Origin of the sequence: Treponema sp. J25 (assembly GCF_004343725.1) — a bacterium.
Classification (GTDB): Bacteria; Spirochaetota; Spirochaetia; order Treponematales; family Breznakiellaceae; genus J25.
Map to the genome: position 1 here is coordinate 1 of NZ_PTQW01000042.1, position 57,440 is coordinate 57,440.

Below are 57,440 nucleotides of genomic sequence, written 5' to 3' on the forward strand. Positions count from 1 at the left end.
GTTTAAAGAAGGCCTTATGGAGGGCCGTATAGAAGGCCGCAACGAAGGTCGCTTAGAGGGCCGTATAGAAGAACGCCGGGAGACCGCCCGGCGGATGAAGCAGGAACAGGTGTCTATAGATATTATCATGAGAGTTACCGGCCTTTCCCGGGAAGAGATTGAGGAACTGTAGGCTAGCGGGGGGCGGGGCCCAGGGGCCTCTAGGGATTCCGCGGCTTCCAAGGGGCGCTGGCACGCTCCTGAGGAGTGCCGGGGCGGCGGGTATTGACGCACAACAGGGCCCCCTACCTTTCGCGGGTACAGGACCGTTTCGAACCTGCCTACCGCCGAGTAATGCAAGTCTAGAAAGTGAGGAATACCTTCTTACCCCCCCATAGCCACGAATAAAAATCCCATTTAGAAAAAAAAGTATTTTTTTCTTGTTGATAGGCCTGGTAGTGCTTACCCACGGTGGCCATGCCCAGAACCTAAAGGACGATCTGGTGAACAATGACTTAGAGGGACTAAAGTCCAAAGTGGCTTTACTTTCTCCCAATTTCAAAGATTTTCCTTACGTGGCCTATTACCTTAAGAACGCCAAAGAATACCAGCAAAGGATGCTCGACTATCTTCTTTCCATGGGGGCAACTCCGGATCAAACGGACGAAGACGGTGTGGGTCCCCTGTACTATGCAATTGCAGATGGGAATCTGGAAGCGGTAAACACCCTTATTGCAGCTAAGGCAAACGTCAATGCAGGCTGGACCAAACCCCAAAATGTGTCCTGGGACTATGACTTTGAAATTGAAAAGGATAGGATAAAAGAATTACCTCTTTTTGATTTGAAAAAAGTAGCCGTTAGCTATGATGGAAGAGGAAAAATCACTTTACGCCCCCTGGCGGTGGCCCTGTATTGCAAGAATACCGATATTGTGCCGGTCCTGCTGAAAGCGGGGGCGGATCCGCTTGCCACCCTATACCAAATTAAAGACGAAAAGCGTTCCACCGCAGCTAAACCGGTCTATACCTACGTGAATACTATTTTTGACCATGTGGCGGGGTATTTCGCTACCTACCAAAAAGACTTTCAAAAGGTAACCCCTACATTCTTTGCCAACGCCGTGGCGGTGTGGAAAACCGTAGAGGCCCTCCCTGCGGACAGGCGTCCTACATTGGAGCCACAACTCAAGAAAAACCTCTTTGCCTATTTTGCCAGTGGCGCCATGAAAGAATTTAAAGAAGAACTCACTAAAACCGGATCTAACACCCTTGAATTTTTACCCTATGCCGTTCTGGCAGGCAACTGGGACATTGTAGAGCTGATCCTGAAATACAACGGCCTTGAGATCGACGATCTTATAGATGATCCTACAAGTAATCGAAAACAGCCCCTTCTCGAATGGACAATTCAGAACCTCCATGCCGATGCGGCACGACTGGTTCTTGAACATGGAGCGCGCCTTCCTAAAGAAATGGAGGTATATTTCAAAGGCGATTGGGGAATGACCTCATGGGATAAGCTTCCCCCCCTCGTGTGGGCTACCTGGCAGGGTAAACAGGAACTCGTTAAAGTCCTATTGCAGTATGGTGCTGATCCAAACGATGGGGTGCCCTTATCCTATGCCCATCCATTCCCCGTTATCCGACAGCTCTTGCTCGATGCAGGAGCAGATCCCAAGGTCCGCATACGTCGGGGCTCGGTTACGGGAAACCTGGTGTGGGATGCGGCATGGGATAACAAGCCCGAATCGGTAGCCTTTTGGCTTAGCTATGGGCTTGATCCAAATGGCGACGGCTTAACCGAACCACTCGTTGCCGCCGTTTGGAGGAGCAACCCCGAGTCGGTAAAGCTACTCTTAGAAAAGGGGGCAAAATCTAAAATTATTATTACGGACAAACACCTCTATTTGTATGACATCCCTTGGGAATGGGCGCTAGGGAACAAGCCGCTTCTTGAATATGCCAGGGCTCTCGTCAATTCGGCAGATACTCCTTTTGAAAGAACTCGCGCTTCCCAGGTCCTGAGACTTCTCGAAAAGGCATCACAATAATAAAAAAGCCCCCCTCCCGTGGAAAATTCTTGGGAAGGGGGCTCCCCGTTGCCTTTATGAGGCAACGCTTTTATAGCTTAAACAACAGTTCCTCATAACTCGGATAGGGCCAGGCGCTCTTCGCCACGAGCTTTTCAAGGGCATCGGCCTTACTTCGAACATTGGCCATCTGCACAAAAACCTTTTCCCGATAGGCCTTTGCCTGGGCAAAGGGGTCACTGATATCCTGGGCTTCCGCAAGAATTTTCTCAAGTTTCTCCGTTTCGTCGTATAATTCAGAAGCCAGTTCAGCAATTCGTTTTGCTCGCTTTTCCTGGGGTGCACTTACCGCACCGAGCGCCGCAAGGGATGCGGCATCCCGGGCAAGTTCCGCCGCATAGGAGGTTGCAGCAGGGAATATGGCCCGCTTGGACATCTCCACCATAAGGCCCGCTTCGATATTAATCTGCTTGGAATAGCGCTCCAGATAAATATGATAGCGGCTCTCTAATTCTTCCTTTGAAAGGACCTTATGCCGCTCAAAGAGATCCACCGTTTCCTTCTGGACAAGCACTGGCAGGGCATCTACCGTGGCCCGCACGTTGGGAAGTCCCCGGCGTTCCGCTTCCCGGACCCATTCTTCCGAGTACCCATTGCCGTTAAACACCACCCTTCGATGCTTACTGTAGGACTCCTTCACCAGTTCCTGAATGGCCGCATGTTTATCGGAGGCCTTTTCTAACTTATCCGCAAATTCAGAAAGCACCTGGGCAACCGCCACATTCAGGTACGTGTTGGGGGTAGCGATGGACTGGCTTGAACCAACCATGCGGAATTCGAACTTATTTCCCGTAAAGGCGAAGGGACTCGTTCGGTTCCGGTCCGACACATCCCGGGGAAGGGCCGGAAGGGAAGTTACCCCGAGGGTTATCTTACCTTTTACCGAAGAACCCGTAAGAGGTTTTCCTTCCGCTATATTTTCAAATATCTCGGTAAGGGCATTCCCCAAATAAATAGAGATAATCGCAGGAGGAGCCTCATTCGCGCCAAGCCGATGGTCATTCCCTGCCGTGGCCGCACTGGAGCGGAGGAGCAGCGCATAACGATCCACCGCTTCGATGACCGCCGCAGCAAACAACAGGAAACGGGCATTTGATTCGGGGTTTTCCCCGGGATCCAATAGGTTAATCCCGTCATCGGTTCCAAGGGACCAGTTGTTGTGTTTTCCCGACCCATTCACCCCCGCAAAGGGCTTTTCGTGAAGCAGGGCCTCCATCCCATGACGGCGGGCAACCTTCTTAATGGTTTCCATCACGAGTTGGTTCGCATCCACCGCCACGTTGGTGGTGCTGAAAATAGGGGCAATCTCAAACTGGTTGGGGGCAACCTCGTTATGCTGGGTTTTGGCAAGAACCCCTACTTTCCAGAGTTCGATGTTGAGTTCCCGCATAAAGGCCGCAACCCGTTCTTTAATGGCCCCAAAGTAGTGATCCTCCATTTCCTGGCCCTTGGCAGGCATGGAACCAAAAAGGGTCCTGCCGGTTAACAAGAGGTCCGGCCGTTCATCAAAATATTTTTTATCCACAAGAAAATATTCTTGCTCAGGCCCTACGGTTGTCAGAACCCGCTTGGAAGTGGTATTCCCCAGAGCCCGGAGAATCCGCATTGCCTGCTTACTGAGGGCATCCATAGAACGAAGAAGGGGAACCTTCTTGTCCAGGGCATGGCCGTAGTACCCGATAAAAGCGGTGGGGATACAGAGGGTTGTCCCCGTGGGATCTTGCTTTAAGAAAGCAGGGCTTGTCACATCCCAGGCGGTATAGCCCCGGGCCTCAAAGGTGGCCCGTAACCCCCCGGAGGGGAAACTCGACGCATCCGGTTCTCCCTTGATAAGTTCCTTGCCCGAAAATTCCATCAGAACCTTTCCATCCGAAGTGGGGGCAATAAACGAATCATGTTTTTCCGCCGTAAGGCCCGTTAAAGGGTGGAACCAGTGGGTATAGTGGGTTGCTCCCTTTTCCAGGGCCCAGTCCCGCATCACCGCGGCCACCACATCGGCCACTTCCAGGGTAAGTTCCTTTTCTCCTGCTTGGACCGCAAGAATTTCCTTGTAGATGTTCTTGGGAAGCCGTTCCCGCATCACCGCATTGGAAAAGCAATTACTTCCAAACAATTCCGGTACCGAATTCCCGTTAAAGGTTGTCTCTGGCATAATTCACTCCTTGATACTATAGGATGTTGTTTTATATATAGCAATTTCTATGCCATTGTGTTCTTAATTTCTTCTTCGTCAAAATAAATATTATTCATTGTTTTATATGAATTTAAGAACACATTGTACAAAAAGATAAATGATGTAGTAGTATTACGTCGTTGGCATGATTCTACATAAAAGTAGTTTTCTTTAGATTCTTACATTTATGTAGGCTCTACTAATTTACCAGGGATTTTTACTTTTTCCGGGCATATAAAAAGGGGCCATTCCTAGAGAGGAACAGCCCCTTTTACCTTCAATCGTCGGTCCTAGACCACCCTGAGTTCAGGCTACCCAATTGCAGAAGAACCGGTCTCTCCCGTTCGAATCCGGATACATTCTTCCAGGGGAAGGATGAAAATCTTTCCATCCCCGATTTCTCCTGTCCGGGCACCCTTAATAATGGCCTCAACCGTGGGTTTCACAAAATTATCGTTGACCGCAATCTCAATACGAACCTTTTTAAGAAGGTTCACCTCAATATCTACGCCTCGATAACTTTCGTGATACCCCTTTTGCTGACCACAACCCATGGCATTGGTAACCGACATCTTGTATACCTCTGCCTTGTACAACTCTTGCTTTACCTCGTTAAGCTTGTGGGGCTGAATGTAGGCAATGATTAATTTCATAGGTGCCTCCCTTACATGTTACTGAAGATCTGGAAGCCCGAATAGGCCTCTGCTTTGTGCTCTACCAGGTCAAGCCCCATAAGCTCTTCGGTCACCGAAACCCGCAATCCCACGGTTTTCTTAATACCCCAGAAGAGGAGGAGACTCATAAGACCGGCCCATATACCAACCGCCGCAACACCCAGGGCCTGAACACCGAGCTGATGCCAGCCACCACCGTGCAGTACGCCAACAGCCACACCTTCCACGTTCCCCCAGATCCCAACGGCGAGGGTTCCAAAGACACCGTTCACCATGTGGACCGATACAGCACCCACCGGATCGTCAATATGGAGCACCTTATCAAAAAACTCTACCGATAGAACAACCAATACTCCTGCAATAAGACCTATTACCACAGCGGCCCCAGGGCTTACCACCGCACAGGGGGCTGTAATCGCCACCAATCCTGCGAGGGCACCGTTCATGGTCATGGATGCATCGGGCTTCTTGAACCACAACCAGGAAAAACTCATAGCCGCGATCGCACCCGCACTGGCTGCGAGGGTGGTGGTAACCGCCACTCGAGCAATATCGGCACTGACCCCCGAAAGGGTGGAACCGGGGTTAAAACCATACCACCCAAACCAGAGAATGAATACGCCGAGGGCTGCGAGGGGAAGATTATGGCCTGGTAAGGCCTTTACGCTCACCTTCCCGTTTACCCGGACATATTTACCCGTACGAGGCCCAAGCATAATCGCTCCCATTAGAGCTGCCCAGCCACCTACTGAATGGACCACGGAGGATCCCGCAAAATCATGGAACCCCATTTGAGAGAGCCATCCCCCACCCCAGGTCCAGTGACCAGACACGGGATAAATAAAGGCAGAAATAAACACCGTATAAATCAAGTAAGACTTAAACTGGGTTCGCTCTGCCATAGCCCCCGAAACAATTGTTGCTGAAGTAGCAGCGAAAACCACCTGGAAAAACCAATCCCGGTAAAATTTAGGATCCCCCATGGGGCCTTTAAAAAAGTCAGAAAAACCGATAAGCCCCGACAGATGATCTTTCCCATACATGAGACCCCACCCGATCATCCAGAAAACCACCGAACCAAAACAGAAGTCCATGAGGTTTTTCATCAAGATGTTGGTGGCGTTTTTCGCCCGGGTAAGACCGGTTTCCACCATAGCAAAGCCGGCCTGCATGAAGAATACCAGGGAACCCGTAAGAACCAGCCAGATCATGTCCATCGCTTGGGTTAAAGAGTCCACCGTCTCTTCTGCAAACACCCCAAGCGCCACACCCACGAAAAACAGAATAAACAGGATAGCACGCTTTTTCACGTCTTTCCTCCTTCCAAAGTAGGATATACAGACTAATTGCAAAAAACGTGCCATCCACATAAAAATTGCCTACATTTTTGTATTTTCATAGATTTAATAACAAAAAATCTTAAAATTTTCTTTTATTAAACCATGAATTCAGTTTTTTGTAAAAAAATCGGACAAGATTTTACTACATTTTTGTAGAAAATAGGCAAGGTCTACATTTTTGTAGGTATCCCTCGTGGCATACCGGAGAACAACATTACAAATTTTTGGGATTCCGATAGAGGCGCCAGTTTATCCCATAATGATGAACCCTGAGACCCATCTGGCGCTCGGTGATTCCCAGGCGACGGGCCGCTTCCGACATGTTTCCCTGGGTTATCTTGAGGGCCTCCACAATCATCTCTTTTTCAAGACGAGAAAGGGCCGCTTCCAGGGTAGAGGTGGGCTCGGTATTGGTCGATTGGGCCGATTGCAAACTCGGTGGCAAGTGGTAGGCATGAATCACCCCGTCAGTAGAAAGGATGACCGCCCGTTCGATACAATTCTCTAACTCCCGCACGTTCCCTGGCCAATGATACGAAGAAAGAAGGTCCAGAGCGGGGCTACTGATTCGTTTAATAAGCTTCCCATGCTTTACGGCATACTTTTCGGCAAAATGATCTGCCAGCAGAATAATATCACTTTTCCGTTCCCGCAGAGGAGGCACATGGATAGGGAAAACATTTAGCCGATAAAAGAGATCTTCCCGAAAACGACCGGTACGCACCTCTTCTTCTAGACGGCGGTTTGTGGCAGCAATCAGTCGTACATCAATAGGGATCGGTCGTTCTCCCCCTACTCGCTCAATCTCCCGTTCCTGGAGCACCCGTAGCAACTTTACCTGAACCTGGGGACTGAGTTCTCCAATTTCATCAAGGAAAATGGTCCCTCCCTGGGCAAGCTCAAAACGACCTTTACGTTGAGAAATAGCCCCGGTAAAAGCCCCTTTTTCATGGCCAAAAAGTTCGCTTTCGATAATCGATTCAGGCAGGGCCGCACAATTCACTTTAACAAACGGTTTATCCCGTCGACGGGAAAGCCGGAATAACTCCTGAGCCACCAGTTCTTTACCCGTTCCACTTTCCCCCGTAATAAGAACCGTCGCATCGGTAGGGGCCACCTGCTGAATAAGGCTGTACAGTTCTTGCATGAAACGACTGGTCCCAATGAGAAGAGACCCTGGAGCAACCGTAAGTTCGGCCTTCTGTATCCCTGCTTCTTGAGGAAGGGTCATCAAAAATTGATGAAGATGAAACTGCTCTTCCTGGATACGTTCCCGTAACTTAGCCGAATCAGCCACCAGGGAAGCCACCTGCTCCAAAAAGGAAACATCAAAGGCCATCCATTCCTCTTTATTAGAAAAACCGATGCGCCGCTCGGCACTCAAGGTTCCCATCACTTCATCCTTCGATTTAATAGGAACACAATAGTAGGTAACGCCCTTAAGATCTTCCTTGGAACGATGTCCCGCCCGATTCAAAAAACGACTTTCCTGGGCCAGGTCGGGAACCACGATCTTACAGGCCGTTTCAAACACCGTTCCCACAAGGCCCTCACCGAGCCGATACCTTCCCCGTTCTTTTTCCTCCGGGGTGAACCCGAGGGCCTCTTCTATCACCAGGAGACCCGATTTTCGATCCAAAAGGGTTACCATGCCTCGATTAAGACCAAGTCGCACATCTATCATTGAAAGAACCTGGGTAAGGGCACCCCGCAGTTCTACCTGTTTATCCATCACCCGGGCAAGGTCAAAAAGGATGCGCAGAGTTTCTAATTCGGTGGGAAGAGCCTTAAAAGATTGGTTTTCCATGAAGAAAATAATACATTTTTGTAGTTTTTTACACAAGATACAATTTTTTCCTGTTTTATTGACAAATACATAGGCGGGTGTACAATAAAAAAGTAACGATAACAGAAAGGAGGTAGTATGAGTACTCTTATTGCACTAATCGCCCTGGCGATTTATTTTCTTTTCTACTTTGTATATGGGAAGACCATCCAGGGTCGGATTCTCAAGTCTCAGGAAGCACCGGATGCCCCTTCTCGGCGGCTCCAGGATGGGGTAGACTATGTTCCCACCAGCAAGTACGTGTTGTTTGGACACCATTTTGCTTCTATCGCAGGGGCAGGTCCTATTACGGGTCCTGCTATGGCGGTAGCCTGGGGATGGTTACCAGGATTACTGTGGATCTGGTTTGGTAACATATTCATTGGGGCCATTCATGATTATCTTTCCCTGGTGGCTTCCGTTCGGTACGATGGCCGATCGGTCCAGTTTGTTGCCCAGGATATGGTAGGTAAGCGGGCTGGAAAAGCCTTTGGCTGGTTTATCCTCTTTCTGTGTATCCTGGTCGTAGCCGCCTTTGGTGATATTGTGGCAGGCCAATTTGCAAATGATGGCCGGGTATTCAGTGCCTTTTTCTTCTTCTGTGTGGCGGCCATTATCACCGGCTTTATTATGTATAAATCACCCCTAGGGATAGCGGGGGGATCTATTATTGGAGCCCTTCTTATCATTCTTGCCTTTATAGGGGGCAACTACTTACCAATAAGCGCTTCAAAAGATGTATGGTTCCTCGTCATATTCATATACATCGTCATAGCATCGGCCTTACCGGTAAATCTGTTATTACAGCCCCGGGACTATTTAAACAGCTTTCTGCTCTACTTTGGCCTTCTTATCGGCGGGATAGCGGCACTCTTGAGTTTTGGGGCCTTCGATTCCCTGCCGATAGTCACGACTTTCTCTGCAAAAGTAATTGAGGGCGCCAAAGGAACGGGGGCAGTGCCCTCGCCGTTCTGGCCCACCGTCCCCCTGGTGATTGCCTGCGGAGCCCTTTCAGGCTTCCATTCCCTCGTTGCATCGGGAACCAGTTCTAAACAGCTTGCCGCAGAAAAGGACGCTCTTTTTGTAGGATATGGGGCCATGCTTACCGAGGGCTTCCTTTCCACCATCGTCATTATCGCTATTGCCACCTTTGGAATTGAAGCCATGGGTGCGGCCGATAAGGTATTAGCCACAGCGCCGCTAAACCGTTTTGTCCTTTCCTATAGTAAAATGGTAAGTAGTACCTTACCCTTCTTTACCGATTCCTTTATGAAACTTTTTGCCGCCGTTTGGGTAAGCTCCTTTGCGCTTACTACCCTGGATACCACGAATCGCTTAGGCCGCTACCTTGTTCAGGAGATGGTGATCCCCTTAAAAGACAAAAACCAGGGGATATACCAGATTTTCTCTAACAAATGGGTGGCTTCGGTAATCATTGCCTTTATTGGTATCTTCCTCGCCCGCTCGGGAGGGTATACCACCCTGTGGCCTGCTTTCTCCGGGGCTAACCAACTGATAGCCTCAATCGTCATGCTTACCATGGCGGTCTGGGTAAAGTATAAGATTAACAAGCACTATACCAATGTGGTTCTTTTCCCGGCCCTCTTCTTATGGCTTACCGTAACCGCCGGTCTCATCTGGTATGAGATAGTTATAGTTCCCACCTTCTTTAAAGATATGGCAAAAACTCAGATGGTCATTACCGGAAGTGTGGTAGGCCTTATCAATCTTATCATGCTCATTCTGAATGTGGTGATGATCGTAAGTTTCTACAAACAATTCAAACAAGAAACAGCCAATAGATAGAACAGGTGGCGCCGTTGGGAGCCCTAAGGGCTCCCAGGCAATGCAAAGGACAGGGAATGTTTCTCACAAACATAAAAACTACCCTTGGCAGGGTGATAGAAATTCTTACGCAGATACAACGGGAAAAAGCAACGGCAGTCCTTGAATTCGAAGTAAAGGAACTGCAGAATCTCTTTGCCCTGTTGCTCCTCGGAAGTTTTGTGGGGCTTCCGGCTCCGCCGCCGGCGATAACCCTGGAACTGCTTCCTCTGATGGAAGCAGAACTGGCCACCATGACAAGCCGGGCCGATTTTGCCCAGGATCCGCTGGGAGCCCTCATGGGCATGCTGAATGTGGATTAGGCTATGCTTCCCGTCGTTTTTTTCCTCGGTAAAGGCGGGGTAGGTAAAACAACCCTTGCCTGTGCAAGCGCCTACCGCTTTGCAAGTCATGGCAAACGGGTGCTTCTGTGTTCCCTCGATCCAGCCCACAATGTGGGGGACCTTTTTCATACCCCTCTCACCAACAAGCCCCGCCGTATACGAGAAAATCTTGAAGGCATAGAAGTGGATCTTAAAGAATGGATACGGACCTACCTCGAACAAAGCAAGGCGGAAATTCAAGAGACCTATCGGTATGTCTCCGTATTGAATCTCGAAAAATACCTGGATATCATGAACTATGCACCGGGAACCGAGGAGTATGCCGTTTTGTGGGCCATTGAACACCTTTATACCACCTACAAGGAGAGCCATGACTGTCTTATTTTTGACACCCCTCCAACGGCGCTGACCCTCCGTTTTTTAGCCATGCCGGCCTTAACTAACCTGTGGATACAGGAACTTTCCCGCTTGCGGGCCACTCTCCTGGAAAAACGGCGAACCCTTTTGAAACTTAATCCTGAGGCTGCCGTCTTAGGAGGTACCATAAAAAAAGAAGAGGATCCTCTTTACGGGAAATTGCAAAACATGCAGCGCCGGCTTAAGACCCTGCAGGAACTTTTTTCTCAGCACAGTTATATCTCAGTCGTTCTGAACCCTGATGAGCTGAGTCTTGCCGAAACCCTCCGGATTAACGAGGAACTGAAGAAACTCAAGATACCCATCGCGAGCCTTTGTTATAATAAGGTGTTAACAGAAAACAACACAAATCTGAAGATTCAGAAAACCCTGGGAAATATCCCCTTATTTACCTTTAACTATGTTGAAGGGGGTATCCTGGCGTTAGATGATCTCGCTAAAATCGAGATATCTCCTCTTATACAACACATTCGGAGCTATGCATGAACTGGTACCTTATTCCTCTTACCCTGTTAGCTATTTTTCTCGTCCTTCGTTATTTCCTTGGCATGAAGAAAAACCGCTGGTTTGCTTCGGTAATCGCCCAGGAAACAGAAAGGGTTCTTCATCCGGTGGATACGACGTATGTAAATATCGGCGGAGCCATTGGGTATCACGCTACCTATAGTCTTAAGCCCCCTTTTAAGAAAGCAGAAGGTACCTTTACCTTTCTTCCCCGCCAATCCGCCCTGTATCTGCCCTTTGCGCTGCTCTTAGGAGCCCAGGATCGCTACTATCTCACCATCCATAGCGAGCTTCCCCTCATCGGCGAGGGACACATTATCGAAAAAGCATACTACCGGAAAGTAGCTGCTACTATCCGGGGCATTGAACAATTTAACCAGGAAGAACAGGAAAGAATCATCGATACAAAAGGCAGAAAGCGGTCCTACATCCTTCTCTGGGATCGGCCTGCCGTATACGAAAAGCTCAGCCTCTTATGGAACGACCTAGACGAAATGAGCCTTTTAAAGCATCTGTGCGTGTATCCAGAAAATCGACATTTTTACCTTTTTATAAAACCTGAACACGGAAAAATAGAAAAGCTTCTCCGCTCCTTCTGGACCTATCTCCCCCAATTCCAAAGCAAAAGCTAGGGATTCCCCTGCAACACCTTTTGAACGATGGGTAGGCGAGATAAAGGCCCCAGAGTTTCCTGAATAGTACTGAGGGGGATTCCTTCTTGCAGGGCCTTTTGTATTGCGAGGGCCCCTTCCTGGGAAGCAGAATCGGCAAGTAAGAGATTCTTCCCCTGCAAAAGGTAAATATTCCCCAGAGACTCACCAATTTTCTCATAGATTTTTTCTTTGATAATCCGGTTATATAGCTCCGCCGCCCGGCCGTAGAATTGCTGTTCCGTGAGACAGGAGGCAAATTCAAAAAGAACCCGCGGCTCCTCAGAAGCGGCCAGATAATTTTGATAGAACTCAAGGGCCTCAGGATGCTGCAAGGCCCGTTCGATACGGGCCCGGAGCAGAATCTCATTGCGGTTAGGGGAAGAAGGCTCTCCCATTTCAGAAATAGTAAGCATCACCTGCCGGGCCGCTTCGTAGGAACCGGTGGTATACAACAGGAGGGCATAATTATAGAAACTTTCTCGGTGAGCCGGCAATAAGGTTATAATCCTCTGGTAGGTCTGTATCGCTTCTTGATACCGCCCCCCTTTGAGGTAGGAAAAAGCCAGGGCCTGAAGGACCATGGTATTGTCGCTATCCCGGTTAAGCAGTTCTTTAAAAAACTGGGCGGCCTCATCATATCGACCTTGTTCAAAGGCGATACGCCCCAAATAGTAGACCGCAGCGGCCATAGTTTTTTCATCCCGTCGGGCATAGGAAAACCAGCGGGCCGCTTCAGGGTAGTTTTTCTTTTCAAAATAAAAAACCCCGAGGGAATAACTATCCTCTGCGCTCACCGAGGGAGGAACAGAGGTGCAGCCATTCACCAGGATGAACAGGGAAACGCTGGCTATCATGCTATAAAACAGGAGGCAGCCCTTTTCTTTGTGGGGGAGAGCATACTTTTGTGTTGCCCTGGTACCGGCCTGCCTCATTTTCTTTCCCCTACCATCGCCTATGCTGTTAACGATCCCCACCGAGGACGGTGTCCTCTATTTCTCGGAGCTGGGAACGATATAAATTGGCAATATTTGAACCGTAGTCGGCAATCAGCTGAATGATGTTGCGGGGTTGATCTTCCCGATCTTTCCCGTTGATACGGTCCCCCGCATCTCCCAGTCCAGGAAGGATATAGGCCATTTCATTCAACACCGGATCCATCCAGAGGGTATACACCTTACAGTTTTCCAGGGCCCGGACTACCCGGAGCGCTCCTTTCAGGGCAGAAATAACATTAAAGAACTGAACCGACCGGGGCCGTACTCCCTGATCAAGGAGATATTTTACCACCGTGACCAGACTTCCACCGGTGGCATTCATGGGATCTGCAAAAATAAGGTCCTTGTCATTAAGGGACTCTAATTTAAAATAGGACTTTTCGAGATCCAGAATATATTCCATATCATTTTCGTGGCGGGACTCATCCCGTTTTATCTTAAACAGCGCAAAGGGAGTAACATACCCATGGGAAGAATATTCCTGAATTTCCTTTGACATGATCATCGAAGGTAAGAGGGCTCCCCGCAGCATAACACACATCACGGTATTTTCAATCTTATCATCAATATTGGGAATTTTATGGACCGCATAATTCTGTACCGGGATAGTAACTGGGGTTTTCACGATAAGATAGTTTTTGCTTGCTGCCTGGGGAAGCGCATAGGCCAGCTTAAACAGCATCTCATAGGCCCGTTGAATATAGTAGACGAACTCCTGGCCACCGGTTCGCACATCCCGGAGCTTTGCAATAAGGCGAGAGGCCTCGGGATGACTTTCCTGGGGAGTTAAAAACGAATACACATGGATACGGGGTTCATCCTTGCAGATATCCTGCATTCGCTTCCCCATCTCGTTGTACAGGGCTATCAGATTCTGTTCTTCCTTCGCCTTCTCTGTGGCAGACTGAGTGGTAGAAAGGATACTAAAAGAAAGCAACACCTGCCGATAGAGGGCGTCCATATCGGCGATGTTTTGTTTATCCGTTTCGGTTAAAAAACCATCCAGATCTTGAGCCTTGAGAATGATCTTATTCATTTTTTACCGCCCCCTTTTGTTGAAGCCGTCCGGGGAAACCAGTAGCGAAGCCCCAACTCGGCGCCGATAAACCAGTCGGGGAATTTAAGCTCCGGTGCCAGAGAAATCCCCACCGTAGGAGTGAGGGCAAGGAACAGTTCCCACTCTTTATTGATGTGCCAGGAAGCCCCCAGGGGGAACCGAGCTCCCGTAGCCATGATAAAAACATCCCTTTGAGAACCAACGGTAAGATAGCCACCAAGGCCAAAGTACCAATCCAGCTTAAATCCCTTTTCGGCGATCAGGTTTTCATCATAGATATACTTATCGCCGGTTAAACTAAAACCAAAAGAATCGGAGGTGAATCCCACATAGGTGGCCCAGAAAAGGGGAATATCCGGGAACTTTAATGCGAGCCCAAGGCTGCTCCCCGCCCCTTTAGCTCCATACTGGGCTCCAATCACCGGTCCCAGGGCCAGCTGATTTTCTGGATGATCTGCCGCAAGAGGGAAAATACCCCCTACCAGCATGAAAGCCAGCACCATACCATAGTATTTTTTGGTACCCATGTTTTTACTCCGCATGTTGCTTCTCCTTTACCAGGGTTTATCATTAACTGGTTCTATAAAGGGTTTTTGTAGCTGCCTACTCGAACGACTTTTCCATTCCTGTTCGGCACTGTAGGTAGCCACATATCCCCATATTTTCTGTGCAAGAAAGCGTTCTCCCACCGCATAAAAGGATGCGGCCCCATAATATAACATTTTGAAATACTCCTCAGTTTTAACATACTCGAGTATGGTCGGGACTTTCATAAGACGACCCAGCATGTCTGGATAGGTAGTGTAGGTATATTCAAAAACCTGTCGTTTTAACTCTTCTATCAAAAGGGTGTTTTGAATAAGGAAACTAAAAATAAAATGCTCTGCCGCCCGTTCGTAACGACCGGTCTGATAATAATAAAAACCGAGGTACCGATGGGCCTTTTCAAAAAGGGCCTTATCGTAACGATAAATCGTAAGAAATTTTTCTATCCCTTCCTGGAAAAGGGTCCTTTGCATGGCCTTCTTGATAAAGGTATCCTTTATCCACCATGGGTCATTTTCAAGAACTGCCAGAAGGGTCTTCTCATACTCGATGTACTCACCCCTTGCTTTATATACATCTACCATGGCATACAAAATATGAAGTGCGAAGTCAGGTTCTTGGAGGGCAGAGCGTTGTTCATAGGCTTTTTTATACTGCATCAGGGCGATCGCCGTTTCACCGGTAACCCGATAGACTTCACCAATCCAGTACTCGGCCTCGGGATACTGTTGCAATTCCTTAAGAATTTCTAATGCCTGTTGCACTGAATTTTTAAGTCTTTCAGAAGAAGCACGGTACTGCAACTCCTGGATGATTTCCTTGCCCCGCTGCAAATTTTTCTCTGAGATATACCGTTCTACATCAGGTAAAGAATCACCAAGTCGCCGCACCTCAGCCACACTAAGGATCGTAATGAAATCCTCTCGAAATCGTTCATATCGCTTTTTCTGGAGATCCCGGGCCTGTTCAAAATACCCCAGGGCCGTTCCATATTCCCCTTTTCGAAAGAGCTGTTTCCCTTTTTCCAGAACGAGCCATGGGGGATCTTCCAGTGTAAAAGCTCTGGCAGGTACAAGCCATCCCAGGAGAACCATGCCAATAAGGAAAAAAGCCCCCCCGTGTCTCATAGAGAATTGAGCTCCTCTTCGAAGGCCTTGTCCGCCTCTTCGGCGGTCACGGTCCGAACCACAACGCCATGCTTAAAGATCAGGACCCGGTCCCCGGCACCGGTAATACCCAGATCTGCATGGCGAGCTTCGCCAGGGCCATTTACGGCGCAGCCCATAATAGCCACGGTAATATCCTTTTTAAGGCCATAGAGCCGGTATTGCCATCGCTCCGTAAAAGCATGGGTATCAAACCCATTTCTTCCGCAGCGGGGACAGGAAACAATGACCACCCCCCGGGAAGAATCGCCAGATATCGATCCCCTCGGGGTCCCTTCCTGGAGAGCCGTAAGAATTTCCCTGCCCGCAATAACTTCCTTTTCCATTGTGTCCGAAAGAGAAACCCGTAGGGTTGCCCCAATGCCTTCCTTTAGGAGGCTATACAGGGCGATAGCATTTCGCACCACCCCGGCAATGAGGGGACCTGCCTCGGTTACGCCCAGATGAAGGGGAATATCGTACTTCTGAGCAAAAAGCCTGTTTGCCTCAAGGGTATCCTGTATTGAAGATGATTTAAGCGAAACCAGCACCGTATCAAAACCAAATTGATCAAAAAGCTCTAATTCCCGTTCTGCGGCGGTAAGAAGTGCCACCGGCATCGAGAGGGCTCCCCTATCAACCTCTCTTCGAAGGTCCTGGGGAAGGCTTCCCCCATTTACCCCAATACGGATGGGCACCCCCCGATCTTTAGCCTTTTCCACAACCTGTCGCACCTTCTCGGCACCCCCAATATTACCGGGATTGATGCGAATTTTGGCAATAGGGAAATCCATACAACGAAGGGCGATTTTGTAATCAAAATGAATATCCGCCACCAGGGGCATAGAAGTGGAGCGAGCAAGGGTACCAAGAAGTTCTGCCCCTTCCATGGTGGGAACCGCAAAGCGAAGGATGCGGCAACCCAGATTTTGCAAGGCCTCTATTTGACTAAGGGTTTTGGCAAGGCCCTCCCCTATCAGGTTGTCGGCGGACAAGGCTTCTTTCCACATGGTTTGCACCACCACCGGGTAAGATCCACCGAGAAGCAGGGGCTCTATGTGATCAAAACCACCAATTTTCACGATCCGGCTTTTTTTAATTACCGGGTTTGTCTGTTCCATGGGTTCATCATAAAAGAGAATACAAGAAAAGTCGAGAGGAAGCTCCCCGACAGGGATTTATTGCCACAGAGGCCCCCAGGTACGCTGGCAGTTCCTTTAAAAACAAAAACAGGGGAACCCCCTCAGGGCCCCCTGTTCTCTGGACAATACCTTTTTAAAGCTAAAGACATCCTCAGGCCTTAAGGATTTTTTACCCCACGAGGCCCATGGAGAACACCATCACAAAGAGGGCCACCGTTTCGATAAGACCTACCACGAGGATGTAGTTACCAAACCCCTGTCCCGTCTCCGCCAGGGCATCCGCCGCATAGGCCGCCGCCTTCCCCTGATACAGGGCAGAGGCCCCCATGGCAAGACCAGCAAAAAGCCCCACCGCCATTTTAGCAATCTCATCAAGGGAACTCCCCTTGATTTGATTCATCAAAATAAAACCGTAGATGGTCTGCGTAAGGGGCGCCCCCGCAAAGGCCACCAGGAGAAAGGGCACCGGTTTATTCTGGAGAAAACACTTTTTCCAGGATCCAATAGCGGTCATTCCTGCAATCCCTGCACCTAAGGCAGAACCCAACGCAGAAAGCCCGAGGCATGCTGCAATACCAATCATCCCAATATTCATCATACCCACTCCTTAAGAAATGACTCATCCCTCTTGCTCATGCTGTTGCCGTACAGCAAAGGGAACATATTTTACACCGGACCATTCCATCCCTAAATGGCCGGAATATTCCAACATGTTAAGCCGAACCCCATGAACCACCACTGAAAGGGCGCTCATGGCAAGATTAAGGCCGTGCCCCGCAACTAAGATAAGAGAGCCCGCCACAATTCGCACCACCGGCGAGGCAAAACCCAGGGCCATGGCATTAAAACTTTCTCCAATTGCATAGCCCGCAAGTCCAACCGCAAACAAACGGATATAACTGATAATATCCGAAAAGCTAGATACCGCGGACAAAAAGGTAGGCAGGAAATTGGCCACACTGGTAAGAATGTTTTTAAAGAAGTTTCCCCCCTTCTGTTCTGCAAAGATAAAATAGGTAGCAAGCCCTCCCCCAATCATCCATAAGGCAAAGGGAGGCACGGGGAAGGTATTTTTATCCAATACGAGGTTAAGAACGAGGAAATAGAGCCCCGCCACCATGGTAAGCCAGCCAAGCTGAGCCACCGCCGTAAGGGAAGGAAGACTCTTCTTAATGTTTTTTATATGGGCTAACACAAGCTGCACCGTTCCGATAATGAAACACAGGTGCTTAATGTTTTGTTGAATAAGACGGTTAGCCTCTTTTGCCGAAAGGCTTGGGTCAGGACGGAAGGGTGGAATCACTAGGCTCTGCAAAAAGCCCGGAAGTTGTTCATAGGAAATAGCAAACCAGGTTCCCGTAATCGCCCCCCAGCCTATGGTGGCAGAAGAAAGAAGGAGTAATAACCGTATGCCGTCAGGAACCACCCCGTGTTGCCGTTTATTCTTAAAAGCAAACCAGAGGGAAGTCCCCAAAAGAAGGGCCCCATAGCCTGCATCCCCCATGATCATGGCAAAGAAAAGGGAAAAGAAGAGGAGGAAAGAAAGGCTGATATCATATTCTCGATACCCTGGGACCGTTCCCAAAAGATCGAAGACGGGCTGGATGATACGAACAAAGGGGTTATTCTTGATGAGGGTTGGCGGCGAATCCGTATCGCCCGGATCATCCATGATGAGGGCCCAACCGTATTCCGCGGCGGCCCGCTTCAGTTTTCCTGCCACATCCACCGGTACGTACCCAGTCAGCCAGGAAACAGAAAGGGCTTCGGGGGTATCTTCAGTAATAGTAAGGGAAAGCCGGGCCATCTCAAATTCGATTTTCTGCCGAAGTCGTTCTATTTCCTTCTCTAAAGAAGAAAAAGAGGGAGCTAACTCAGTAAGTTCGGCTTCTATAGAACGAAGTTGTTCCTGGCGCTCCTGAATCCGAGCTTTTAACTCAGAAAGAGGAAGGGCAGGCAGAGGGAAAGGACTTTCTCCGTGGATGGGCTCCCCCAGGGCTACACAGCGAACTACTGTCGCATCCTGCGAAAGCACGATAAGCTGGACCGTTTTTCCCACTTTTTCGTAGACCCTTCGGGGAAGCTCATAGGGAATAAGCACTATTCCCTTTTCTTTAAGGTAGTCCAGGTCCGCCGGATTCCAGGATCCCCAGGGTTCAAGGCGGGAAACCTCTTTTTGATCCGTCAGGAGGGCTTCCTGGAGGTTTTTCCGTTCTTCCACAAGGGAGAGGACCCGATGCCGGACTTCCTGGGCCGAAAGGGAACCTTTCGGGGCAGCTTCCTTTTTCTCGGAGGAACGCCTTTTTTCAGACTCCCCTTTATCGCTTTGCTTCTGGTAGTTTCGCAGGATGCTCAGGGCTTGTTCGGTTTTCTGTTTCGTTTCCAGGAGCTTTTGGAGTTCCTCCGATTGAACCGAATGCTTTTCTATATGCAACACCCCTAGTTCACCAAGCCGAGATAGGGCCTCATCCCGTTCCTTTGCAAGAATAACCAGGGACACCTTTTTCATGGGAACTATCATTGGGATACCCTCTCCATCGCTCGTTTGGCAATTTTTCCTCGAACCACCGCTGCGGTCTGCTGATCCCCCAGATACACCCGAATTTTCTTTATATTTGCCTTTGTCTCAGGGATTTTCACCTTTTCAAACAAATTCACCCGCTGACTGGTGGTCCGCAGTTCCTGTTCCAATCGTTTTTGCTGTTCCCGAAGCACCCGAATCTCCATATCCAGTTCCAGCATCTGGCATAATAGGGATATGGCCGCATCAAGCCAGAGGGGGGTTCGAAGCACATCGTAGGGTGCAACCCAGAAATCTAAGCCCTTGTACAGGGGAATATCAACCCCCGCAATGTTCCCCCGCTCGGTATGGACCTGTTGCACCCGGATCAAATCGGCAGTGCATATCCCCGTCTCGCCAAACACCGCAATCCAGGGCGTTGCCTTATCTTGCACCTGCTTTTTTGTCTCCTCAAGCCGGGCTATTTTACCTTCTACCACCCGAATTTCCATCTGAAGCTGCTGTTTTTTAAGCATCAGGGTGGGAAGGTACCGCTCATACATCTTGAGGGCATCCTTCTGTTTTTTAAGCTCGTTTTTGGTAAGCTTTATCTTTGCCATGGGTAAGCCCCCTAGGCTCGCTTTTTAGGCCAATACTGGTTAATCAACTCTGTTCTGAGCCCCGTTTCTTCGGGCTCAAAACAATCGGCCAGGATTTCCCATCCCAGGTCCAGGGCCCGTTCAAGGGGAATATTTACCGAAAGGTCCATCATTTCCTTTTCGAATTTTTCTCCGTACTTAAGGAGCTTCATATCCCAGGCGGACATCATGAAGCCCATGGCCTTTTTTTCCAGGGTGTCCTTGTAGGCCGCGTAGAGTTTTATCATCCCATCCATGAGGGCCCGATGATCGGGACGGGTTTTGCCATTTACCTGCTGTTTTAAACGAGAAAGGGACCCAAAGGGCTCAATCCGACCATTCTTAAGGTAATACTGACCTTCGGTAATATAGCCCGTATTGTCCGGAACGGGGTGGGTCACGTCATCCCCCGGCATGGTGGTTACCCCCAGGATGGTAATAGAGCCGGCGGTATCAAAATCGACGGCCTTTTCGTACCGGGCCGCAAGCTGACTATAGAGATCCCCCGGATAGCCCCGGTTCGAAGGAACCTGTTCCTGGGTAATGGCGATTTCCTTAAGGGCATCGGCAAAGTTCGTCATATCCGTCAGGAGGACAAGCACGTCCTTACCCTGAAGGGCAAACTGTTCGGCCACCGCAAGAGATATGTCAGGAACCATGAGACATTCTACAACTGGATCCGCAGCGGTATGGACAAACATGACGGTCCGGGAAAGGGCCCCCGCATTCTCCAGGGTATCCTTAAAATACAGATAATCGTCGTATTTTAACCCCATGCCCCCCAGAATGATAATGTCTACCTCCGCCTGCATGGCGATCCGGGCAAGGAGTTCGTTATAGGGTTCTCCCGAAACAGAAAAAATGGGAAGCTTCTGGGAAACCACCAGGGTATTAAACAGGTCGATCATGGGGATACCCGTCCGGATCATCCGGCGGGGGATGATTCGCTTGGAAGGATTTACCGAGGGTCCCCCAATGGGGATAAGGTTTTCCCGGAGGGTCGGCCCCTTGTCCCGGGGCTCCCCGGCCCCATTAAAAATACGGCCCAGGAGGTTTTCCGAAAAGGATACCCGCATGGGATGCCCTAAAAACCGAACCGTATCTCCAGTGGAGATTCCCCGACCTCCCGCAAAGACCTGGAGGGAAACCAGATCTTCCTGTAGCCGGATTACCTCCGCCAGGGAGGTCCCAAAGGCGGTATCAATTTCCGCCAAATCTCCATATCGTACATCCGTCGCCCGGACGGTGATGACGTTTCCTGTAATCGATTCAATCTTGCTATATATCTTTTTCATGGCGCCACTCCGTCCTATACCAGTAGTTTTTCTGCCCGGGGATCCAGCCCCTGGCTGCGTTCGGCCACGGAAGCCATAATTTCTTCCTCGATTTCCTTAAAACGCTGGCTCTTCCATTCCGAACCGTTGTAGTCCAGGAATTTCTGCCGCAGGCGGTTAAAGTAGGTCCGGGCCTCTTCTTTGGAAGAAAAATTAAATTGGCTTGCCAGGATTTTTAACAGCAGGGCAAACACATGCTTTTGCCGTTCCGGGCTTACCGCCGCATCCACCGGGTCAAAGGAGTTCTGCTGAAAATACACCGAGTCCAGGAAATTTCCCTTAAGGTAGATAATAAAATCCTCAAGGCTAGTTCCTTCTTCCCCGACCACCTTCATCATCTGTTCTACTTCACTTCCCCGGGCCATAAAGCTATGGGCATAGCGAACCTTTTCTCTGGGAATGATGCCATTGTATTTGGACCAGGAATCTAGGGGATGGATGGCGGGATACTTACGGGCATCGGATCGTTCCCGGGAAAGGCCATGGAAGGCCCCCACCACCTTAAGGGTCGCCTGGGTTACGGGTTCTTCAAAGTTACCTCCCGCAGGCGAGACGGTTCCCCCAATGGTCACGGAGCCCACCTTGCCATCTTTAAGACGAACAATGCCCGCCCGTTCGTAGAAGGCCGCAATGACCGATTCCAGATATGCGGGGAAGGCCTCTTCTCCGGGGATTTCCTCGAGCCGTCCCGACATTTCCCGCATTGCCTGGGCCCAGCGGCTGGTGGAGTCCGCCAGGAGTAACACATGGAGCCCCATCTGCCGGTAATATTCGGCGATGGTCACTGCCGTATACACGGACGCTTCCCGGGCCGCTACGGGCATAGAAGAGGTATTACAAATGATAACGGTCCGTTCCATAAGGCTACGGCCCGTTTTGGGATCCAGCAGTTCCGGAAACTCCTTGAGGGTTTCCACCACTTCGCCGGCCCGTTCACCACAGGCAGCGATAACCACGATGTCCACATCCGCGTGGCGGCTTGTAATCTGCTGGAGCACTGTCTTTCCTGCCCCAAAGGGGCCGGGAATACAGTAGGTTCCCCCGCGAGCCACAGGGAAGAAGGTATCAATCAACCGGACATGGGTCACGAGGGGTTCTACCGGTTTAAGCCGTTCTTCGTAACAATCCACCGCCCGCTTTACGGGCCATCGGAAAGAAAGGGCCACCGGAATTACCGTACCGGAGACATCCTCCAACTCCGCGATGGTTTCCCGGACATGGTAGGATCCGGCGGGTCGAATCGACTTTACCGTATACTGCCCATACAGATTGAATGGGACCATGATCCGATGGGTAAAGGCCCCTTCTGGAACGGTGCCGAGGGTGTCTCCCCGCTCCACCACGTCCCCCACTTTTGCCGTGGGGGTAAATTCCCAGTTTGCATCCAGAGGAAGCGCATCAAGGTAGATCCCCCGTTCAAGGAAATAGCCCGCCTGCTCCGCCAGTTTCGGGAGGGGATTCTGGAGCCCGTCGAACACCTGCCCGAGCAGGCCCGGCCCGAGTTCTACCGAAAGCATGTCCCCGGAGAATTCCACCGGATCACCGACGGCGATCCCCTTGGTCATTTCGAACACCTGTAGATAACACAGGTTTCCCCGGATCCGGATTACTTCACTTTTTAACCGTTTATCCTTCACGATAACGTAGGCCACTTCGTTCATGGAGACAATCCCTTCGAAGCGGACACCTACCATGTTACCGTTTACCGCTATCACTGTTCCCTTCGTTCCAACCATGCTGGTTCTCCCATCTACAAACTACAGTTTGGCCGCTTCTACGATCGAAGCATAGACCGATGAAAAGGCTTCAAGTCCCCGTTCTCGCGTAAAGAGACTCCGCCGCTCGAGAATTTGCAATTTAAGATAATAGGCAAAGACCGAATCTCGACCAAAATAATCAAACCCCATAAGACAGTCAATTACGGCCCACCGCTCCCGATCCAAGAAGGTCTCTGCCTCCAGGGGATCGCTTATCGTGAGGGCAGAGCGAGCAACCCTGGCCGCATCAAGGGGATCCACCGGAGGATCCGCAAGGCGGGGAGTCTCCCGTTTAAGCCGCTGATACCGTCCCTGTCCTAGATGAAGGCGAAGGGCCCGTTCCCACCGGCGCCAGCCGTCAATTACAGGAGACCCACAGGGCTTTATCTCCTGCTCATACCCACTCCCCAAGGCACCGGTGATATTCCCTTCGGGAGAAAGAGCCAAGAGCGGCAACAAGGCCCTATCCTTTTCGCTCAGAAAGGATCCACAAAGATCGAGAAAAGAGGGAATATCAATCCCCGCCGGCACTCCAAATGAAAGGGAAGGGAGTTGGGCTACCAGGTAGTAGTACGCAGACACACCCTTACTCCCCACGGTCTATGTTTTGAGCCACGCCTCGAAGGATTTCTGCCAGGCGAGGATTGAGGTACGTACACAGGAGTTCTGCTACCGCAGGAGCAGAAAAATCGTAATATACCGCTCCATCTTTCTGTGCAATGCGGAACCCCCGCTTTAAGCTACGATCAGCCTTGAGTTCCACCCCTTTTGCAAGCTCATTGGTTAATTTTTTAAACAGGGAATCTTTAAGTTTTTCCAAATCGGCGGGGGAAAGAAGCAATTCCAACGAGTCCTGCCCCTTTCGTACCCATTCGGTAAGGATGGTGGGTAAGCATTCCTGAAGAACCTTTTCGTCGTATGCCTTCTCCAGTGTGTTTGTCACAAGTTGATTTAAAAGGGCCTGCACCTCATCTTTAAATTGCAGCAGCCCGTTACGAGCTGCCTGTTCAATCGCCGCAATACTGGCCTTTTCAAGCCGAACGGTTTCTTCCTGGGCCCGTTTCACCTGGTTTTCGGCATCTTTTTTTGCCTGCTCTACTATAGCCGTAGCCCGCTGTTTTGCTTCCTGGATAATAGCCTCAGCCTGAGCTGTGGCCGCTTCTACACCATCCCTTTTTATTTTATCAAGTAGTTCCTGCAATTGAATATCCATAGTCTCCTCACTTTCGCCAGGACTGGTTAGATCGACCGATCCTCAATGTATTTCAAAACCTTAAGCAATTTACGTTTTGCAATAGTGTAAACTGCTTCGGGGTCTTCCAATTCCATTACCACTTTTTGAATAATTTCGTCGATTGCGCCGGCCAATTCCCGGTAATCCTTATATTGCTCAATATTAAGGGAATCGAGAATCTGAAGAGAATCCCTTAAACCCGCAATTTCTCGTTGGAGCAGGGCCCGGTTTTCTTGATATACATAATTAGTGACATCATCACTGCAAAAACGACGTTCATACAGGTTAGAAAGGTCTTCTGCATCTTCGATACAGTCCTCTAGTTCTGCCTTAAATATCTTAAGCAAGAGTTTTTTCTGTTCCGACACCGACCCGACTCCCCTTCTCGTTTCAGTTTAATTTTTATTGTTCTTTGTTTCAAGCACCCTAGCTTTCCCAAGAAAACTGGAAATAAGCTTCTTCTCGGTAAGGACGATTCGGCCCAAAAATAGCTGAGGGGAATTCGCTCCGGTTAGGGCTATCGGGGAAATGCTGGGTTTCGAGGCAAAAACCCCCATGCTGGGGATACAAGGACCCCTTCTTGCCTACCTCATTCCGTAAAAAGTTCCCCGTATAAAATTGAACCCCCGGCTGGGTAGAGAAAACCCTCATCCGCCGCCCCGAAAGGGGAGCATACACCTCGGCAACGGGACGGAGGGTTCCCTCTTTCCCATCGACTACATAACAGTGATCATAGCCGCCGGGGATCTTCTGAATATCCTGGCCAATGGGTTTTGGACGGGTAAAATCAAAGGCCCCATGATTTTTATCGGTAACCGAAAGAATTTTTCCGGTAGGCAAAAGATTCTGGTCCACCTCGAGTACCTGAGAAGCAAAGAGCCGTACTTCGTGATCCAGAATGGTTCCCCGTCCTTCTCCATTCAAATTGAAATAGGCATGATTGGTTAGATTCACCGGGCAGGGAGCATCCACGAAGGCCCGATATTCACAGGTAATACGGTGATCCTTGGTAAGGGCATAGCGAACCTCCGCCTGAAGATTTCCCGGGAAGCCTTCATCCCCAGCGGGGCTGTATAATTCAAAACAAACCCCCACCGTATCCTTTGTTTTAAAGGGGCGGGCCTTCCAGTTTCGTTTATCAAAGCCCCGGTAGCCCCCATGCAGAGTATTTTGCCCATCATTTATAGGAAGATGGTAGGTTGTTCCATCCACCACGAAGGCACCTTTGCCAATACGGTTTGCAAAGCGTCCTACGGTAACCCCAAAATAGGGACTATTCTTAGTATATCCTTCCAGAGTGGGATAGCCCAGGAGAATATCCTCTTTCTTCCCGTTTTTATCAGGTAAAAACAGGGCTACCCAGGTAGCGCCATAGGTAGATAAAAAAAGGGTAATTTTTTTATTCGAAAGTTCATACAGATGTACCCGTTCTCCCGTATAAAGGGTGCCAAAATCATGCTTTCGTATATCCATACCTACCTCACTTGTTCACCGTTTTATTCGTTATATTTTTAACGATATAAACTATATCGTTAAAAACTATTTCATCGCAAGGGGTATACCAGGGGAAAGGTTCATAGGCCCCTGTACGGAAGTTCCTTACCCATAGTATATTGAATATATAAAGGGGTACAAGTAGGTATGGACAAGTTTTTTGATCGTTTGGGGGAGGTTCTCCGCAGTTTTCTTCGAGAAGAGGATCCGTGGTTTTCTCCCCCCCCTCATTCCTCTTCTCAAAGGCCCTTTAGTGATCCCGATTTAGATGAGGCTTACCAGGAACTTGAGGATTTTCTCAATTCCCGCTCTTCCCGGTGGCAGCGGCAAACAGACTTTGAGGGTTCTCAGTTTGAAAACGGGGGAAACGCCTTTTCGAGAGCTGCCAGAGGAAGTACTCGAAATCAATCTATTCCCGAGACCCTACGAAAGGACTTTGAAGAATTGGGGGTACCCTTTGGCGCCGATGAAGAAACCTGTAAAGCCGCCTATAAACGGCTCCTCAAACTTCACCATCCTGACCGGCATGCAGGGCACCCTGCAAACATGCAGCGGGCCACAGAAAAATCGGCCCGCATTAACGCTGCCTACGAACGGATCCAGCGGTGGCGCGAAACCGGCCGGGTAGAATAAGCAACCAGAAGGTCCTCTTTTTTAAAGACCTGTGCATCCCATCCAAAACAAGCAAACAGAAGGTGCATTTTTTTAAAGATCTGAGGGTTGGGTTAAGGCTCTTACCTTTCCCTTACAGGAATGAGGGGGGTCTATTCCCCTTACTAATCCCACCCAAGAGGACCATACAACAGGCGCCCTTTTCAGGAACCTGAGGAATCCTCCTCTTCCTCAATAGCTTCTGCTTCGGAAAGGTCTCCCCATTCGGCAAGCTTCCGATGGAGCGTTTTGCGGCCGATACCGAGCACTTCGGCGGTCTTGCTTTTATTTCCCTGTTGGGCTGCCAGGGTTTCCCGGATGATAATCTTTTCTGCCTCCGCCAAGGTCGTCCCCAGGGGAATTCGGATATGACGGGCCCCTTGACTGTTTGCCACCGTGGGAGGAAGGTCGTCCAGGGTAATCACCGAGCCCTTTGCCATGACCACCGCACTTTCGATACAATTCCGTAGCTCCCGCACATTCCCGGGCCATTCATAGGAGTACAGAGCCTGGCGGGCTCGGTTGTCGATTCCCTCAATATTTTTGTTATTTTCCCGGGCAAATTCCCTTAAGAAGGCAGCCACCAAGAGAGGAATATCATCTTTCCGTTCCCGCAGGGGCGGCACATGGATATTAACCACATTAAGGCGATAATACAGGTCTTCCCGAAAATTCCCCTTTTCTATTTCCGCCTTAAGGTCCCGATTGGTGGCCGCCACAATGCGGACATCCACTTCGATGGTTTCTTCGCCCCCCACCCGCTCAAACTTCTTTTCCTGGAGGACCCGGAGAATTTTAATCTGTACATTCTGGTCGATTTCCCCAATTTCATCGAGAAACAGGGTCCCCTCATGGGCCAATTCAAAGCGCCCCCGCTTCCGGGCCACGGCCCCCGTAAAAGCCCCCTTTTCGTGACCGAAGAGTTCGCTTTCCAGGAGGGTTGCCGCCAAAGCCGCACAGTGGACCTTAACCAGGGGTTTTCCCTTTCGTGGCGAAAGCTCGTGGATCGCATCGGCCACCAATTCCTTCCCTACCCCCGATTCGCCGGTGATGAGCACCGAGGCTTTGGTAGGCGCCACCTGCCGTATGGTATCGTAGACCTTTCGCATGGCGGGACTCTTACCAATAATGGTGGCAATATCCCGACTCCGCTCGAGTTCTTCTTCCAGTCGATGATGCTGGATAAACAGTTCTCGGTTTTGCAGGGCCCGCTTTACCAGGAGAGACAAGCGATCCAGGTTCACCGGTTTGGTAAGAAAATCATAGGCCCCGTTGCGCATGGCATCTACCGCATTTTCTACGGTGCCATGACCGGTAAGAACGATAACCGGAAGCCCTGGGCTTTCAGAGGTAATCCGCCGGAGCAATTCTTCCCCACTCATTCCGGGCATGCGGAGATCCGTAATAACCAGATCTATATCCCCTTTCTGAAAACGGTTGTACGCTTCATCCCCATCCGCAGCCAGGGCTACTTCATGACCATCAAGCTGCAGGGCTTCCGCAAGGCCTTCCCGGATATTTTTTTCATCATCCACCACAAGGAGTTTGAACTTCATGCTGAGGCGCCTCCTTCATAGGCAATAAGCCGCCGTTCTTTCTGGGGAACCGGCAGGATAATCGTGAAGGTAGTTCCTTCGCCTTCCTTTGAGTGCACCGTAATTTCTCCCTGATGTTCCTTGATAATTTTAAAGACCAGGGTAAGTCCGAGTCCCGAGCCCGTCTCTTTGGTGGTAAAGTAGGGCTCGAATATTTTAGAAATATACTCCTCGGGGATACCGATCCCCGTATCGATTACCGAGATATGTACTTCTGAACCACAGGACTGGGTTTGAATGGTCAGGGTTCCCCCTTCGGGCATGGCGGCAATCGCATTTTTTATCAAATTGAGCAGGGCCTGCTTGATGTACCGTTCATCATAGGTAAGGAGCGGCAGGTCCTTATCAAGCTCCAATTTGGGAACAATCTTATTCTGCTCAAGTTCGTACTGCACAAAGGCAACAAGCTCTTTAATGAGTTCGTTCAGGTTTCCTTCCCGCAATTCCATGTCCATCGGGCGGACCGCAAACAGGAAATCTACCACAATCCGGTTCAGCCGGTCGATTTCTTCATTTACTACCGCGAGATATTTCTCAAGTAGGTCGAAGGGAGCTACCGGTGGAACCTCCCGGGACGATACGGATGAAGAAGCAGGGCTGGCCACCGCCGGGTCTTCTTCTTGGGGATCAAGACAGGCCGCCCTACTCGCCTTCAGGGCTTTCTGGATAAGCTGAATATGGATCGAGATTGATCCGAGGGGATTCTTAATCTCATGGGCCACCCCTGCCGCCAGGGTGGTAAGGCTTGCGAGGTTTTCTGCCCGACGTAGTTGGGCCTCCTTAGCCCGCTTTTCAGTTATATCCTCCACATGTACCAGGGAGCCCGTCACCCGTCGGTCCTTAACCAGGGGAAGCACACTTATCGAGAGAAGCCGGTGGATACCCTTTACCTCCACATCAAATTCCCGATCCAGGACCCGATCTCCTTCGGTAAGGGTTTTTTTTAGGAAGTCCGCAATGCCCTCATCGCCAATTGCAAGCCACAGGGGCCGCTCCCCCTGTTCATGAAAAATAAGCGGTAAGAGCCGCTCCGCCGATTTATTGAGAAGAATAAGGTTCCCCTCTGTATCACAGACTAAAAGTCCCTCTGCAAGGGAATCAAGAACCGTTTCGAGCCGTTCGTTTTCCTCCGCAATACTCAGAAGAAGGGAGGTAATTTGCTCCTGGTTCATCCGGGGTAATTTTTTTAAGGCCCGTTCAATAAAGGTTCTCATAGTCTTTTCCCTGCCTCTCCTCTGACATATACCGCGGGAGCCACCAGGGGATGATGATACAATATATCCGCCAATCTTACAAAGAGGGCCTCCAGGCCAAGGGTACTTTGTTGGTTATACAGGTTTATGTCCCGATAGACCTCTTCGATACAGACCTGCCAGCGTTCCTCAAACAGGGGGTCCGAAAGAGGAAGCCCCCCTTGCCGAAGCAAGGACCGAAGCTCCTCTTCTAACTGGTAGAAAAAAAGGGTGAGAACCGAGGGAGAAGAAAAAGAACACAATCGTTCTGCCAGGGATGCGACAACCCGCTGGGGACTCAAGGGGGGAGGAAAAAGGTCCTTCTCTCCCCGATTCAAAAGAAGGGACAGGCTGTTTTCCAATTCCCTCTTATTTTCATCGGAGAACGCCGCAATTCCACCGATCTGTTCCAACACATATAACACCACCTGTTTAAGAAAAAAACGGGCCCCTTCCTGTACTTTTTCGGCCGAGCAGGGAAGGAACTGTTGCAGGTAAAGAGGCAAGTGTTCGAACTTTGCCGCCCCGTTTTCGTCCCGAAAAACCCGGCGGATCACCTGTTGCTCTATCGCTACCGGCCGCTGGATAAAGTGATAGGGCCGAAGCCGCGAGAGAATAGTAGGAAGGATGGCCCCCTTCCGTTGAGTAGTGAGAACGAGCACTACCTGTTCAGGGGGTTCTTCTAGAATTTTAAGGAGAGCGTTTCGAGCCCCCTCTTGCATACGATCCGCATGTTCAATAATTAGAACCTTTTGTTTTCCCAAAGGGGCAAGACGGCACCAATAGGTGGCGTGGCGTATCTGAAACAGGGGGATGCTTTCCGATATTCCCCCACTTTCGAGGGAAGCCGCATCCTCCACAAGGGAAGTAACCAGCTTTTCCCGCCGGGAAGCGAACTCTTCCGGCTTCTCCTCTGTTTCTAACGGAAGCTGCTGGAGGGTTTCTATACCCTCCTCCAGGGCAGTAATAAGGGGAAGCAGTTTGGTAAGTCGATTCTCTTCCCCTTCCCACAAAACAGGATTAAAACGAGCCAGGAGCTTTCGCAGGGAGCGAATAAAGAAAAGACGACTTCCCTGAGAAGGAAGTCGCAAAAAGGCCCCGGCGGCGGCCCGAATTTCCACCCCAAAATCTTTACTCCCCATCATGAGCACATCGGGATGAGCTAAGAAGCGATGCTGTTCGCAGGCCGGACAAGTGCAATTCCAGGGAGCTTCTTCCTGGTTGCACGAGAGGATCCGGGCCAGTTCCAGGGCAGCGGTTCCCTTTGCCGAGGCGGGGGGTCCCTCAAAAAGGAGAGAAGAGGGTAAACGCCGGCTCCCTATGTCCCGGAGGAGTTGTTCTGCCGCAGGCTGACCAAGGATATTTTCAAACATGGATGTATACAGTCTCCCTACACGGTAATTATTTAGACAGGTTAGGCAGAGCCGCCTTATGAAATTCGGAAACCAGAGGTAAGAGAAGCCGCGCAAATATACTTGTTTCCAGGAGGGGAGAAGCATCTACAAAGGGCTGGTAATAGAGCACAAACACCACAAGGGATAGTACTAAAAAGCCTTCGAGCATACCCAGAAAAAATCCTAAGAATCGGTCTATTCCTTCAAAGTTGATTCGATCCACTATGTCGGTAAGAATGTACTGAAATACCTTTACTACAAGAAAAACAACAAAAAAAATGCCAATAAAAGCAAGGAACTCGCTCATCATCGCCAGGTTCCATCGTTGCCGTATATAGGCGGCTACGGGCTTTACAAGCAACACCGCGGCCAGGGCTCCAAGAATTGGTCCAGCCAGGGATAGAATTTCTTCCACAAAGCCCCGCAGGGTACACCGGAGCACTAAAATCACCACAATAGCAATAAAAATAGTATCTAACAGGTTCATTCCTCTCCTGCCTCCAGAAAGCGAAGAATCTCTTCTGCTATCCGTTGAGCGGCCCGAATCGCCCCAATCCTCTGGGCCGCTTCTGCCATGGAGGTACGCAGGCTCCTTTCATTAGCAAGACGTTGTACTTCCTGTACTAGCGTGTCCGGCTGGGCCGCCTCTCCAACCAAAACCCGGGCCGCGCCGGCCCGTTCAAAAAAGCGCGCATTATCCACCTGGTCCCCCCGGGTTCCCGACCCCGCAAGGGGGATAAGGACCATGGGCTTACCGACGGTAGCGGCCTCCCACACCGTCCCGGCACCGCTCCGGCCTACCACGACTTCACTGGCCGCAAGAAGATGGGGGAGTTCATCCCGTATATACGGAAAAGGACGATAGCGCTCTGATGGCAGAGGACAGCCATCCTGTATCGGCCCCGTCTGGTGCACCACCACATAGTAAGAAATAAGCCGGGGAAGACTTGCCCAGATGAGTTCGTTGACCTGTCGGGCCCCCTGACTACCCCCCAGGACCAGGAGGATCCGCTCTCCTGAGGGGAGCCCCAAAAAGCGCCAGCCCTTTTCTGGATCCGCTTCGTAAAAGATCCGCCGCACGGGATTCCCCACTGGGACAATCCGCGGTTGTACAGAGGAAGGGAAAAAACGGCAGCTTTCTTCATAGGCCACAAAGATCCTGCGGGCAAAGCGCAGGTTGATTTTTGTGGCAAGCCCCGGCGTATAGTCCGATTCATGGGTAAACACGGGAATTCCTAAACTTGCCGCCGCCGCACAGGGGGGCACACTGACAAAGCCCCCTTTAGAAAAAACCAAGACGGGTTTGAGTTCTTTTAGAATCTTTCGGGCCGCAAAAAAACCCCGTCCGACCTTTCCTATATCAGCAATATTTTGCAATGACCAATAGCGCCGCAGCTTCCCCGAGGGGATCCCATAAAATTCAATTCCCTGATCCCGGATAAGCTTCCCATCCATACCCTCTTCGTTCCCAATCCACACAACGCGAAAAGGATAGCGCCGCTGTAGTTCTTCTATAACCGCTAAACCGGGATAAATATGCCCCCCCGTGCCGCCGCCGGTACATATAATGGTCTTTATCTCTGTGGTATGCTGTTTCATAGGAACCCCATTATCGCCAGTTTAGCCGGGAACCTTTGCTTCAATCAATCCCAGGATTTCCTGATTATGGAACAGGGTTGCATATTTTCGCGCACTGAGTCCCAACTTGTCTGGAATATCCGGATCGGCCCCATGGTCCAGAAGCAATTTAACTAACTGAGGATCTTCCTTGCCTACCGCAATCACCAGGGCGGTCTGGTCATCCTTGCTTTTGATATTCACGTCCGTACCGGCCTCGAGAAGGTCCTCCACAATCTCATAAAAGCCCCCCGACACGGCATCCATAAGGGCCGTCGATCCCCGATCTTCGGAGCGAAGATTCACCTGGGCCCCCGCATCGATGAGCAAATCCACCATGGCCCGGTTGCCACTGCGGGCCGCAAGACACAGGACCGGCACCCCCCGCTTGTCCCGGCTATCCGGCGGGAAGCCCGCCCGAAGGAAAAGATCCACCCCGTGAATGTTCCCTTCCTGGACGGTCTCCGCAAAGGCATCCCCCCGCAGGGATATGCCTAATTCCAGCAGTTCCCGGCGGGCTTCCCGCCGATCCGCCACTTCCTGCCATTCCCGGCGTTCCGCCTCCAGGAAGGCCGAAAGGTCCTCCAGGGAAAGGACCAGAAAGAATGAACTCAGATAGGCCGCCTGAAAGGGATAGCGGGAAGGGCGGAATAGCACCAGGGGCTTTTCTGCCCCTAAACAAAACCCCGCCATAAAGGAAAGCCAGCTTGAAGCAATGGAGTGCTCCGAATACACCACCACCAGGTGGGTGTAGCGGGAGAGAAGCTCATCGAGACGGGTGGTATCACTCCGCCAATGGGTCCGTACCACAAAGGCTTCGCCGGCCAGATCCAGGGTATGAAAGAGTTTTAAAATACTCCGGGCCTTATCCAGATCGTGCTGATCGCAGAACACACCAACCCTCATGGAGCCTCACCACTTCTTACCCAACGTACCGGAAAAAGTAAAGGGGCCAGGCCGCCTCCGCCGCCCATCTAAAAGACGTAAACCATGGATTACCAACCTATACGACCGGTGTCTACTTTCTGTTTGCACACATTCCATAGCAGTAACTCTACTCGATTTTTTCTAAAAATGGTAGAGCGAAGGGGAAAATAGGGTTCTGAGGAACATTGCAAGATAAGTAACGCCCGATATCGAGGAAGCCCCTGGGGGAATAACGACTCCCGCACCAGTTGCGAAAAAAGTAGACACAAAAAAACCCTTCCAAAAGAAGGGCTTTTATGCCGCCGAAGAGAATCGAACTCTTGACACGAGGATTTTCAGTCCTCTGCTCTACCAACTGAGCTACAGCGGCAACATGGCTAGCTTTATACCCGAGGAACAAAAAAATGTCAAGAGCTCGTCTCGGCGGAATAGGAGTATTTCCTGGTTTGGACATTCACCACCGACTGTGCTATATTGTAAATACAGCGATTAATGGGGCTTTACAGAGCAGTATCTGTAAAGGAGCCAGTTCCCAATGGGATTCCCATTGGAGATTGAAACGAAAGGAGCATGCTTATGAGGATACGCCGAAGTATTTTTATCTTGATGATGGGGCTTTTTGTTCTCTGGCCCCTGGCCACCGGTTTTGGGCAGACGAACATAGCGGACATTCAGCGGGGAGCGGAAAAAACAGCCCAGGCCCTCGCGGTGGCGCTACCCTTTAATTCCACGGTGGGTCTTAACTGGTCCGATGCCTATATTGGCCAGATTCTAGGGGTTCCTCCCCATTTTGGGGTAGGTATTACGGCGGGAGCCACCACGGTCCCCACGGTGGACTTAAAGCCCCTTTTAACCAACATGGGGGTAAGCCTTCCCGCAGGGGTTGATAAGGTGCTTCCCCTTCCTGTGGCGGTGGCAGAGGCCCGGGTGGGCGGGATACTCCTTCCCTTTGATGTGGGGATTAAGGCGGGATACATTCCCGATAGTCTCGGGAACACCATTAAAGACACCACGGGCGGCCTCTCGGTAAAATACCTCCTCGTGGGGGCCGATATCCGCTACGCCGTGCTGAAGGGAAACCTGGTGCTTCCCACGGTCTCCGTAGGACTCGGGGTAAACTACATGGATGGAGGACTTGGAACCACCATCAGCGGGGCAGGGACTTCCTTCACCTATAACGAGGAAGCCACAACCCATACCATTGCGGCCACCGACCCAGAGGTGGGAGTTTCCTGGCGGGCCACCACGGTGGACCTGAAAGCCCAGGTATCCAAGGGCTTCCTCTTCTTTACCCCCTATGCGGGATTTGGGGCCACCTACGGCGCCTCCCGGGCGGGGTACTATGTAAAGAGCAACCTTACTTATGACGGGGGCTCTATCGATCCAGCAGAAATCCAATCTATTAAATCTTACCTTCAGAGCCAGGGGGTGGCCGTTCCGGATATCTCCGCCACGGGAATCGAAAGTTACTTCGAAAAATCCGGCTGGGCCTTCCGGGCCTACGGGGGATTTTCCTTTAACCTCGTCGTAATGAAGTTTGATCTTACAGGACTTTACAACTTCTCCGACGGAAGCTACGGCGCAAGTCTGGGACTCCGGTTCCAGCTGTAGGATTTCCGGGTAAAAGGGGTATCGGCTCCTGCGGGGGGCGGACACCCCTCTTTCTACTACAAAAGGGGGCGATGCCCCCTTTTTTGTTTGATTCCCCCCCCCTTCATCTCTTATAATAGACACTAAGGAAGGGGGCAAAAATGGCAGAAACCCACCAATACCTTACCTTAAGCATCGAAGGGGAACGGTACGCAATTCCGGTACTGAAGGTCCGGGAAGTCCTGGAATACACCAAGATCACCCCCATACCTCGCATGGCAGAATACCTGAAGGGGATCATCAACCTCCGGGGGGCCAGTGTGCCCGTTATCGACCTCAGAATAAAGTTCGGGCTTCCACCGAGCGAACCCACCCGGGAAACCAGTATCATCGTCCTTGATATCGATACCCAGGAAGGACCGCTTATTCTCGGGGCTCTGGCCGACGCGGTGCATGAGGTAATCGAACTGGATCCTTCCCAGATAGAGGAGGTGCCCCGCTTTGGAACAGGCCTCCTTATGAACTATGTTCAGGGGGTAGGGAAAAAGGACGGGGAATTCATCATCATCCTTAATATGGATGCCCTTTTTTCCACCGACGAAGTGGTCCAATTGGTTACTTCCCAGGACCTACAGTTTGCCCAGAAAGAATAGCCGCCGGGGTGGACACCCAATATCACGCTGCTCTTTTCAGGGATCCTTTTCGAAGGGGCCTTGCTCGGTAAGAAGAGCAGAGACTCCCCCTGGGAGAGCTTTCCTTCCCTCCCGCAAAGGGGGCGCAAAAACTGGAAAGAGGGGCGCCCAAAGCCCCCTCACCAGGGTCAAAGAAGGGGGTTTTCCTGGTGGCGACGGGCTTCCACGGTGAGGGCCAGTTCTACCTCCGCCACCGTAACCCCCAGTTTTTTGGCAATCACATCAGGGCTTATGCCTGAACGGTACAGGCCCAGCACCTGTTCCCCCAGGGGAGGCGGTTTCGGCTGGATGGGCTCAGAAGAACGCACGAAAGCAGGAAAAGGTCGAGAAGAGGAGGGGCTTTTTTCTGGCTCCGCCGATGGGACTTTCTGTTCTGTTTTTTCCGCCCCGTCGGAGGCTTTTCTATCCGCGCCTTCGCCGCTGAAAGAGGGGGTACCCATCGGAGAGGGATTTTCCCGGGGGAAGGAGGAAAGAGCAGTCTCAACGGTTCCCGGGAGAGGCCCCCTTTGCAGAGGCCCGTTCTGGGGAGAAGCCTGTGGAATATCACCCTGAGGCCGATCAGAGGAGAGCCGCCGGGGGCTTCCCTCAGGGGAAGCCAGGGCGTTTTCTTCCATCTTCGGGGAAGAAGGGACAGGCACTTCGAGTTCAGGGAAGAGAACCCCCGCTCCTTTCGAGGGGGAAGCGGGTTGTGACACACCTCCAGAGCTTTTCGCGCGCCGCCCTAGTTCCTGATAGGCCCGCTCTTCCTGCACCCGCCGCTCTACTTCCCGTTTGTAGCTTACAATACGCCGGTCCGTTTCTTCCAAAAGGGCTTTCAACTGCTTTACCCGCTCTTCGATCAGGGTAATGTCCCGATCGGTGGTGGCATCAATCTCTCGAACAAGCTGGGCCACCTCTGCTTCGAGTTTTTCGAGGATCCGAGCAGGTTCGGTTCTCTTCTTCACATACCAGCGGAGGTACCACAACGAAAGGGCCCACAGCAACAGCCCCCCAAAAATAAGATAGGTACCCATCATCTTACCCGCTGAGATCGATCTTTGTTCCCAGTTCGGGATCCCGCACCACTTCTTTTTCTTTTTGTTCTGGGACTTCCTCTTCTTTTTCGCCAGGGGAGCGGCGTTGCCGGGGAGGAAGCTGTTTTTCCTTTTTCCCCGTATCGTCTTTTATTCGTTCTGCGCCGGTTTCGGGATTCTTGGTTTCCTTTACCGTCCGAACCTGTTCTTCATCTTTCTTTATCTGCTGGGCTACCTGGATAACCTGTTGTGCCGGGATATTTTCTTTGGTGCCACTCTGAAGTTTTCCGGCCTTATCAAGTTGACTGAATAAAGTCTGGAGATCAATAGGTTGTATACCCATCGGGACCTCGCTTTGTCTCTTCATCGGGCTCTTCATATTTGGTTACCCGGATCAGGTTGTTCTCCAGAACAAAGGTGACCGCCCGGTATTCGCTCTTTACATCTTCCCGGACATCCCGGATGATGATTTTTACTCCCGGGAAGACCTTGCTGGCCGCTGAAATCCTACCCCTGCTCTGGAGGGCCTGGAGGTACTGCTGGGTAGTAGTAATTTCCTCTTTTATGTCCCCTAGATCTTTCAGAATAAACTGGCGTCGCTCTCCCAGTTCCTGGAGGTAGGCCTCTTTATCTTCGGGCAGGGATTTCCGTTGCTTTTTTATGTTGATAAGGGTTCGCAGGTTAAGCTCAATCTCATCGAGTTGTTTTTCCAGGGCCTCTTTCCGGGCAACAAGGTTATCGAGCTTTTCCTTGGCCTTTGGATCGAATCCCACCTCGCAAATGGTTTCGGTTCCACTGACGGGACTCCCCAGGACCTTGGCGTTAATTTCCTCCGTGGCTCGCAGGTGGCCACCGACAATGTTGGCCCGTTTTCCCTGGCAGATAATCCGTTTTTCTGCCACCACTTTGGAATTAATGATCCCATCGGAGACCACCACCATGTTGCCCGCTTCCACGATGGCATTTTCGATAAACCGGGACCAGATGGAGCGCCCCGCCCGGATCAGGCCACTACCCTTTCCCGCAATTCCCTGATGGACAATGATATCCCCTTCTGCATCCAATTCGGCTTTGCCCACCGTTCCGTGAACTTCGATGTTCCCTGCGGCCTTTACAGAAAAACCATCTTCCACATTTCCTGTAATGAGGACCGTGCCCAGGAAGATGATGTTTCCCGTTTTGAGGTTCACATCCCCTTGCACGGTATAGATGGGCTCTACGTTGATCTTGCCCCCTGAAAGCACCACCTGACCGTTCATATCGGCGATAATGGTCAGCTGGTCCTCCGCCACATGCACGTTTTTTCCCAGGGGCAAGGGGATATCTTTGCCGTTTTTGGCGGGTAAAATCTTGCCGGTGACGGTTTTACCCGGCACGCCCCGTTCGGCCGGGACCTTCTTGGCTAGGGGCTGACCTTCCACCACGTTTTGAATGATATTTAGTTCCTTAAAATCAACCCGGCCACCAGGCCCTTCCTTAAGACGGACCTTTGTTTGGTCCGTTTCAAAATTATATTGAATATAGGCGTCCCGTCCGTTTTGGGGTTTGGTTCCTTCTGCCACAAGGACCATCTCTTTATAAATAGGTCGATCCGTAAATTCCTGAAGGACCTCCTCTTTGATACCGTAGACCACCCGATTATTGCGAAGAAAACTCGCGATGGTCTCTGCCGAAAGATCGCAGCCTCCTGGACCAGGGGGATTCACATAGATGTAGGCCTTCATTTCCTGATCGGTAATGTTCACCGTAATAATCGCATCGTTGGCGGGGTTCTGTATGAAGGTCCCTACTTTTACGTAGACCCCCGCGGCTTCCTTTACGGTCTTCTCTACCAGGGCCTCATCTATTTCTCTGACCGCCCGGCTCGCCAGGGCATCCATGGCTTGCTTCACCGTAGCCCGTCGACCCTTACCAGAAGGGGCGGTTACTTTAAGGAAGGCCCCCTCTGCAGCAAGATGCACAAAAACTTCGCCGTTGCGATCCTCTATCACGGGGCTTTGAATATCCAGGATGCTTTCGGTAGAAACGAGTTCAGGGGCCTTTTCAAGGGTGGCCCGGGCATAGACCCGGATTTTCCAGGGTTTTTGCAGGGTTCCGAAAAACCCTTTTATTCCCCGCTCCAGTATTTCATACTCCAGTTTTTTCACCGGCACATTAAGAAGGGTAGCCCCATTCGCCACCGCCTCTTCGAGGGTTGTCCCCTCTACTTCCACGGTCTGGATGGCCCGGTCCCGTTCCAATCGTTCTTTCATAATTTTCTGGAGCTGGACAAAATCGACCATCAAAACCTGTCTTCCTCCGGTACTAGACGATACCCTTTCGGATGTTGGTAAGCTTTGCCCGTAACCGTACAATAGCCTTCGTATGAAGCTGGGAAACCCGGGATTCGGTTACATCCAGAACCTGGCCGATTTCTTTTAAGGTCAGGTCTTCGTAATAATACAAAATGAGCACCTTCTTTTCTTTTTCGGGAAGTTCATTAATGGCTTCTACAATAATTCGGCGGATTTCGTCTTTTTCGACGATAACCTCTGGATTAAGACTTGCAGGCGCCTCGATACTATCCCCAATGGACATGCGATCGTTTTCATCTCCGGAGAACCAGATATCATTCAATGAAAGCAAGGAGGTTCCCGAAATTTTCATCACCGTTTTAAGGTACTCTTCTTCATCCATGCCAAGGGCCTGGGCAATCTCCTGATCCGTGGCGGTCCGCCCCAACTGGGCTTCCAGGGTACTGATGGTTTCTTCTAGTTCCTTGGTCTTTTGCCGCACCGACCGGGGCACCCAATCGATGGAACGGAGTTCATCAAAAATGGCCCCCCGAATCCGGGTTACCGCATAGGTTTTAAATTTTACATTCTTCGCCGGATCGTATTTATCGATTGCGTCCAGCAAACCAAAAACCCCGAACCCCACCAGGTCATCAAATTCCACCGTATGGGGCATACCAACGGCGATTTTTCCTGCCACATACTTTACCAGGGGCGCATATTGTTTAATAAAGGCCTCCCGGATTTTTGGATCCCGGGTCTTTTTATAGAGTTCCCACAATTCTTCTTCTGTCCGTTCTTCCAGGAGGACATTCCCCATACCCTATCCTTTCTGGTCCTTTTTTAACAGGGTTTGTATCGCCATGGCCATTTCTTTCGGATCGAAGGAATCGGCTCCCCCCTTTCCTTTGGTTCCTTTCCCACCAGGATCTCTCCGGGAGGAATTGGATACCTCTTCTTCTTCCTCAACCCCAGGAGTGATAAAAGAATCGGCCATACTTTCTAAATCGGGTAGTTCATCCACATCATCGATGATACCCGGCGGCAATGCAGGCATGGGTTCTTCCCGTAGCCCCGCATCTGCCACATCCGAACTAGCAACCCCTTGTTTAGTATACTCGCCTTCTTCCATCTGGTCCAGAGCTTTTTCTGGATTAGGTGCTCCCCCCGGTGAAACCATTTCTTCGAGGCCTTCTTCCTCCGCCGACAACGCTGCGGCAGGACTCAGTTCCTCCCCTTCTCCTTCAAGGGTAATATTAACTCGAGACCCCGGCGGAGGGCCTTCTTCTTCCAATGATGGAGTTCCTTCTGTTCCTCGCCCTGTCTGCATAAGTTCCGGCAAATATTGGGTAATAAGCCAATAGGCGATACCGCTCAACACAAAAAAAAGCACCCCCATGAGGAAGGCCCGTAGCAAAAGAACCCAAAAAGAAACCCCACTTATAAGTCCTATAAGAAAAGAGATACCGAAGGCCACCGCTGCAGTAATACCACTTATTTTAGGATCAAACACCTGGGCCTCCTTTCTTACAGGGTATCATCGTGCAAAAAGACGACGGATTAAATTCCCTAAGCCCCCATCTTCCCGAATATCGGTCTTTTCCATCCGTCCCACGATATGTTGAATACAATGGGAAGCCTTGCTTTTCGGGTCCAACACCAGAAACGGCTTTTGGCGGAGCACCGCCAGGGGAACCGCGGGATCGTCATAGATAAATCCGAGATAATCTACCTTAAGGTTCAGGAACTGACTTGCGATGTTAATCATCCGGTCTGCCACTTTTTTTGCTTCCGCCACCGTTTTTACCCGATTAACGATGAGCTTAAGCCCCATGTTAAGATTGTCAATTTCGGTGGCGATTATTTTAATAATCCCGTAGGCATCGGTAATTGCGGTAGGTTCAGGGGTGGTTACAATAATCGCATCATCTGCGGCGGCTACAAAGGCAAGCACATTATTCGAAACCCCCGCACTGGTATCGATAATGATAATGTCCGCCTCCTGTAAGGTGTACAGTTCATTGATAAAATTCTGCCGTTCGTCCTCATTCAAATTGGCAATTTTAGAAAAACCACTCGCCCCGGCCACGATTTTTATGCCATATTCGGTATCCAGAATAATTTCCCGCATGGTCTTTTGCTTGCGGATCACATGGAACAGGTTGTACTTGGGAATCATGTTCAGCATCACGTTTACGTTGGCAAGCCCGAGGTCCGCATCCATTACAATAACCTTTTTACCCATCCGGGCATAGGCTAAGGCCATGTTCACCGATACATTGGTTTTTCCCACACCGCCCTTTCCACTGGCCACCGTAATAATGCGGGTCTTTTTTCCCCGGGGGGAAGGAGCGGAGGCGGTTCCCCCATTTTTTGCCTTTACCAGTTCTCGTAGCTGGGCTGCCTGATCTTCCATGCTCATCTCCCTTCGAGTACATCCGAAGCGGTCTTGGAAAAGCGCTTCTCTATATATGGTCTATCGATTTTAAATCCTTCAAGATTAATAAGAAAATTCACCACCGATGCCCGCTCAATATCCTGAGGCACCCGCTGGCCATTGGTAATAAAAGAAATGGATTTGCCCTTTTCATTCAGGGCGCTTACCACATTCCCGATGCGATTTGTTTCGTCCAATTTAGTCACAATCACCGAGCGATAATTAAAGGGCTCAAACTGCTGGAGGATTTCCTTGATATCGCTTGCCTTGGTGGTGGCCGCAAGGGCAAGGTGCACCTCCATGCTGGTGCCACAGGCGGCAAGGAGTTCCTTCATTTCTGCCAGTTTGATAGAATCCCGGGGACTCTTTCCAATGGTATCCACCAGCACGAGATCGACCTCATCAGCATAGAGGGAAATGGTTTTTCTTAAGTCTTCGTAGGTTTCTACACAAGACACGGGGATCCCCATGATTTCCCCATATTTTTCAATCTGTTGACGGGCCGCAATACGATAGTTGTCGATGGTAATCATCCGCACCGAAACGGCGGGGGTATTATTGATGCCCAGCCCATAGATGGCCGCCAATTTGGCGATGGTAGTGGTTTTACCCACACCGGTGGGTCCCACTAATACCATTACCCGGGGCTTCGTCTTAGATTCGGTTCCTGAATAGAGCTCGATACTTTCCCCGATCCATTCCACCACCTGTTTCTGAATCCGGTCAAAATCTTCGAGTTCCGCCAAGGGGAATTCCCGTCGTATTCGCTGTTGAATACGGGAAATGTAGGAATGGGAAAACTCATTTCCTGCCAGGAGTTCTCCGATTTTTATGATGGTGGGATGCTCTTCTGCCGACACTGACATGCCCAATTGGCTTTCGAGCCGTTCCTTAAGGCTCCGCACCTCCTGAAGCACCACCTTTATGGTGGGATCACTTCCCTTACCCGCGAGGGCAAGAATTTTCTGTTTTTCCTCTTCCAAAGACGTTTCTGCGCTCCGTGGGGATGCGGTCGCAAGGTTCCGAGATCCCTCTCCCTTCACGGGGGGACTTGCAGCATCCCGACAAGAGGCGACTTCTTTTCGAGCAAGGGAAGAAAGAAGGCTTTGCGGGCGCTCTGGTTCCTTCACAAAGCCCATGATTTCTACCCCTTCCCGGCTGAAGAGCCCTAAGAAACCACCAATCTGGACTGTCCGCTGCATGTAAATTTGTATGTTATCCCCGTACTTTGCTCGGGCTTTTCTGAGGCATTCTTCGTACGTGGCTCCCTGCTCCGCAAAATAGGTCAACATAGGCTCCTCATTCTTCTAATCGTATTTCACCTACCGCTTCCACCGTAACATCCGGGACAATCTCCGGCACCGACAACACCACGAGGTCCGGTAGCTCCCGTTCGGTGCTGGATTTTACCAGGGGGCGGGCCGCCTCTGAACACAGGATGATGGGAATGAGTCCCCGCTCTTGCATGGCCGCCACCGACCGGGACAGGGCCTTAATCCAGGCCCGCTGGACCGCCGGCTCCAGAACCGCCACGGTTCCGCTTGAAGTTTCGACCCGGCTATCGATTATTTTCTGTTCCAGCGACTGTTCCAGGGTCAATACCCGCAGTACCCGTTCTTCATCGGCATACTGAAGACAAATCTGCCGGGCCAGGGCCTGACGGGCCTTTTCCGTAAGGAACTGGGTATCCTTGGTAATGCCCCCGTAATCGGCGAGGGCCTCCAAAATGGCCACCATGTTCCGGATCGACACCTGTTCCCGCAGCAAGGCCTGGAGCACCTTCTGGATTTCTCCCAGGGAAAGGAGTTTCTGCGCCTCCTCCACCACCGCGGGATATTCCTTTTTAAGGGTTTCCAGGATTCCCTGGGTTTCTTGCCGTCCTAAGATTTCCGCCGCATGGCGCTTAATGATTTCGGTTAAATGGGTTGCAATAATAGAAGGCGGATCCACCACGGTATACCCTGCCCGTTCCGCCTGATCCCGTTTATCTTCGCTGATCCACACCGCAGGGAGCCCAAAGGCGGGATCCCGCGTCTTTTCTCCCCCGATATCTTCGGTAACCCCTCCAGGATTGATGCAAAGGAAGTACCCCATTCGGATCTTCCCCCGTCCCACATCAACCCCCTTAATCTTAAAACAATATTCTGAGGGTTCTAACCGCATATTATCGATGATACGGATCCGAGGAATCACGAGTCCCAAATCCAGGGCCGATTCCCGACGAATCCGGTGGACCCGCTCCAGGAGTTCCGCCCCCTTATCTCGATCCACCAGAGGAATAAGCCCATACCCTAATTCCAGGGAAAGGGGATCCAGGGGAACCACCGGGGACAACTCCCCTTCTTCGGGGGGACGTTTGGCCTGGGCGGCTTTTACTTTATCCGCCTCTGCCTGTTTCAGATGGGTCTGACCAAGCCGATAGGCCGTAAAGGCCATAAAGCCCGCCAGGGGAATAAGCACATACCAGGGGAATCCCGGAAGCAAAGCAAAGCCCGCGAGGACAAAGGCGGCGATCCAATAAATGCGGGCATCCTGCGAAAATTGCTTTGCTACATCGGCACCAAAGGTGCCTTCAGAAATCGAACGGGTTACAATGATACCCGTAGCTGTAGAAATAAGGAGGGCCGGGAACTGGGAAAGGAGCCCATCCCCAATGGTAAAGGTGGTATAGGTTCCCAGGGCCGTAAGGAATGGTTCCCCATGAAGGGTCATCCCTATGATAAGGCCCCCCAGAACGTTCACAATGGTGATAAAGATACCGACCTTTACGTTCCCAGAAACAAATTTACTGGCCCCATCCATGGCCCCGTAAAAATCGGCCTCCCGCTGGAGTTCCATCTTTTTTTTATGGGCCTCTTCTTCGGTAATGGCCCCTGAGTTGTACTCCGCTTCGATAGCCATCTGCTTTCCGGGCAGGGCATCCAAAGCAAAACGGGCAGCCACTTCGGCAACCCGGGTGGCCCCTTTGGTAATAACGATGGCCTGGACCGCAATGATAACAATAAAAATCACAAAACCAATCACAAGCCCCTCGGTACCACCGGAACCCACCACAAAGGAGGCAAAGGCCTTGATCATCTTTCCATCAAATTTCATCCCCTTTGAAAGGATAAGCCGGGTTGAGGAAACATTGAGGGCTAATCCAAAAACGGTAGCCACGAGGAGAATGGTAGGGAAGATGCTAAATTCTACCGGTCGCTTGGTGTACAGGACAATGAGGAGAATAAGAAGCGACAATACCAGGTTCATGGCCATAAGCGCATCCAAGAGCACCGTGGGAAGTGGCACAATAAGCATCACCACGACGAGCACCACCCCGAGGGCTACAAAGAGATCGCTTGAATTATTGACAAAAGCGGCACTTACTATTCGCCGTGCATCGGACATACCATCCTACCCACCCTTTATACGGCCTTTTTATTCCGACCCTTTTGTAGTTTGTACACATGGGCCAGGATTGTGGCAATAGCCTGATAGTACTTTTCTGGTATTATATCCCCAATCTCCGTTTCTGCATATAAGGCCCGGGCAAGAGGCTTGTTTTCTACGATCGGTACATCGTTTTCCTCCGCAATTTTCCGGATCCGGAGGGCCATTTCATCGGCCCCTTTGGCAGTCACCATGGGGGCAGTCATGGTAGTCTCGTTCCACTCCAGGGCTACCGCATAGTGGGTCGGGTTCGTAATAACCACATCCGCCTTTGGCACATTGGCCACCATGTTCCGCGAAAGAAGTTCCCGCATCCGTTGCCGGAGCCTGCTTTTGATGAGGGGATCCCCCTCGTACATCTTTCGTTCTTCCTTTACCTCTTCCCTTGTCATTTTTAAGGATTCCCGATACTGCCAGCGCTGAAAAAGATAATCTGGCACCGATAACACCAGTAACAAAAGGGCTGCCGTAATAAGGAGGCGAATCGCCAGTTCCGAGACCACCGTAAAACCGGTCCAGAGGTTTGCCCGCTCAAGGGAAACAAGCTGAGCAAACTTCGAACTAATCGTCAGATATGAAACGACCCCGATGATAGCAATTTTTACCAGCGATTTAGCAAAATTGAAGAGCCCTTCGATAGAAAAAAGGGTCCGCTGAAAATAGGTTCCCAATCGGGGGACAATTTTTGAAAATTTTGGGGTCAGGGGTTTCGTGGTGAACAAAAAGCCTACCTGGACAAGGTTCGCAAAAATCCCTGCCACCAGCGCCACCAGCATGATGGGAAGGGCGAGGCGCAGAAAATACGAGATGAAGATTTCATACACCTGTCCATCCTTTGTAGGATCCAGATCGGTAAGCCGGGTAAAGAAAAAACGAAGCAATTCAAGACAGGTAGTAAACATGGAAGGGCCCAAAAAAAGCAGTACCAGAGCGGGCATCAGCAATACCAGGGCTCCTACCAACTCATGACTTTTGGCGACCCGGCCCTCTTCTCGGGCCTTGCGGATCTTGTACTCTGAGGGTTCTTCGGTTCGGCCTTCGTCTTCCGCTGCAAACCATTGAAGATCAATAGCCAGGGCCCGCAGTAACCGGGGGTCCACCTCACGTTGCGGACCGTGTGGTTCAAACCCCTTGTTCCTCTGCATCTCTTTGAACTTTTTATCCTCCGATCCTCCACCGACAGAGGGGGCCGGAAACAGCATTCTGAAATCCACCGTATTTTGCCTCATATGCTGCGCCCTACCTTGGCCAGGAAACTTTCGAGTTCAAAAAAACCCCGGTTAATCACGTAGGCAAAGGACTCAATAAGAAAGGGCATGCTTACCAGGATAAGAATGTAGGCCACCGTGATTGAAAGGGGAAACCCTTCCGTAAGGATATTGATTTGAGGAGCCGCCCGAGACAGGAGTCCCATGGCCAGGGATACGAGGAAAAGGGTTCCCAAAATAGGCATGGATATGACCAAGGCATCGATGAAGAGATTCACCAGGCCCCCTAGGAGTAGCTTAAAAACCCCTTCCCGCCCCGTCACCAGGGCGCTTACCGAAAGGGTCTGAAACGATCGGAGGAGGCCCCCCTGAAAAAGCTGTTGAAACCCTTCGATGGAAACAAAGGTAAGCATACCGATGATGTTCAGGTACTGCCCAAGAAGGGGGTTTTCTATCTGGGCCAGGGGATCGTAGGTTTCGGATGCCCCAAAGCCCATCTGGAGAGAAAAGAATTGGCCCGCCGAAGCAAAGGCGGAATACACGATAGTAAGGAAAAATCCCAGGATAACCCCGATCAGGGCCTCTCCAATCACCATAAAAAGGAACGTTAGGTTTAAAGCATCCGATGGAAGGGCGAGTTGAGGGGCCTGGGGAAAAATCACAAAGGCAGAAAAACCTGCCAGGGCAACCTTAGCGACCTGGGGTATCGCATCGGAAGAAAGCAGCGGGGCTGTCTCGATAAGGGCTAAGGCCCGGGTTGCAATAAGAATAAACAGGGGAGCCTTGGCCAGTATTTCCTCTAGCATGATAGGAGTTTCCCTCCCCCAGAAACAGGAATATTTCTTTTTGTTGCCCCCCGTTTTTTCTTTCCCCGTGGAATACGACCTATCATGGTTGTGGTCCCTCTTTTCCATCCATGCTACTTTTTTCCTTTTCTATTTTACCATCAAAGGAATCATCTTAAAAAGCTGAACCGTATAATCTCCCAGGGAACTAAACATAAAGCCCCCCAGGAAGGCCAGCACAAACAGAATGGCCAGGATTTTCGGTACAAAGGTAAGGGTCTGCTCCTGAATACTGGTGGTGGCCTGAAGGATAGAGACAATAAGACCCACCAGCAGGGCCGTGAACAAAATAGGAGCTGAAAGCAGAAGAATCTGAAAAATTCCTCCCCGCATAAGGGTCACAATATCACCAATACTCATTGGTTTACCTCTTCTTCCTCTTTTTTCAATGGGGGCCATGGCCGAGGGCCCCCATTCTTGGTGACCTTTGCTTATCCAAAGGAACGAATAAGCTGTTCTGTAAGGAGACTCCACCCATCAACCAAAACAAAAAGAATAAGTTTAAAGGGCATGGAGATCATTACCGGTGGCAACATGATCATCCCCATCGACATGAGAGCGCTGGCCACCACCATATCGATGACAATGAAGGGAATGTACAAGAGGATACCTATCTTAAAAGCCACCGTAAGTTCATTCAGGATGAATGCAGGAATAAGCACATAGGTAGGAACATCTGCCAGGGTGTTAGGCTTGGGAAGCCCCCGCATGGCCATGAAAAGGCGGATGTTATTGGTGCCCGTCTTATTCCGCATCTGATTATACATAAAAAGCCGTAAGGGCTGTTCCGCTTCCCGGTAGGCCTCTTCTACGCCGATCTTTCCCTCCGAAAGGGGCTTAAACGACCGGGTATAGATCGTTTCAAAGGTGGGCCACATGATAAAGAGGGTCATGAAAAAGGAAATTCCCAATATCACCTGGTTTGGAGGAGCCTGCTGCAGCGAAAGGGCCCGCTTAATAAAATCCAGAACGATAGAGATGCGGAGGAAGCTCGTCATCAAAATAAGGATGCTCGGGGCAAGGGAAAGAACCGTAAGCAATAGGAGCAACTGGATCGAAAAGGCCACTTCCCGGCCACTGGCGGGATTACGAATGGTAAGATCGATAAAGGGAACCACCGGCGGGGCCGGCGGAGTGGGAACATTCACCGTCCCCTGGGTGGAACGGCCGGGGAAATTACTCTGATTTTGTTGCTGTGCAAAAAGGGGGCCGCTTACACAAAGAAACATGCCCACCAAAAGGAAGAACAGGCCTCTTCCTTTCATGATTGTAACCTCTTGAGTCGTTCCCGTTGTTTTCGGATTTCCTCTGCTTCCAGAGCTTCTTTGTGAACCTTCCCACCGGTTCCCTTTCCGTAGCCCCAGGAGGCTAAGATCTTTTTAAAATCGAGGGCCCGCTGGGACCGGCGGGCCTGTTGTTCCGATTCTTCAAGGAAAAGGGCGTCCAGGGTTTCTTGGTCATCTATTTCCGCAATAGGGTGCACTCCCCCATCACTGGCCCCTACGAGGTAGGCCTTTCTGCCCAGGGCTACCACATGCACAAAACGATTCGAACCCAGATGCACCGAGGCCACCAGACGAAGATTCGATGCTTCCTGCTGGGTAGGTCGAGAAAGGCGCCTAAAAAAGTAGACCACCCCATATACTGCGGCTGCTACCACCGCAAGGATAATGACGAGGCGAAAAACAGTCCAGAAGGAAAAAGGATTTTGTACCGTTGCAGCAGCCGGCGACGGCTCTTCGATGGTAAGGGTCCGTTCATCGACCCTCTGGTTTTGAGTATCCCCAATAGCAGGGCCCTCCGCCCCCGTCTGGCCATATCCCATCATTCCCAGAAGGATCGCCAAGGACCCCACGAGTAGCATCTTTTTCAATGTCCCCTCCCATTCCGGGCTTAACCCATATCACTCATCCGTTCCATGGGCGAAACAATCTCGGTAACCCGGACACCAAAATTTTCATCTATGACTACCACTTCTCCTTTGGCAATCAATTTGTGGTTTACCAGGATGTCCACGGGCTCACCGGCCAGTTTATCCAATTCAATAATGGTGCCTTCCCCCATTCCGAGGATTTCTTTAATAAGTTTTTTTGTCCTCCCGAGCTCCACGGTGAGTTCCATGTACACATCCATAATGAGACCGATATTCCCCTGTTCGGCAGGCCCCATCTGGGGAGTCAATGAAGGGAATTGAACGGGCTGAACGCTGGGGGTTTGCAGGGGAGCCCCATAGGCCCCCATCGCCGGCATAGGCTGCTGAGCCGGCATGGGGCCAAACATGGCCTGCCCTGGCATCATGCCGTACCCACCTTGCGCCATAGCACCACCGGTCATGGCAGGCCCCATAGCCATTCCTCCAGCGCCAACGGGGCTCGCCATGGATCCACCTATTCCGGGAGGAACCGCCCCTGCCACAGGGGCGCCCATACCCATCATTCCCATCGCAGCACCCGCCGTCGCCCGGGGGCTCGCCCCAAGGGAACTCGCGATAGCAGTGGCCACCGACATACCCAGCACTTCCCAGAGGGGAATTTCCACCCCATCGCTAAATTTCATGGTATAGCTAATCCGAACAAAATCTCCTGCCGGTAAGGCTACCACCGCTTTGGGCACATGGGTCGCGTCAGGAGATGTGGAAGTGATAGTCTTGTTTCCTGTTTTTTCGGTAAGGGCCGTAATCTGGGTACCCGTGATCTGGCTTACCACTTCCCCTATCACCGAAAGGGCCATATCGTCCAGTTCGATATTTTCCTCATGGTTCATGAGGCTGGCAATTTTTCGAGCCCCTTCTTCAGGGAACACAAACATATGTTCCCCCGATAAGCCGGCGGTAAAATCTACTTTTACCGCTACCGCCATATCGGTTACTTTTTGTAAAAAGGCTTCCCGGTTAGTGCCATCGACCCCCGTCAGCTGCAGTGAGACCGTCGTACCCGTCATCATCGAAAGGTTCGACGACTGGGTCGGCAAGGTACCGGTGATAAAATCCTGTAACGCCGATCGCACCCCTTCATCTAAAGAAGCAGATCCACCGCCAGAGGGGATTCCAAAACTGCTTGAATCAACACCCGCTAACAGGGCATCTATCTCATCCTGCGAAAGTGCGCCATCGCTCATACGCTTTCCTCCCCTTCTGATGCGAGCTCTTCAAATTCTTCCTGTTCAAGCTCCGCAAGTTTCTTTACTATCTGTACCGCCATTTTTTTTCCTACCACCCCTGGTCGGCACAGGAATTTCTTCTTGTTACCAATATTAAGCGTCATGGGATCGCCGACCCGGACATTGTACAAGCGGATTACGTCGCCCACTTTTAAGGAGAGCACATCCCGGACAGGAATCTGGATCCGCCCCACCTCCGCCACCACGGTAATATCCACCGTGGAAAGTTTATCTTTTAAGATATTCAGGTTTTCGGTAGTGGTACCCCGTCGAACCGAGGAATACCAGTACTGGGCCGAAAGTTTTCCAATAATGGGCTCAATAGTGAGGTAGGGGATACAAAAGTTCATCATTCCTTCTACCTCTCCCACCTTCGTCTCCAGGGTAACCAGCACCACCATTTCAGAGGGAGGCACGATCTGGGCAAACTGGGGATTCGTGTCGATCTGCCCGAGCCGGGGACGGAGGTCAATAACCTGGGACCAGGCTTCCCGCATGTTTCCCAGAATACGGACGATGATCCCTTCCATAACAGACTGTTCTATATCCGTGAGTTCATGCTGCACCTTGGTCCCTTCGCCGGTCCCCCCAAAAAGTCGATCAATAATCGAAAAGGTAACCGCCGGATCGATCTCTAAAATAGCATTCCCCTTCAGGGGGTCCATGTTGATGATAGCCAGCGTTGTAGGAGTAGGAATGGACCGGATAAATTCTTCGTAGGTAAGCTGATCTACCGAGGCCACATGCACATGAACCATGCTCCGCAAATAGGCTGAAAGGGAAGTGGTGGTAAGCCGGGCAAAGGTCTCGTGCATGATAGAAACGGTGCGGATCTGTTCTTTGGAAAATTTATCAGGCCGCTTAAAATCATAAATTTTGATTTTACGGGTATCCGCCGCGGGTTTAAATTCCTCCGGTTCTGCCTCTCCCGCATTGATGGCTGTGAGAAGCTGATCTATTTCTTCCTGGGAAAGGACTTCTGTCATAGTTATTCCTTTGCTCCTACATTTCCATCACATCCAGTTGCTGGAATAATACTTCCCGAATTCGGGATTTTTGTAAAATATTGTCATTTATGAAATTGCGAATTTCAATCTTCAGTTTCTCTTCGTTTTCTGGCCGAAGATCCTCCGCATACTTACTGCTGAAATAATTCCGGATAAAATCTTTCAATTGATAAAGCCGGTTTGTCAATTCGGTCTGGGCATTTTTATCGTTTAAATCATAACCCAACACCACCGTAACCACCACCGAATAGGGCGTGGGGTCCTTGGTTCTCGTTCGTACCTGACCAATGCTGGTGAACCAGGAATATTCGGGCTTTTTTGCTGCGTAGGGGCTCGCGGGCTCCACAATGGTTTGGGGTTTACCGGAACCGCTCATAACCCGGTACGTGATTACAGAAACAGTAACGATGAATATGAGGGCTCCCAATCCTATGGCCACAAATTTAAGAATCGTGGGAAGCAACCCTCCCAATCCGGAGGCTTTTCGGGGGGCCCCTTCTCCTCCCTGAGACTCACCTTCATCAAGATTCAATTCTTGATCATCCGCCATCGCTCATCCTCCGATACCACCGGTTCATCGCCTTATAATATCCTATTTTACCTGGAAATGCAAACCGGCATGTTCTTTTTAATCCTAAAGAGAGCGATTACAGGTGACCTTCGTCAAGAATCACGATATCTACCCGTCGATTATAGGCCCGTCCTTCCGGTGTATCATTACTCGCCAGGGGTACCGTATCAGCAAAGCCAGCTACCTGGAATCGCTTCTCCTCTATTCCAATATCGGTAAGAAACTTTAACACATTGATAGATCGAGCAGCGGAAAGTTCCCAGTTTGATGGCCAGGGACCGGCTGGATCCACCGGCATCGAGTCGGTATGACCTTCGATGCGGAACTTTCGACCTGCCAAATCCGGCGAATTAAGAAGCGATCCTAGGCGTAACAAAATATCCCGGGTTTCTTCTATATTGATTTCCGCACTGGCAGGACGGAAAAAAGCGTCTGAAGCAAGGGTGATCACGAGGCCCCGTTCATCGGAACTAATGCGTACCTTGTTCGATTTTATTTCCGGTGCAAAAAGGCTCGTGGCTTTTTTCTTTGCCGTAGAGAGGGACTTTCCTTTTTCCATAGAAGGAAGGGACATGATGGTATTTCCGAGGTCAGCACTTTTTCCTGCCGTGAGGGTAGCCCCGCCCTCGGCAGGACCCATCCCGAGGTTGTTAAGGGCAGAAATCATCTGCTGGAGTTGGACCTCATCCACTTCAGAAACATTAAAGAGGGCCACGAAGAAACACAGCAAAAGGGTAACCATGTCTGAATAGGTTACGAGCCATTCAGGAGCCCCCCCACCCCCGCCGCCTTCTTCCTGTTTTTTCTTTCGGGCCATACATTAATCCTTAAGGATCTCCGCTTCTACACTCTTACGAGTGACAGGATCAAGGTAGGACAGCAGTTTAAGGGCCAGAATCCGAGGATTATCTCCCGCTTGAATAGAAAGGACCCCTTCGATAATCATCTCTTTTACCTGGGTTTCCGCCGCATCATGACTTTTTAGTTTAGTCATGATAGGAATGAGCACCATGTTTGCCATGATGGCCCCATAAAAGGTGGTAACCAGGGCGACGGCCATGTTAGGACCAATCTGGCTTTTGTCTTCCAGATTTTTCATCATGGCGATAAGACCCGTTACGGTTCCGAGCATTCCCATACCGGGGGCCAGTTTTGACCATGCATCGATGATACCAATACGGTAGGCATGGCGAGCCTGCATGGCGTTCAATTCATTTTCCATAAGGGTCCGGATAATTTCCACATCACTTCCATCAACCACGAGGCGCAGCCCCTTCTTCATGAATTCATCATCCAGATCCTCTAATTCTTCTTCCAGGGCCAGGATCCCTTCCCTTCGGGCCTTTTCTGCAAAGGACATGAGTTTAGTAATAATTGCCTGTTCCCCAAATTTGGGGACCCTCATGGTAAGCCCAATGATTTTGAATACCCCGAGGACATCGGACATGGAGTAACTGGTAAACAACGCAAAATAGGACCCAACAATAGTCATAAACACCGAGGGAATATCCACATAGGTCATGATGGTACCCCCGGACGTAAAAATAGCCATGACCAGCATTGCAAAGGCCCCAACAAGCCCAATAATCGTCGCTAAGTCCATATGCGGTCCTACTCCTCGTTTTTAAAGCCCCCGATACGCTGTCGATACGCCACGATGCGCTCGATGATTTCCTCTGGCCGTTCCCGGATCACCACATGCTTACCCGATAACATAATAAGGGTTGTATCGGGGGTGGTTTCCATCGATTCAATCTGATGAGGATTAATGTAATACTCCGTACCATCAAGGCGTGTTACGCGTATCATATTCGCTCCTATTCTACAACGGAGTATCGGGTATGTCCATCATCCTGTTAAAGTTAAAGGCCGCTTTTCTGCGGCCCCTTTACCCATGGACATCCTTTACGTTTTTACCGTTTCAGCGTCAGGAGTTCCTGCAACATCTGATCCGAGGTCTGGATCGTTTTGGAGTTTGCCTGGAATCCCCGCTGGGTAACAATCATATCGGTGAATTGTTCTGCCAGGTCCACGTTGGACATTTCCAGGGCCCCCGCGATGATTTTACCCTTACCGGCGATACCACTGGGACTGATATTGGGAAGCCCTGAGTTATTCGATACCACGTAGGTGTTTTCACCGGTCTTTTCGAGCCCCATGGGATTCGTAAAACTTGCCATCGCCACCTGACCGATAAGCCGATTCGTACCATTGGAATATACGCCGGTGATCACCCCACTCTGATCGATCTTAAAGTTCTCCAGATATCCCATGGGGTAGCCATCCTGCATAAATGCCTTGGTAGAGCTCTTTTCGGCAAACTGGGTAACCGTGTTTACCACACTCCCAATACGCCCCAGGTTGATATTGAACTCCTGCCGGAGGGGCTGTCCGTCGGGCCCCGGTGTAGAACCGAGCACATCAAAGGCTACCCGGACATTCACATCCCCCTCCGCCGCAGAGGCGTTTCCGTTGGCGTCCACCGCCCCCGCCAGGGTCCCCAGGTTAGAAAAATTCACCGTAAAGGTATTGGCAGCGCCGGGGGTGGTAGGCCCGGTACCAATGGCCACCGCGGTTCTGGTAGGAGTAGGGCTTTCCGGGTCGATAACCACCGTGGCCTGCCAGCTATTGTTCTGTCCCGGGACCCGCGTAAAATCTACCCGCAGAATATGCTCCTGTCCAAAGTTGTCATAGATCTTAAATTCCGTCCCCCAGGTCCCTTCCAGGATCGCCGCAGGACCGGCATTCTCTGGAATTTCGGGGGTCCGCTTGTCCAGGTTACAGGCAAAATTCACCGAAGTGGTGGCCTTGGCGGGATCCTTCGATCCCACCGGAATAATAAGGTCTTCAATGTCCCGGGACACATCGATCCGCTGGGTACCTTCCACATCCCGGGCCATCCAGCCCTGGACCCGAAGCCCATTGGCAGGGTTCACGAGGCGCCCGTCCCGATCCAACGAAAAGGCCCCCGCCCGGGTATAAAAGGATTTTTCCCCATTTTTCAGGATGAAAAAGCCCTGCCCCTGAATCGCCAGGTCTGTTTGCACCCCCGTTGTTTGAAGGGATCCCTGGGTATGGATCGTATCGATCGAAGCGATAAGCATCCCAAGACCTACTTCTTTGGGGTTAACCCCTCCTACTTCTTCGGTAGGACGGGCAGCACCGGAAAGCTGCTGGTACAAAAGGTCCTGAAAATTCACCCGGCCCTTTTTAAACCCCGTGGTGTTCACGTTTGCAATGTTGTTTCCTAACACATCCATCCGGACCTGATGATTCTGTAGACCCGCAACTCCTGAATACAATGATCGCATCATAGGGCATTACTCCTCATATACCTTGCTGACCGCTTCCCAGCTATAATAGTTTCCATTGACGAACACCTGGGGAACCGCTCCCCGACTTATGGCTTTTACCACCCCGGAAACAACCCTATCCCCTTCCACGATGTCCACCTTTTTACCCAACGCCGCGGTGGCCTCGCTTCCCATAAGTAGGTTCGTAAGCCGATTAAAATCCTGGGCCATGTTGGTAATCTGTTCCAACGAAGAGAACTGGGCCATTTGGGCAATAAATTCCTTATCTTCCATGGGGGCAGTAGGATCCTGATGGGTTAGTTGGGTGATAAGAATCTTAATAAAATCGTCCTTCCCCAAACTTTGGGATAGTTTTTTCCCCTCATTCAGGGTTTTATTGAAGGCATCCACCTGCATCTTTACCAGGGCCTGTTCCTGGCTTGAAAGGGTCGTGTTCAGTTCCATCGATGCCTCCTATGCTAAAAGATTTATGCCTCCCTCGAGGCTTACCACACCGAGGGAAATGGTCCCGGCATCCTGCTGGGATGCATACTGGCCAGCCACAAGCCGTTCCGAATAGAAGGGGCCCTCCCCCGCCAAGGGGTTCCCGCCGGGACTTCCGTTCCCGCCTCCATTCGAAAGACCCAATTCTAGATGGGCCTGGGCAAAGCCCCCTTCCCTAAAGGCCTGTTCCAATTGGGCCATTTCCTGTTCAAAGGCCCGGAGCGCTTCAGGGGTGTCTACCAGGATTCTCCCGGTAATATGATTTTCGGTCATTTCCAGACGAATCTTGACGGTTCCGAGGCTTTCCGGCTTCAAGGCAAGTCGGATCAGGGCTTCTCCCCCATCTTTCATGATAAAGGAGGCCTGATGTACCATTTCTGAGACCAGCTGTTGTTGGACCTCCTGACTCAGGACAGATTGAAAAGAGGGAACATGACTATTTTTGCCGACTTCCTTCCCTCCATCCAATCGATCCGCAATTCCCATCTGAGTAGCCATTCCAATGGGACGATCGCCGGTGCTGTTGGTAGAATTCTGTTTCTTTTCTCCTATTCCACGTTCAGAGGGCTGTTCCGTCGTCGTATCAGAGGCAAGAGAAGCTTTTCCCCGCCGCATATCAAGAATTTCGATGGTTTTCGATTTCTTTTCGCGAGAAGACTGTGGTACGCGTTCTGACGAAAACCTTTCTGACGAGGGGTTTTCTTCTATGGAGCCTGGATTTCCATTCGTTCTGGTCGGGATCTTCATTCCCAGAGCAAAGGGATTCTTTTCTTCAGCCCCATAGGCAAAGGAGTTTTTAAGGGCCCGCCCGGAAGCAAGGGATAACTCCCCCGGTCCGGCGACATTCTTTTTACTTTGCAGTCCCGGTGCCCCCCTTCCCCCCTCCCCCGTTTCCTCGATGCCGAGGAATTTCCGGGAAGCCGCGGGCATAAATACCAGGGCACTTTCACCGCCCAGGCTTCGCGGCTCCCTTTCCTGGGCCTGTTTTTTTTCTTTCCGGGAAAGGTTCTGACTTGTCGCTACATCTTCAGCGGCGGAGAACTTGTTTCTTTCTTTTTTGGAAACCAGAGTTCCCTGAGCGAGGGGTTTCTCTCCTTTTTCGGTCCCTTCAGCGGGCGTCCTACCATCTACCCTTGATTCACCCTGGGGAATGCCAGCAAGACCCGACTTTTTCCCCTGCAATAGCGTAGCCAACAGTCCTTCAAAGGGCGAAGCAAAGCCCTTTTTTTTGCTTTTTGAAACGGGAATGTCCCCAAAGGAGACTGGCTGTTCTCCCCCTTTCAGTTCCTGTGTTTGGGTTACTTCACTTACCACGGATAAACCTCCTTCCGTGTTCCGCCTCCCTTTGCTTGCGGGCTTTTTTACTTTCTACGCATGGCATCTTCCCCGGCCCACGAAGGGTCTTCTGCGACTCGCCTTTTAGCTCAGAGCCCCCGAGGGTTACGGTACCGAACGGGGCTTCCCTGCCATTTTTCGCTGCAGTTCCGCCGCCCGTTCGGGGGGCATAAGGGAAAGCCAGTACGCCACCAGGGATTGCTTTCCTTCTCGTTGGGCAATCTCCTCGGTCATCCGGAATACGTCGATGATATCCTGGTCATCCATCGCGATAAGGATTTTCACCGCCTTATCGGGGGGCATCCCTACCAGATACCGGGAATTCTGTTCGACGTTTACCCTTCTATTTTCGAACTGTTGTACCGTAAGGTTAAAAGTTTTTTCCCGTTCATCTAACGCTTTCTGGCGATCCTCTAATTCAGCGGCCATCTGTTCAATCTCGGCCTGTCGTTTATTCAGGGCCTCTTCTTTCTTATCTAATTCGATACTTCGGAGTTCCAGTTCTTCTAATCGTAGGGCAAGCCGTTCTGCATCGAGAGACAGGGCCTCCCCCGTTGCACCGGGGCTTCGGGTGGGAAGACGCAAGACCCGATACAGGGGTTGCAAAAAGGCCTTCGCATCGATTACACCGAGATAATCGAACCAGACTATTCCCCCGAGTGCCAGAATCACAATGAGAACCAGGAGAACCACAATCCGTCCGAGAATTTTCTGTCTGCCATACTGGGCCACGCTCTGCCGCTCCTTTCTGAGTTATATCGTTTTATTTATAACCTTCCCCCGTTGCCCCGTCAATTCAAGGTAGGCCTGTTCAGCAAGTCCAAAACCTCCACTCTGTGCAAGCTCTTCGGCGTATTCATCGTAGAGCATGTCCTCGTACATCTTGCCGGCAAAACCGGTGTCAAAAAGCTCACTTTTCATTACCGTTTTTCGTAGGCCGTTGAGAACGGTCTTCAGCACAAAGGCCTCCAGTTCCTGGCATTCCTGGTAGAGTTTACTCGTT

The 57,440-nt window shown here is 50.8% G+C and carries 56 protein-coding genes and 1 tRNA gene (1 of these 57 running past the window's edge); 8 read left to right on the top strand and 49 right to left on the bottom strand.

What is annotated here, in order from left to right:
- Positions 1-422 precede the first annotated feature (422 nt).
- A complete protein-coding gene (locus tag C5O22_RS11790; RefSeq protein ID WP_132782066.1) occupies positions 423-2,030 on the top strand; it encodes an ankyrin repeat domain-containing protein in 1,608 nt (535 codons plus the stop codon).
- Between the two features lie 70 nt (positions 2,031-2,100).
- Here C5O22_RS11790 and C5O22_RS11795 read toward each other — a convergent pair whose 3' ends face one another.
- The 4 genes from C5O22_RS11795 to C5O22_RS11810 all read right to left on the bottom strand — a co-directional run bounded on the left by C5O22_RS11795 (position 2,101) and on the right by C5O22_RS11810 (position 8,063).
- The gene (locus tag C5O22_RS11795) at positions 2,101-4,221 is read right to left on the bottom strand and encodes a glutamine synthetase III family protein (RefSeq protein ID WP_132782068.1); all 2,121 of its coding nucleotides are present in this window, start codon (positions 4,219-4,221) and stop codon (positions 2,101-2,103) included.
- A 332-nt stretch (positions 4,222-4,553) separates the two neighbouring features.
- Positions 4,554-4,895 (bottom strand): P-II family nitrogen regulator, encoded by a 342-nt coding sequence (locus tag C5O22_RS11800; protein WP_132782069.1) that lies wholly within the window; start codon positions 4,893-4,895, stop codon positions 4,554-4,556.
- Positions 4,896-4,906: 11 nt separating this feature from the next.
- Positions 4,907-6,280, bottom strand: coding sequence for an ammonium transporter (locus C5O22_RS11805; protein ID WP_132782071.1), 1,374 nt, complete (start codon positions 6,278-6,280; stop codon positions 4,907-4,909).
- 190 nt (positions 6,281-6,470) lie between these two features.
- Positions 6,471-8,063, bottom strand: a complete 1,593-nt coding sequence (locus C5O22_RS11810) for a sigma-54-dependent Fis family transcriptional regulator (RefSeq protein WP_132782073.1) — start codon at positions 8,061-8,063, stop codon at positions 6,471-6,473.
- Positions 8,064-8,180: 117 nt separating this feature from the next.
- Here C5O22_RS11810 and C5O22_RS11815 point away from each other — a divergent pair, with 117 nt between their 5' ends.
- The 4 genes from C5O22_RS11815 to C5O22_RS11830 are packed head-to-tail and all read left to right on the top strand — an operon-like array spanning position 8,181 to position 11,802.
- Positions 8,181-9,887: a carbon starvation CstA family protein gene (locus C5O22_RS11815; protein ID WP_132782074.1), complete on the top strand. Its 1,707-nt coding sequence runs from the start codon at positions 8,181-8,183 to the stop codon at positions 9,885-9,887.
- 56 nt (positions 9,888-9,943) lie between these two features.
- Complete coding sequence (locus C5O22_RS11820) at positions 9,944-10,228, top strand: DUF7990 family protein (RefSeq protein ID WP_132782076.1); 285 nt, start codon at positions 9,944-9,946, stop codon at positions 10,226-10,228.
- Between the two features lie 3 nt (positions 10,229-10,231).
- Complete coding sequence (locus tag C5O22_RS11825) at positions 10,232-11,152, top strand: ArsA family ATPase (protein ID WP_132782078.1); 921 nt, start codon at positions 10,232-10,234, stop codon at positions 11,150-11,152.
- Positions 11,149-11,802, top strand: coding sequence for a hypothetical protein (locus C5O22_RS11830; RefSeq protein ID WP_132782079.1), 654 nt, complete (start codon positions 11,149-11,151; stop codon positions 11,800-11,802). The genes C5O22_RS11825 and C5O22_RS11830 overlap by 4 nt, the downstream gene beginning before the upstream one ends.
- Here the strand turns inward: C5O22_RS11830 and C5O22_RS11835 are convergent.
- The 14 genes from C5O22_RS11835 to C5O22_RS11900 form a co-directional block, all read right to left on the bottom strand.
- Positions 11,799-12,755 carry a tetratricopeptide repeat protein gene (locus C5O22_RS11835; protein WP_132782082.1) on the bottom strand — a complete coding sequence of 319 codons (957 nt, stop codon included), beginning with the start codon at positions 12,753-12,755 and terminating at the stop codon, positions 11,799-11,801. The two genes, C5O22_RS11830 and C5O22_RS11835, sit on opposite strands and share 4 nt — an antisense overlap.
- 28 nt (positions 12,756-12,783) lie before the next feature.
- On the bottom strand, positions 12,784-13,854 hold the full coding sequence (locus C5O22_RS11840; protein WP_132782084.1) for a uracil phosphoribosyltransferase: 1,071 nt from the start codon (positions 13,852-13,854) through the stop codon (positions 12,784-12,786).
- The gene (locus C5O22_RS11845) at positions 13,851-14,417 is read right to left on the bottom strand and encodes a hypothetical protein (RefSeq protein WP_132782086.1); all 567 of its coding nucleotides are present in this window, start codon (positions 14,415-14,417) and stop codon (positions 13,851-13,853) included. Before C5O22_RS11845 ends, C5O22_RS11840 begins: the two co-directional genes overlap by 4 nt.
- 12 nt (positions 14,418-14,429) lie before the next feature.
- Positions 14,430-15,548, bottom strand: coding sequence for a tetratricopeptide repeat protein (locus C5O22_RS11850; protein ID WP_132782088.1), 1,119 nt, complete (start codon positions 15,546-15,548; stop codon positions 14,430-14,432).
- Complete coding sequence (gene ispG, locus C5O22_RS11855) at positions 15,545-16,687, bottom strand: (E)-4-hydroxy-3-methylbut-2-enyl-diphosphate synthase (RefSeq protein ID WP_132782090.1); 1,143 nt, start codon at positions 16,685-16,687, stop codon at positions 15,545-15,547. Before ispG ends, C5O22_RS11850 begins: the two co-directional genes overlap by 4 nt.
- A gap of 190 nt (positions 16,688-16,877) precedes the next feature.
- Positions 16,878-17,303: a V-type ATP synthase subunit K gene (locus tag C5O22_RS11860; protein WP_132782183.1), complete on the bottom strand. Its 426-nt coding sequence runs from the start codon at positions 17,301-17,303 to the stop codon at positions 16,878-16,880.
- Between the two features lie 24 nt (positions 17,304-17,327).
- Entirely contained in the window at positions 17,328-19,217 is a 1,890-nt protein-coding gene (locus C5O22_RS11865) for a V-type ATP synthase subunit I (RefSeq protein WP_165910519.1), read from the bottom strand.
- A gap of 8 nt (positions 19,218-19,225) precedes the next feature.
- Positions 19,226-19,828, bottom strand: a complete 603-nt coding sequence (locus tag C5O22_RS11870) for a V-type ATP synthase subunit D (protein ID WP_132782093.1) — start codon at positions 19,826-19,828, stop codon at positions 19,226-19,228.
- An 11-nt stretch (positions 19,829-19,839) separates the two neighbouring features.
- Positions 19,840-21,141 carry a V-type ATP synthase subunit B gene (locus C5O22_RS11875; RefSeq protein ID WP_132782095.1) on the bottom strand — a complete coding sequence of 434 codons (1,302 nt, stop codon included), beginning with the start codon at positions 21,139-21,141 and terminating at the stop codon, positions 19,840-19,842.
- A gap of 14 nt (positions 21,142-21,155) precedes the next feature.
- Positions 21,156-22,916 carry a V-type ATP synthase subunit A gene (locus C5O22_RS11880; RefSeq protein ID WP_132782097.1) on the bottom strand — a complete coding sequence of 587 codons (1,761 nt, stop codon included), beginning with the start codon at positions 22,914-22,916 and terminating at the stop codon, positions 21,156-21,158.
- 21 nt (positions 22,917-22,937) lie between these two features.
- Positions 22,938-23,519: a DUF2764 family protein gene (locus C5O22_RS11885; RefSeq protein ID WP_165910520.1), complete on the bottom strand. Its 582-nt coding sequence runs from the start codon at positions 23,517-23,519 to the stop codon at positions 22,938-22,940.
- Positions 23,520-23,523: 4 nt separating this feature from the next.
- Complete coding sequence (locus C5O22_RS11890; RefSeq protein ID WP_132782100.1) at positions 23,524-24,150, bottom strand: V-type ATP synthase subunit E; 627 nt, start codon at positions 24,148-24,150, stop codon at positions 23,524-23,526.
- Between the two features lie 26 nt (positions 24,151-24,176).
- Positions 24,177-24,539: a hypothetical protein gene (locus tag C5O22_RS11895; RefSeq protein WP_132782102.1), complete on the bottom strand. Its 363-nt coding sequence runs from the start codon at positions 24,537-24,539 to the stop codon at positions 24,177-24,179.
- Between the two features lie 58 nt (positions 24,540-24,597).
- Positions 24,598-25,644, bottom strand: a complete 1,047-nt coding sequence (locus C5O22_RS11900) for an aldose epimerase family protein (protein ID WP_132782103.1) — start codon at positions 25,642-25,644, stop codon at positions 24,598-24,600.
- A gap of 168 nt (positions 25,645-25,812) precedes the next feature.
- Between C5O22_RS11900 and C5O22_RS11905 the strand changes: the two genes are divergently transcribed.
- Positions 25,813-26,298, top strand: coding sequence for a J domain-containing protein (locus tag C5O22_RS11905; RefSeq protein WP_132782105.1), 486 nt, complete (start codon positions 25,813-25,815; stop codon positions 26,296-26,298).
- 182 nt (positions 26,299-26,480) lie between these two features.
- Here C5O22_RS11905 and C5O22_RS11910 read toward each other — a convergent pair whose 3' ends face one another.
- From C5O22_RS11910 to C5O22_RS11940, 7 genes are all read right to left on the bottom strand, one after another.
- Positions 26,481-27,872: a sigma-54-dependent transcriptional regulator gene (locus C5O22_RS11910; RefSeq protein ID WP_132782107.1), complete on the bottom strand. Its 1,392-nt coding sequence runs from the start codon at positions 27,870-27,872 to the stop codon at positions 26,481-26,483.
- Positions 27,869-29,125: a two-component system sensor histidine kinase NtrB gene (locus C5O22_RS11915; RefSeq protein ID WP_132782109.1), complete on the bottom strand. Its 1,257-nt coding sequence runs from the start codon at positions 29,123-29,125 to the stop codon at positions 27,869-27,871. The genes C5O22_RS11910 and C5O22_RS11915 overlap by 4 nt, the downstream gene beginning before the upstream one ends.
- A complete protein-coding gene (locus C5O22_RS11920; protein WP_165910521.1) occupies positions 29,122-30,516 on the bottom strand; it encodes a DNA polymerase III in 1,395 nt (464 codons plus the stop codon). The genes C5O22_RS11915 and C5O22_RS11920 overlap by 4 nt, the downstream gene beginning before the upstream one ends.
- Positions 30,517-30,544: 28 nt before the next feature.
- Positions 30,545-31,024: a CvpA family protein gene (locus tag C5O22_RS11925; protein WP_132782113.1), complete on the bottom strand. Its 480-nt coding sequence runs from the start codon at positions 31,022-31,024 to the stop codon at positions 30,545-30,547.
- Positions 31,021-32,136 carry an undecaprenyldiphospho-muramoylpentapeptide beta-N-acetylglucosaminyltransferase gene (gene murG / locus C5O22_RS11930; protein WP_132782115.1) on the bottom strand — a complete coding sequence of 372 codons (1,116 nt, stop codon included), beginning with the start codon at positions 32,134-32,136 and terminating at the stop codon, positions 31,021-31,023. Before murG ends, C5O22_RS11925 begins: the two co-directional genes overlap by 4 nt.
- Positions 32,137-32,157: 21 nt before the next feature.
- Positions 32,158-33,060, bottom strand: coding sequence for an ankyrin repeat domain-containing protein (locus C5O22_RS11935; protein WP_132782117.1), 903 nt, complete (start codon positions 33,058-33,060; stop codon positions 32,158-32,160).
- A 318-nt stretch (positions 33,061-33,378) separates the two neighbouring features.
- Positions 33,379-33,451, bottom strand: a tRNA-Phe gene (locus C5O22_RS11940).
- Between the two features lie 206 nt (positions 33,452-33,657).
- Between C5O22_RS11940 and C5O22_RS11945 the strand changes: the two genes are divergently transcribed.
- Together C5O22_RS11945 and C5O22_RS11950 are read left to right on the top strand one after the other, a co-directional pair.
- A complete protein-coding gene (locus C5O22_RS11945) occupies positions 33,658-34,692 on the top strand; it encodes a hypothetical protein (RefSeq protein WP_132782119.1) in 1,035 nt (344 codons plus the stop codon).
- Positions 34,693-34,832: 140 nt separating this feature from the next.
- On the top strand, positions 34,833-35,324 hold the full coding sequence (locus C5O22_RS11950; protein ID WP_132782121.1) for a chemotaxis protein CheW: 492 nt from the start codon (positions 34,833-34,835) through the stop codon (positions 35,322-35,324).
- 167 nt (positions 35,325-35,491) lie between these two features.
- Here the strand turns inward: C5O22_RS11950 and C5O22_RS11955 are convergent, their stop codons facing one another.
- The 24 genes from C5O22_RS11955 to C5O22_RS12070 all read right to left on the bottom strand — a co-directional run.
- Entirely contained in the window at positions 35,492-36,379 is an 888-nt protein-coding gene (locus tag C5O22_RS11955; RefSeq protein ID WP_132782123.1) for an atrophin-1 family protein, read from the bottom strand.
- A gap of 1 nt (position 36,380) precedes the next feature.
- Positions 36,381-36,719: a hypothetical protein gene (locus C5O22_RS11960; RefSeq protein ID WP_132782125.1), complete on the bottom strand. Its 339-nt coding sequence runs from the start codon at positions 36,717-36,719 to the stop codon at positions 36,381-36,383.
- Positions 36,700-38,658, bottom strand: coding sequence for a FapA family protein (locus C5O22_RS11965; RefSeq protein ID WP_132782185.1), 1,959 nt, complete (start codon positions 38,656-38,658; stop codon positions 36,700-36,702). The genes C5O22_RS11960 and C5O22_RS11965 overlap by 20 nt, the downstream gene beginning before the upstream one ends.
- Before the next feature lie 22 nt (positions 38,659-38,680).
- The gene (whiG, locus tag C5O22_RS11970) at positions 38,681-39,469 is read right to left on the bottom strand and encodes an RNA polymerase sigma factor WhiG (protein ID WP_132782126.1); all 789 of its coding nucleotides are present in this window, start codon (positions 39,467-39,469) and stop codon (positions 38,681-38,683) included.
- A gap of 3 nt (positions 39,470-39,472) precedes the next feature.
- Positions 39,473-40,162, bottom strand: coding sequence for a hypothetical protein (locus C5O22_RS11975; protein ID WP_132782128.1), 690 nt, complete (start codon positions 40,160-40,162; stop codon positions 39,473-39,475).
- A 24-nt stretch (positions 40,163-40,186) separates the two neighbouring features.
- The gene (locus tag C5O22_RS11980) at positions 40,187-41,065 is read right to left on the bottom strand and encodes a MinD/ParA family protein (RefSeq protein ID WP_132782130.1); all 879 of its coding nucleotides are present in this window, start codon (positions 41,063-41,065) and stop codon (positions 40,187-40,189) included.
- A 2-nt stretch (positions 41,066-41,067) separates the two neighbouring features.
- Positions 41,068-42,378 carry a flagellar biosynthesis GTPase FlhF gene (flhF, locus tag C5O22_RS11985; RefSeq protein ID WP_243692938.1) on the bottom strand — a complete coding sequence of 437 codons (1,311 nt, stop codon included), beginning with the start codon at positions 42,376-42,378 and terminating at the stop codon, positions 41,068-41,070.
- A 7-nt stretch (positions 42,379-42,385) separates the two neighbouring features.
- Entirely contained in the window at positions 42,386-44,473 is a 2,088-nt protein-coding gene (gene flhA, locus C5O22_RS11990) for a flagellar biosynthesis protein FlhA (RefSeq protein ID WP_132782132.1), read from the bottom strand.
- 17 nt (positions 44,474-44,490) lie between these two features.
- Entirely contained in the window at positions 44,491-45,744 is a 1,254-nt protein-coding gene (gene flhB, locus C5O22_RS11995) for a flagellar biosynthesis protein FlhB (RefSeq protein WP_243692939.1), read from the bottom strand.
- A complete protein-coding gene (fliR, locus tag C5O22_RS12000) occupies positions 45,741-46,529 on the bottom strand; it encodes a flagellar biosynthetic protein FliR (protein ID WP_132782134.1) in 789 nt (262 codons plus the stop codon). Before fliR ends, flhB begins: the two co-directional genes overlap by 4 nt.
- A 129-nt stretch (positions 46,530-46,658) precedes the next feature.
- A complete protein-coding gene (gene fliQ, locus C5O22_RS12005; RefSeq protein ID WP_132782135.1) occupies positions 46,659-46,928 on the bottom strand; it encodes a flagellar biosynthesis protein FliQ in 270 nt (89 codons plus the stop codon).
- Between the two features lie 71 nt (positions 46,929-46,999).
- Positions 47,000-47,833 (bottom strand): flagellar type III secretion system pore protein FliP, encoded by an 834-nt coding sequence (gene fliP, locus C5O22_RS12010; protein ID WP_486389499.1) that lies wholly within the window; start codon positions 47,831-47,833, stop codon positions 47,000-47,002.
- Entirely contained in the window at positions 47,830-48,432 is a 603-nt protein-coding gene (locus C5O22_RS12015) for a flagellar biosynthetic protein FliO (protein WP_243692942.1), read from the bottom strand. The genes fliP and C5O22_RS12015 overlap by 4 nt, the downstream gene beginning before the upstream one ends.
- 29 nt (positions 48,433-48,461) lie before the next feature.
- Positions 48,462-49,685: a flagellar motor switch protein FliN gene (gene fliN, locus C5O22_RS12020; protein WP_132782138.1), complete on the bottom strand. Its 1,224-nt coding sequence runs from the start codon at positions 49,683-49,685 to the stop codon at positions 48,462-48,464.
- Complete coding sequence (gene fliM / locus C5O22_RS12025; protein ID WP_132782140.1) at positions 49,682-50,713, bottom strand: flagellar motor switch protein FliM; 1,032 nt, start codon at positions 50,711-50,713, stop codon at positions 49,682-49,684. The genes fliN and fliM overlap by 4 nt, the downstream gene beginning before the upstream one ends.
- A 16-nt stretch (positions 50,714-50,729) precedes the next feature.
- On the bottom strand, positions 50,730-51,284 hold the full coding sequence (locus C5O22_RS12030; protein WP_132782141.1) for a flagellar basal body-associated FliL family protein: 555 nt from the start codon (positions 51,282-51,284) through the stop codon (positions 50,730-50,732).
- Positions 51,285-51,381: 97 nt separating this feature from the next.
- A complete protein-coding gene (gene motB / locus C5O22_RS12035) occupies positions 51,382-52,122 on the bottom strand; it encodes a flagellar motor protein MotB (protein WP_132782143.1) in 741 nt (246 codons plus the stop codon).
- Between the two features lie 3 nt (positions 52,123-52,125).
- Positions 52,126-52,908 (bottom strand): motility protein A, encoded by a 783-nt coding sequence (locus tag C5O22_RS12040; RefSeq protein ID WP_132782145.1) that lies wholly within the window; start codon positions 52,906-52,908, stop codon positions 52,126-52,128.
- Between the two features lie 8 nt (positions 52,909-52,916).
- Positions 52,917-53,114: a flagellar FlbD family protein gene (locus C5O22_RS12045; RefSeq protein ID WP_132782147.1), complete on the bottom strand. Its 198-nt coding sequence runs from the start codon at positions 53,112-53,114 to the stop codon at positions 52,917-52,919.
- 104 nt (positions 53,115-53,218) lie between these two features.
- Entirely contained in the window at positions 53,219-54,619 is a 1,401-nt protein-coding gene (gene flgE, locus C5O22_RS12050) for a flagellar hook protein FlgE (RefSeq protein ID WP_132782149.1), read from the bottom strand.
- Between the two features lie 6 nt (positions 54,620-54,625).
- Positions 54,626-55,063, bottom strand: a complete 438-nt coding sequence (flgD, locus tag C5O22_RS12055; RefSeq protein ID WP_132782150.1) for a flagellar hook assembly protein FlgD — start codon at positions 55,061-55,063, stop codon at positions 54,626-54,628.
- A gap of 9 nt (positions 55,064-55,072) precedes the next feature.
- A complete protein-coding gene (locus tag C5O22_RS12060; protein ID WP_132782152.1) occupies positions 55,073-56,416 on the bottom strand; it encodes a flagellar hook-length control protein FliK in 1,344 nt (447 codons plus the stop codon).
- 126 nt (positions 56,417-56,542) lie between these two features.
- Positions 56,543-57,169 (bottom strand): periplasmic-type flagellar collar protein FlbB, encoded by a 627-nt coding sequence (locus C5O22_RS12065; RefSeq protein WP_132782153.1) that lies wholly within the window; start codon positions 57,167-57,169, stop codon positions 56,543-56,545.
- 21 nt (positions 57,170-57,190) lie between these two features.
- A protein-coding gene (locus C5O22_RS12070) for a rod-binding protein (RefSeq protein ID WP_132782155.1) crosses the window boundary here: on the bottom strand, positions 57,191-57,440 show its 3' portion. The gene runs 104 nt beyond the window's last position; only the last 250 of its 354 coding nucleotides appear in the window; the start codon falls outside the window, past its right edge; its stop codon occupies positions 57,191-57,193.

What these genes read in the sequence shown, in the direction of transcription:
- flhB (WP_243692939.1), bottom strand. Translation starts at nt 45,744, where the DNA reads ATGAGGCAAAATACGGTGGATTTCAGAATGCTGTTTCCGGCCCCCTCT.
- C5O22_RS11820 (WP_132782076.1), top strand. Translation starts at nt 9,944, where the DNA reads ATGTTTCTCACAAACATAAAAACTACCCTTGGCAGGGTGATAGAAATT.
- C5O22_RS11795 (WP_132782068.1), bottom strand. Translation starts at nt 4,221, where the DNA reads ATGCCAGAGACAACCTTTAACGGGAATTCGGTACCGGAATTGTTTGGA.
- C5O22_RS11800 (WP_132782069.1), bottom strand. Translation starts at nt 4,895, where the DNA reads ATGAAATTAATCATTGCCTACATTCAGCCCCACAAGCTTAACGAGGTA.
- C5O22_RS11925 (WP_132782113.1), bottom strand. Translation starts at nt 31,024, where the DNA reads ATGAACCTGTTAGATACTATTTTTATTGCTATTGTGGTGATTTTAGTG.
- C5O22_RS11920 (WP_165910521.1), bottom strand. Translation starts at nt 30,516, where the DNA reads ATGTTTGAAAATATCCTTGGTCAGCCTGCGGCAGAACAACTCCTCCGG.
- murG (WP_132782115.1), bottom strand. Translation starts at nt 32,136, where the DNA reads ATGAAACAGCATACCACAGAGATAAAGACCATTATATGTACCGGCGGC.
- C5O22_RS11945 (WP_132782119.1), top strand. Translation starts at nt 33,658, where the DNA reads ATGAGGATACGCCGAAGTATTTTTATCTTGATGATGGGGCTTTTTGTT.
- flgD (WP_132782150.1), bottom strand. Translation starts at nt 55,063, where the DNA reads ATGGAACTGAACACGACCCTTTCAAGCCAGGAACAGGCCCTGGTAAAG.
- C5O22_RS11890 (WP_132782100.1), bottom strand. Translation starts at nt 24,150, where the DNA reads ATGGATATTCAATTGCAGGAACTACTTGATAAAATAAAAAGGGATGGT.
- flhA (WP_132782132.1), bottom strand. Translation starts at nt 44,473, where the DNA reads ATGTCCGATGCACGGCGAATAGTAAGTGCCGCTTTTGTCAATAATTCA.
- C5O22_RS11980 (WP_132782130.1), bottom strand. Translation starts at nt 41,065, where the DNA reads ATGGAAGATCAGGCAGCCCAGCTACGAGAACTGGTAAAGGCAAAAAAT.
- C5O22_RS11810 (WP_132782073.1), bottom strand. Translation starts at nt 8,063, where the DNA reads ATGGAAAACCAATCTTTTAAGGCTCTTCCCACCGAATTAGAAACTCTG.
- C5O22_RS11805 (WP_132782071.1), bottom strand. Translation starts at nt 6,280, where the DNA reads ATGGCACGTTTTTTGCAATTAGTCTGTATATCCTACTTTGGAAGGAGG.
- ispG (WP_132782090.1), bottom strand. Translation starts at nt 16,687, where the DNA reads ATGGAACAGACAAACCCGGTAATTAAAAAAAGCCGGATCGTGAAAATT.
- C5O22_RS12030 (WP_132782141.1), bottom strand. Translation starts at nt 51,284, where the DNA reads ATGGCGGATGATCAAGAATTGAATCTTGATGAAGGTGAGTCTCAGGGA.
- C5O22_RS11965 (WP_132782185.1), bottom strand. Translation starts at nt 38,658, where the DNA reads ATGGTCGATTTTGTCCAGCTCCAGAAAATTATGAAAGAACGATTGGAA.
- C5O22_RS11935 (WP_132782117.1), bottom strand. Translation starts at nt 33,060, where the DNA reads ATGAGGGTTGGTGTGTTCTGCGATCAGCACGATCTGGATAAGGCCCGG.
- fliR (WP_132782134.1), bottom strand. Translation starts at nt 46,529, where the DNA reads ATGCTAGAGGAAATACTGGCCAAGGCTCCCCTGTTTATTCTTATTGCA.
- C5O22_RS11860 (WP_132782183.1), bottom strand. Translation starts at nt 17,303, where the DNA reads ATGAATATTGGGATGATTGGTATTGCAGCATGCCTCGGGCTTTCTGCG.
- C5O22_RS11875 (WP_132782095.1), bottom strand. Translation starts at nt 21,141, where the DNA reads ATGAAAAAGATATATAGCAAGATTGAATCGATTACAGGAAACGTCATC.
- C5O22_RS11850 (WP_132782088.1), bottom strand. Translation starts at nt 15,548, where the DNA reads ATGAGACACGGGGGGGCTTTTTTCCTTATTGGCATGGTTCTCCTGGGA.
- fliQ (WP_132782135.1), bottom strand. Translation starts at nt 46,928, where the DNA reads ATGAGTATTGGTGATATTGTGACCCTTATGCGGGGAGGAATTTTTCAG.
- C5O22_RS11955 (WP_132782123.1), bottom strand. Translation starts at nt 36,379, where the DNA reads ATGATGGGTACCTATCTTATTTTTGGGGGGCTGTTGCTGTGGGCCCTT.
- C5O22_RS11880 (WP_132782097.1), bottom strand. Translation starts at nt 22,916, where the DNA reads ATGGTTGGAACGAAGGGAACAGTGATAGCGGTAAACGGTAACATGGTA.
- fliN (WP_132782138.1), bottom strand. Translation starts at nt 49,685, where the DNA reads ATGAGCGATGGCGCACTTTCGCAGGATGAGATAGATGCCCTGTTAGCG.
- C5O22_RS11815 (WP_132782074.1), top strand. Translation starts at nt 8,181, where the DNA reads ATGAGTACTCTTATTGCACTAATCGCCCTGGCGATTTATTTTCTTTTC.
- C5O22_RS11865 (WP_165910519.1), bottom strand. Translation starts at nt 19,217, where the DNA reads ATGAAAAAGGTGTCCCTGGTTATTCTTGCAAAGGAACGGGATGAGGCC.
- fliM (WP_132782140.1), bottom strand. Translation starts at nt 50,713, where the DNA reads ATGACAGAAGTCCTTTCCCAGGAAGAAATAGATCAGCTTCTCACAGCC.
- C5O22_RS12040 (WP_132782145.1), bottom strand. Translation starts at nt 52,908, where the DNA reads ATGGACTTAGCGACGATTATTGGGCTTGTTGGGGCCTTTGCAATGCTG.
- fliP (WP_486389499.1), bottom strand. Translation starts at nt 47,833, where the DNA reads ATGAAAGGAAGAGGCCTGTTCTTCCTTTTGGTGGGCATGTTTCTTTGT.
- C5O22_RS11840 (WP_132782084.1), bottom strand. Translation starts at nt 13,854, where the DNA reads ATGAATAAGATCATTCTCAAGGCTCAAGATCTGGATGGTTTTTTAACC.
- C5O22_RS11950 (WP_132782121.1), top strand. Translation starts at nt 34,833, where the DNA reads ATGGCAGAAACCCACCAATACCTTACCTTAAGCATCGAAGGGGAACGG.
- whiG (WP_132782126.1), bottom strand. Translation starts at nt 39,469, where the DNA reads ATGGGGAATGTCCTCCTGGAAGAACGGACAGAAGAAGAATTGTGGGAA.
- C5O22_RS11835 (WP_132782082.1), bottom strand. Translation starts at nt 12,755, where the DNA reads ATGAGGCAGGCCGGTACCAGGGCAACACAAAAGTATGCTCTCCCCCAC.
- C5O22_RS11905 (WP_132782105.1), top strand. Translation starts at nt 25,813, where the DNA reads ATGGACAAGTTTTTTGATCGTTTGGGGGAGGTTCTCCGCAGTTTTCTT.
- C5O22_RS12045 (WP_132782147.1), bottom strand. Translation starts at nt 53,114, where the DNA reads ATGATACGCGTAACACGCCTTGATGGTACGGAGTATTACATTAATCCT.
- C5O22_RS11910 (WP_132782107.1), bottom strand. Translation starts at nt 27,872, where the DNA reads ATGAAGTTCAAACTCCTTGTGGTGGATGATGAAAAAAATATCCGGGAA.
- C5O22_RS11845 (WP_132782086.1), bottom strand. Translation starts at nt 14,417, where the DNA reads ATGCGGAGTAAAAACATGGGTACCAAAAAATACTATGGTATGGTGCTG.
- C5O22_RS11900 (WP_132782103.1), bottom strand. Translation starts at nt 25,644, where the DNA reads ATGGATATACGAAAGCATGATTTTGGCACCCTTTATACGGGAGAACGG.
- C5O22_RS11825 (WP_132782078.1), top strand. Translation starts at nt 10,232, where the DNA reads ATGCTTCCCGTCGTTTTTTTCCTCGGTAAAGGCGGGGTAGGTAAAACA.
- flhF (WP_243692938.1), bottom strand. Translation starts at nt 42,378, where the DNA reads ATGTTGACCTATTTTGCGGAGCAGGGAGCCACGTACGAAGAATGCCTC.
- flgE (WP_132782149.1), bottom strand. Translation starts at nt 54,619, where the DNA reads ATGATGCGATCATTGTATTCAGGAGTTGCGGGTCTACAGAATCATCAG.
- C5O22_RS11870 (WP_132782093.1), bottom strand. Translation starts at nt 19,828, where the DNA reads ATGGCAAAGATAAAGCTTACCAAAAACGAGCTTAAAAAACAGAAGGAT.
- C5O22_RS11960 (WP_132782125.1), bottom strand. Translation starts at nt 36,719, where the DNA reads ATGGGTATACAACCTATTGATCTCCAGACTTTATTCAGTCAACTTGAT.
- C5O22_RS11830 (WP_132782079.1), top strand. Translation starts at nt 11,149, where the DNA reads ATGAACTGGTACCTTATTCCTCTTACCCTGTTAGCTATTTTTCTCGTC.
- C5O22_RS11915 (WP_132782109.1), bottom strand. Translation starts at nt 29,125, where the DNA reads ATGAGAACCTTTATTGAACGGGCCTTAAAAAAATTACCCCGGATGAAC.
- motB (WP_132782143.1), bottom strand. Translation starts at nt 52,122, where the DNA reads ATGGCCCGAAAGAAAAAACAGGAAGAAGGCGGCGGGGGTGGGGGGGCT.
- C5O22_RS12015 (WP_243692942.1), bottom strand. Translation starts at nt 48,432, where the DNA reads ATGCTACTCGTGGGGTCCTTGGCGATCCTTCTGGGAATGATGGGATAT.